Source organism: Streptomyces sp. NPDC093586 (assembly GCF_044764905.1).
Lineage (GTDB): Bacteria > Actinomycetota > Actinomycetes > Streptomycetales > Streptomycetaceae > Streptomyces.
In genome coordinates this window covers 122923-170641 of the sequence record NZ_JBIWJA010000006.1, presented here as the reverse complement: position 1 = coordinate 170641, position 47719 = coordinate 122923, and the positions used below count along the sequence as shown (strand labels likewise).

The following is a 47719-nucleotide window of genomic DNA, read 5'->3' as shown; positions in this document are numbered from 1 at the left end:
CCTGGTCGAAGTCGACCAGGCCGGTCCTCTCCAGCACGGTGATGTGATCGAGGACGGTGCCGTTGGCCTGGTCGGCCAGCTGCCGCACCAGGGAGTTCTTGGTGTTGGCGCGGATCTTGGCGATCACCGGGAAGATCTGGCCGTGCGTGACGCGCATGATGTTGACCGCGGTGGTGTCGAACTGCCTGCCCGTGGTCCCGCCCACGGTCGACACGAACTGCTGCTGCTGCGGGGAGGCCAGGTTGGGCAGGGTGATGCCCAGCTCCGGGGCGATCCGGCGGCACGTCGCGTCGAGCCGGGAGTGGCCGGCGACCAGGTGCTCGCCGGCCTCCCTCATCTCCGGTGTCGTCCCCCGTTCCATGGCCAGCAGCCCGAGCGGGTGCTCCCACAGTCCGGCGGCGCGCACCTTCACCACGAAGTCCCGGTCGGCCTCGGTGAGCGGCCCGTAGCGCGTCTCGGCGATGACGCGGGCCTGGGCGCTGCCCGCGTTCCGCACGCCGAGCACGGCCGGGTAGGCGAGCGCGGTGAGGGTGAGGACCAGGGAACCGGCCACGAAGGCCGTCCCCGCCGTGGTGCGCGTGATGCGCATCGTGCCTCCTGGGGCGACGACAGGCTCGGACACCAGGAGGTACGGACGCGGGCCGCGCTCTGATCAGCGCCGCGGGCAGAATCAGCACGCGACGGATGTGTTCTGCGTCTCGTCGGCCGCCGTCACCTCACGTACGACGCCTTCCGCGCGGTCCCCACCACCCGCTCGCCCTCGTCGTGCCGGAGCAGCCCGGCGCCCACCCAGGCGTCCACAGTGGTCCGCACGTGCGCCACCAGGGCACCCTTGCCGCGGAACGGGGCCGCGGCCCAGATCTCGTCGAGCAGCGTGGTGCCGTCCTCCTTCGCCGGGTTGGCGACGCCCGAGTCGGTGCCGCCCAGGACGACCCGGGGTTCCGAGCGGCGCACGTACACGTGCGTCGGATCCTCGGTCCCCTCGGCGAACGGAGCCCACTCGATGCCGTCCAGCGTGTAGTGGAGCGGCTTGCCGGGGACGGGGGTCAGGGAGGGCAGCAGGTCGCCGGAGAGCGACGCGTTGCGGTACAGCCCGACGTTCAGGTGGCCGGTCGCGGCGCTGCGGGCGACCAGGTTGACGGGGCCGTGGAACAGCGCCTGCAGCGACGGGTCGTCGAGCGCCTTCTCCACCCGCAGCCGGAAGGGGACGCCGACGCGCACGGTGTCGCCCCGGCGCCAGGCCCGGGACACCGTGAAGTAGCTGCCGGGCGTCGCGGTCCCCGGCACCGCACGGCCGTTGACGGTGACCCGGAAGCCCGCGGAGGCCCAGGACGGCACGCGCAGCCGCAGCGCGAAGGAGGCGCCGGCGCCGCCGATCACCAGGGTGCTGCCCTGTTCGCGGGGATAGTCCGTGGTCTGCGTGATGGTGACGCCCTTCTCCGCCCAGGTCAGGGTGGAGGGGCTGTAGAGGTTGACGTACAGGGCGCTGCCGTCGGCCGCGGCGAAGTACACCGAGTCCTGGTACTTGGTGGCGCTCTCCATCCCCGTGCCCTCGCAGCAGGTCGTGCCCTGCTTGGGCGTGTAGTCCCGCACGTGACCGGGCGTCAGCCCGATGAAATAGGTGACGAGGGGTTTCTCGGCGTCCGGCTCGTCCTGCTTCGAGCCGAGCACCTGGTTGTACAGCGCCCGCTCGTAGTAGTCCATGTACGCCGGGTCCTGGTCGTGGAAGAACAGGGTCCGGCTCAGCTTGAGCATGTTGTACGCGCAGCAGGTCTCGGCCGTGGCGGCGCCGATCGTGCCGGCGATCACGTCCCGGGCCTTCCAGAACTCGCCGGTGCTGGTGCCGCCGATGGCGTACATGCGGTGCGGTACGACCATGCGCCAGAAGTTCTTCGCCGCGGTGAGGTAGCGCTCCTCGCCCGTCTCGTCGTACAGCCGCACCAGACCGGTGAAGACCGGGATGTGCTGGTTGGCGTGCAGTCCGTCGAGGACGTCGGTGTTCGCGGCGCAGGCGTCGATCAGCCGGTCGAGGTCGAAGAGCCGGGCCAGCGCGAGGTGTTCGGCCCTTCCGGTGAGGGCGTGCAGATCGCAGACCGCTTCGACGATGCCGCCGAACTCCCCGCTGGAGAAGATCCCCCACATGCGTTGCAGCGTGGCGGCGGGCAGCTTCGACAGCCGGGAGTGCATCCAGTCGCCCATGCCCGACGCGAGGTCGAGCGCCCGGTCGTCGCCGGTGGCGAGATGGGCGTCCAGCAGGCCGCGGAGGATCTTGTGTGCGGTGTAGTACGGCGCCCAGACCTTGGTGTAGTCGCTGCCGGTCATCGACTCCAGTTGGATGAACTGGGTCTCCGGGTACGCCGCGAGGAACCCCGGGTGGCTGGGCCCGCCCCAGGTGCGGCGCAGGGTGGCGGTCAGGCCGCGTCCCGAGGCGTCCGCGAAGGTGTCGCCGCGGGTCTCGTCGAAGGCGTACGACGCGAGGTCGCCCCGGCCGGCCGGGGCGTCGGCCGCGCGGCTGCCCTGCAGGGCGGCGATCTCGGCGGCGCTCAGGGCGCGCGACCAGACGTTGAACTCCTCGAAGGCGCCCGCGAAGACCGGGTCGGCGGGGTAGTGCGAGCGGCCGAGCCAGTGGTGGGCGAGCGGGCCGAGGGTCGCCGGCGTCAGGGACATGCCCGTGTTGCGGGCCACGGCCCTGCCGTCGACGTAGAGGGTGCCGGTGCCGTCCGCGAGGGTCACGGCCAGGTGGCTCCACTCGTCCAGGGGCAGCGCGGCCGTGCCGTCGAGGCTCTGCTCGCCCGCGGCACCCCGGTCGGTGATGGCGAAGCGCGGCACGCCGTCGGCGTTGCGGGCGGCGAGGTAGAGATAGCGGTGGGTGTCGTCGCCGAAGTCGAGGACGCGGGCCCAGTCGCCGTCGTGGGTGGGCCTCACCCAGGCGGCCAGCGTGATCGTGGGGGTGTCGGCGAGGACGCCGGCGGGCAGGTCGACGTACTGGTGGGAGCCGCGCACGTTCTCCGCGGCGGTACCGAAGCGGCCTTCCGTGCTCAGCACGACGGGGCCGTGCCGCAGGGCCTCGCGCACCTCGGTCAGCGCTCCGACCATGGTGCCGATCCGCTCGGCGAAGAGCCGCTCCCCGGTCCCCCGGTAGGTCTGCGACAGCATGGTCAGGAAGTGGCCGGTGTAGTGGCCGCGCAGGTTGCCGTTGGCCTCGCCGTCCAGCCCCTCCCAGCCGCCGGGTGCGACCGCGCCGAGGGTGGAGAGGCCGGCGTTGGCACGGAAGACCTGGAGCAGCCGGTTCACGTCGTAACCGCGGGCGTGGTCCAGCATCAGCCGCCGCTTGTCGGCGAAGACGCCCTTGCCGAGTGCCACGTCCTCCAGCTCGAACGGCCGGACGGACCAGGTCGCGGGTGCCGGGAGGGCCCGGGGCGCGGCCGGGGTCCGGGGCGCGGCGCCGGGCCGGCCACCCGCCGCGTAGGCCGGGCCGGGCGTCGTCGCGGCGATCGCGGAGGCCAGCAGGAGGGTCCGCCGGGAGAGGGGCGCTGCCATGTGCTCCTCGTTTCTTCGCTTGTCACGTGAGGGGAGCGGTGTCCAAGTCGTTCGATATATCGATCGATGTTCGAAAGGTCGCCCAGAAGATAGGCAAGGGGCACAGGGGCGTCAACGGTACTGACGAGTTCGGTCAGGAGGACCGCGCCCCGCGCGCGAGCCAGTCGTGGGCCACTCGCGCGGTGAACTCCTCCTGACCGCCCCGCAGCAGCAGCCCGGCGGTGGCGAACTCCGGGGCGTCGGCCTGCGCGGCGACGTACGGGACCGCGATGCAGCGCATGCCGGCGGCGTGCGCCGCGGCGGCCCCCGGGGCGGCGTCCTCGACGACCACGCAGTCGGCGGGGGACGCCCCGAGCCGACGGGCCGCCTCCAGGAAGACGTCGGGGGCCGGCTTGCCGTGCGCGACCTCGTCGGCCGAGACGACGGTGCGCAGGTACGCGTCCAGCCCGGTGCAGGACAGGATCGCCTCGATGGCCTGCGGCGAGGAGCCCGAGGCCACGGCGAGCGGCACCCCCTCGCCCGCGAGCAGCTCGACGAACTTGCGCATCTCGGGGTACGCGCGCGTCGAGGTGCGGGCCAGCTCCAGGTAGCGGCGGTTCTTGGCGGCGAGCAGTTCCCCGACCGGGGCGCGCAGGCCGTAGCGCCGCTTCCAGTCGGCGACCGTCTCCTGGGTGCTGATGCCCACGTACTCCTCGTGATCGGCCCAGGTGAAGTCCGCGACGCCGTACTCGGCGAGGGTCCGCCGGCCCGCCTCGTAGTAGTTCGGCTCGCTGTCCACGAGTGTTCCGTCGAGATCGAAGACGACCGAGATACCGCCGAGTGTGCTCATGGGTCCAGGATGCCAAGGCTCATTTCCGTGCCGTGCGCCCGATCGACTCCACCAGCGGCAGCAGCCGGTGCGGGACGCGCTCGCGCAGGGCGACCTCGCTGCGGGTGCGGACCACGCCGGGCAGGCTGATCAGCTTCTGGATCACGTCCTCCAGGTGCGCGTTGTCCCGGGCCACCACCCGGGTCAGCAGGTCACCGCCGCCCGTGATGGAGAAGGCCTCGACGATCTCCGGCACGGCGGCCAGCGCCTCGCCCACCTCGTCCAGGTGGCCCTGGGTGACCTCGATGTGCACGAACGCGAGCACGGGATGGCCCAGCGCGGCGGGGGAGAGGGACGGCGCGGTGCCGGTGATCACGCCGTCGCGCTCCAGCCGGTCCAGCCGGGCCTGGAGCGTCCCGCGCGCGATCCCGAGGAGGCGGGCGTACTCGCGCACGCTGGTGCGCGGCTGCTCCAGCAGCAGTCGCAGGATGCGGGTGTCGAGTTCGTCGACGGCCATGGAGTCCCGGTTCCTCTCGTCGGCCAATGGCCCTTCGGTGGCCGTGGAAGAGCCGTGATCACTGTACCAATGGACCAATTACAGGAGCAGCAGTTGAGCCACTGGTGGAAGGGATGCTCATATGGAGGGGTCGATGGCGCTGCGGATCCCGCGGCGCCTTTTTCATGTCGTGATGGTCGGGTCAGTGTGCGAGGGGGCGGTAATCAGTGCTGAAGAGGGTGTTCGTGAGCCCGGACCCGGGGCGGGCGCGGCTGCGCTTCGCCGCGCGGGCCGTCGTCGGCATCGGGCTGGCCGTCGTCGTCTGCGGCCTGGCAGGCATCTCCCTGGTGGGCACCGTCGTCGGCGGGCTCGCCGCGCTGCTGGCCCTGTTCACCGTCACCGACGCCACCGTGCGCGGCCAGGCGGTCACCACCGCGCTGCTGCCGGTGGTGGGGCTGCCCGTGCTGACCGCAGCGGCCGCACTGCACGACCATCCCGTGGCCCGTGACCTCGCCTTCCTCGCCGTGGTCGGCGCGGGCGTGTACGCCCGGCGCTGGGGTCCGCGCGGTCACAGCCTCGGCGTGTTCGCGTTCATGACCTTCTTCATCGCCCAGTTCCTGCACGCGACCGTCGGCCGGCTGCCCGAGATGCACGCCGCCGTGCTGCTGTCCGTGGCGACGGCCGCGGCGGTCCGCTTCGGCCTGTGGTGCTACGAGCGCCGCCTGCCCCCGTCCGCCGTGCCCGCCCCGCCCGGCGGCACCGGGCTCGCCCGCATCACCACCCGCCAGGCCGTCCAGGCCACCGTCGGCGCGGGCTTCGCGCTGGTCGTGGGACAGCTGGTGTCCGGTGACCGCTGGTACTGGGCCGTCGGCGCCACCTGGTGGGTCTTCGTCAACACCACCTCGCGCGGCGAGACCCTGGTCCGCGGCTTCCGGCGGGTGCTCGGCACGGTCGTCGGCATCGGCCTCGGCTTCCTGATCGCCGTTCCCGTCGCCGGGTCCGCGGTGCCCACGGCCGTGCTCGCCGCCGCCTGCGTCTTCGGCATCTTCTACACCGCGGCGGTCTCCTACACCTGGATGATGCTCTGCGTGACCCTGCTCGCCGAGCTGCTCTACGGCCTCCTCGGTGTCCTCGGTCCCGGGCTGCTCGCCCTGCGGTTCGCCGAGACCGGCGTCGGCGCGCTCGGTGCCGTGCTCGCGGTGCTCCTCGTCCTGCCCGTCACCACCCACGCCGTCACCGACGCCTGGATCCAGCGGGCCCTGCGCTGCGTCCACGCCTGCACCGCCGAGGCCGCCGCCCGCCTCGCCGGCACGGAGGGCGCCGACCCGGCGCCCCGCGTGGCCGAACTGGAGCAGCTGCTCGGCCGGGTCCGGCTCTCGGTCGCCCCGCTCGTGCACCCGCTCAACCCCATGCGCGGCCGCAAGCGCCGCGCCCGGCAGGTGCTCGCCCTGCTCGACGACTGCGCCCGGGAGATCCGCGGCCTGGTCGCCGTCGCCGCCGACCCGGAGGCCTCGCACGACGCCCGCCTGGCCGCCGCCTGCTGGCGTGTCGAGACCGCGGTCGAGGCCCTCACCGGCGGCGGAGCCGTCCCCGCCCACCAGGAACGGCCGCTCGCCGCCGAAGGGGCCCTGGCCCACCTCCACGGCCTGGAACGCGCCCTGGCCGAACTCGCCGCCCCCCTGCGCGGCCCGTCCGGCTCCCCGCTGGTCGGCGCCTGACCCGACGCGGCCGTGCCACCCATTTGGTCTAGACCGCCTGTGACCGGCTGCTACGGTCGCTCCAGGGCGACGACCAGTCGGCACACGGACACGGTGCCCGGCGAGGCACGGGACGAGAGGGGCCAGCGGTGGCGGACGGTGGCAGGCGGCAGCGGCGGGCGTTCATCGGGTCGTTCACGGCGGCCGGGGGCCCCGGGATCGTGACGGCGGCCGTCACCCCCGACGAGGGCGCACTGACGGTCCTGAGCAGCGTGGACAGCGTTCCCGACCCCTCCTACCTGGCCCTCGCCCCCGACGGCGGCACGCTCTACGCCGTCAGCGAGACCGCCGAGGGGGCCGTGGCCGCGTACCGCGTCGACGGGGACACGCCCGAGCCGGCCGGGCGGCCGGTGCCCGTCGGGGGCGACGGACCGACCCACCTCAGCCTGTTCGCCGGACACGTCCTGACCGCCAACTACAACTCCGGAAGCGTCACCGCCGTGCCGGTCCGCTCCGACGGCACCCTCGCCCGGTCCGCGTCCGGCGTGCTCCAGCACACCGGCTCCGGCCCTCACGCCCAGCGCCAGCAGGGACCGCACGCCCACCAGGTGCAGCCCGACCCCAGCGGGCGGTGGGCCGTCAGCGTGGACCTCGGCACCGACTCGGTGCGGGTCTGCACCCTGGTGGACGGCGCCCTCGCCGTCCACCGGGAGATCGCGCTGCGCCCCGGCTCGGGACCCCGGCACCTGGCCTTCCACCCGGACGGCACCCACGCCTACGTGGCCAACGAACTCGCCCCGACCGTCACCGTCTGCCGGTGGGACGCCGCCGAGGGCACGCTGCGGCCGCTCACCGAGGTTCCGGTGCTGCCCGGCGCCCCGGCCGGCGACGCCTACCCGTCGGGCATCGTCGCCTCGTCCGACGGCCGTTTCGTGTGGACCGCGACCCGCGGGGAGGACGTGCTGTCCGTGTTCGCCGTCGAACCCGACGCGCTGCGGCTGGCCGCCACCGTCCCCTGCGGCGGCCACTGGCCACGGGAGATCACCGTGTCGGACGGCTTCCTCTACGCGGCCAACGAACGCTCCGGGGACGTCACCTGGTTCGCCCTCGACCCGGCGACGGGCGTGCCCCGCCGCACCGGTTCGCTCGCGGTCGCGGCGGCGTCCTGCGTGGTCTTCGGCTGACGTTCCGCCGCCCCGCGGACACGGCGGAGGGTCCGCCCCCGTACCGGGGCGGACCCTTGCGGCCGTACGTGCCGTGGTCGTGCGGGCGCCGTCCGCCTCAGCGGACCGGCGTGCCCTGCGGCTGCTGTGCCGAGATGCCCAGCGCCGTCGTGTACTTCGCCAGCGCCAGCTTGCCGATCGCCGGGTACGGGCCGAGCGGCTCGGCGGCGGAGCAGCCCGCCTCCGCGGCGGCCTCCTCCAGCAGGGCCGCGTCGATCTCCGGGCCGATCAGGTACGGCGCGAGCGCCAGCTGCTGCGAACCCGAGGACCGCAGCTGCTCGGCCACGGACGCGATCGAGCCCTCCTGGTCCAGCGCCGCCGCCATCACCGGCACGGCGAGGCGCGCGGCCAGCAGCATGCCGGTGATCCCGGCCGCCTGCACGGCCTCCTCGCCACCCACGGAGGCCAGGATGATGCCGTCCGCGGCGGTCGCCACGGTGAACAGACGGGCCCGGTCGGCGCGGGCCAGACCGGCCTCGGAGAGCCGCACGTGCAGCGCCTCCGCCAACAGCGGGTGCGGACCGAGCACGTCGGTCAGCTCGGCCGCGACCCGGCTGTCCATCACGGCCTGCCGGATCCGGCGCAGCAGCGCGCCGTCCGGACCGGCGAGCAGCGGCACGACGACGGCGACGGGTCCCTCGGGTTCCTTGACCTCCAGGCCGGCGTCGCGCGCCTGCTCGTAACGGGCCGTGCGTTCCTCGGCGGCCCGCGCCAGCACGGTCGGCAGCGCCGGGAACTCCTCGTCGTCGCCGTCGAGGTATCCGATGCGGGCGTCGACGCCGGGCAGCTCGGAGCGGGCGATGCTCACGATCTCGTCGGCGAGGCCCCGGGTGGCGCCACTGGGCGTGCCCGGCACCGCGAGGACGAGCGCGGGCGCGCCCTCGGGAGCCACCAGAGGCTCGGGTCGGCGGTGCCGCCCGGGCTGTCGGGGGCGCGGCATTCGTACTGGCAGGCCGGACGCGGGCCCAGTGGGGGAGCTCATGGCGCCGCATGTTACTGGTTTCCCGGGCTCCCCTGTTCGGGGAGGGTGCGGGTGCGCGGTATCCGTCCGGTTTTGTCTGATGACCGATGTACGGATCGGACGACATCGGTACGATTCCCCTCTCCGGGGGACGGTTGTCAGCCGCCCGGAACCGTCGTCACGAACAGCATCCGTTCATCGCCCGGAAGGGTGAGGGAACCGGTCGCCAGGTCGGTCGCGATGCGCACGGAACCGTGCAGCGGATCACCCTCGGCCGCCACCCGCCGCGCATGCGGAAGCCGCTTCTCCAGCTCCTCCCGCAGCGGTACGACCAGCGGGTCGCCCATCTTCAGCAGACCGCCGGTGACGGCGATCCGGGGCTCGCCCCGCGGCGGGCAGACCGCGGCGGCCGAGTCGGCCAGGTGCCGGGCGGCGGCGCGCAGGATGCCCCGGGCGACGGGGTCGGCGTCCGCGCAGGCGGCCACCTCGGGCGCGAAGGAGGCGAGGACCGCCGGACGGTCGGGACGCGGATACAGCGCCCCGGGCAGCCCGGCGACCGGCCCGAACCGCTCCTCGGCGCGCTCCAGCAGCGGGACGGAACCACCCTCCCGTCCGTCGTGGGCGCGCAGCGCCGCCTCCAGGCCGGCCCGTCCGATCCAGGCGCCGCCGCCGCAGTCGCCCAGCAGATGCCCCCAGCCGTCCGCCCGGTGCCAGCGGGTCAGGTCGGTGCCGGTCGCGATCAGACCCGTACCGGCGGCCACCACGGCACCGGCGCGCGGGCCGAGGGCGCCGACGTAGGCGGTGACGGCGTCGGCGACCAGCGCGACCGTCCGCGCACCCAGCTCCCGGCCCAGGGCGTCCGGCAGTTCGGCGCGCAGGGCGTCGCCCAGGGTGGCGAGCCCGGCGGCCCCGACGACGACGGTGCCGATCCGGTTCACGCCGGTCTCCCCGGTCAGCGCCCGGGCCATGGGCACCAGTTGTTCCAGCAGGTGCCCGGGGTCGATGCCGCGCGTCCCGGTGCGCACGGGCTCCCGCGACGCACGCCGCCCCAGCGGGCCCCGCCCGTTCTCCCCGGCGGTGCCGACGACGACGCGGAGCCCGGAACCACCGGAGTCCACGGCCAGGAAACCGGGACCGGCCGCCGCGTCGGGCACAGGACGCACCGTGTTCCTCCCTCTGCGATGACCGGCTGGGCGAGCTGTCCGGCCGCCGGCCGACGTCGATGAGGAGGAAGAGTAGCGTCCGGTGGCGCGGCGGGCCCCGCGGGGCCGGTCCGCCGGTACGGGCTGTCGGTACGGACTGTCGGTGTCGGCCAGTAGAGTGACGCAGCGTGGCACCACGACCGTTGCATGAACTTGTTGAAGCCGGCTGGGCGAAGGCCCTGGACCCGGTCGCCGGACGTATCGCGGGCATGGGTGACTTCCTGCGCGCCGAGGTGGCGGCGGGCCGGACCTACCTCCCGTCGGGGGCGAACGTCCTGCGGGCGTTCCAGCAGCCTTTCGACGACGTACGGGTCCTGATCGTCGGTCAGGACCCCTACCCGACGCCGGGCATGGCGATCGGCCTGAGTTTCGCGGTCTCGCCGGAGGTGCGGTCGCTGCCGGGCAGCCTGGAGAACATCTACCGGGAGATGCACACGGACCTGGGCCTGCCCAGGCCCTCCAACGGTGATCTGACCCCGTGGACCCGCCAGGGCGTGCTGCTGCTGAACAGGGCGCTGACCACGGCCCCACGCAAGCCGGGAGCACACCGCGGCAAGGGCTGGGAGGAGGTCACGGAGCAGGCCATCCGCGCCCTCGCCGCGCGCGGCAAGCCGCTGGTGTCCATCCTGTGGGGACGCGACGCGCGCAATCTGCGCCCCCTGCTCGGGGACTATCCGGCGATCGAGTCGGCGCACCCCTCACCGATGTCCGCGGACCGGGGCTTCTTCGGCTCCCGTCCCTTCAGCCGCGCCAACGACCTCCTGATGCGGCAGGGAGCCGAGCCGGTGGACTGGCGACTGCCGTAGGGCGTCGGCGGTCCGCGCCCGCGAGGGCGTGACGCACCGGTGTCACCCCGCCCGCCGGGGCGACACCGTTCGACCGGCGGGGCAGGTCATGCGACGACCGCGGCCCGCACGCACAGCACGTCCGGCAGGTGGGAGGCCAGCTGCCGCCAGGTGTCGCCGTCGTCGGCCGAGGCGAACACCTCGCCGTTGCGGTTGCCGAAGTACACACCGGCCTGCTCCGCGTCGTCCGTGCTCATCGCGTCGCGCAGCACCGTGCCGTAGTGGTCCTCCTGCGGCAGGCCCGCCGTCAGCGGCTCCCAGCTCTTGCCCGCGTCGGCCGTGCGGAACACCCGGCAGCGGCGGCCGGCCGGTACCCGGTCCGCGTCGGCGTTGATCGGGAAGACGTACGCCGTGTCGCCGCGGTGCGGATGGGCGGCCACCGCGAAACCGAACGTGGACGGCAGCCCCTCGCCGATGTCCGTCCAGTGGGCGCCCGCGTCGTCGCTGCGGTACACCCCCCAGTGGTTCTGCAGATAGAGCCGGTCCGGGGTGACCGCGTCCCGCGCGACCTTGTGCACGCACTGGCCGAACTCCGGGTTCGGATCCGGCAGGAACACCGCGGAGACCCCCGAGTTGGACGGCGCCCAGCTCGCGCCGCCGTCGGTGGTGCGGAAGACGCCCGCGGTCGAGACGGCGACCGTCACCGCGTCCGGGTCGCGCCGGTCGGTGAGGACGGTGTGCAGCCCCTCGCCGCCGCCGCCCGGCACCCACCGCGACCGCGTGGGGTGCTCCCACAGCGGACGCACCAGCTCGAAGCTCTCCCCGCGGTCCTCCGACCGGTACAGCGCCGCCGGTTCCGTGCCGGCGTACACGACGTCCGGCTCCGCGGCGGACGGGTGCAGCTGCCACACGCGCTCCAGCGAGGCACCCGTGTCCTTGGGGAACCTGACGGCCGGCCGCGCCGGTTCCGTCCAGGTCCGGCCCAGGTCGTCGGAGTGGAACACGGACGGGCCCCAGTGCGCGCTGTCGCCGCCGGCCAGCAGCCGCGGCGTGGCGCCGCGGGTGTCGACGGCGACCGAGTAGACGGCCTGCGCGTTGAAGTAGGGACTCTCGTCGAACTCCCAGGTGCCACCCCGCCGGCGCCCGATGAACAGGCCCTTGCGGGTGCCCACGGCGAGCAGTACCTCGGTCATGCCGATCACCTCCGCGGCGTCGCCGTCGACGCCTTCGTCTCGGACACCGGCCAGTCTGCACCCCGCCACTGACAGTCACCTCTCCGAAGGCCCCCGTCGCAGGTCGAAGCGGTGGTGTCGGGCCCGGTGAGGTGCCCGGGCGGGCCGCTCAGGCCTCGTCCGGCAGCGCCCGCCCCAGGATGCCGCCGAGATCGGCCCCGTCCGGGAGCGTGCCGAAGGCGTGTCCCCAGTCGCCGCCCAGCCGGCTCGCGCAGAAGGCGTCGGCGACGGCGGGCGGGGCGTGCCGGACGAGGAGGGACGCCTGGAGGGTGAGGGCCATCAGTTCCACCAGGCGGCGGGCGCCGGTCTCGGACGCGGACGCCAGCCCCGACTCCAGCCGGACCACGGCCGCGTCCAGCCGGGCGTCCGCCCCGCGCGCGAGGGCCAGCTCCCCGAAGAGGGCGTGCGCGGTCTCGGGTGAGCGGCCCAGCGCCCGCAGTACGTCGAGGGCGTTGACGTTCCCCGAGCCCTCCCAGATCGACAGCAGCGGCGCCTCGCGGTAGTGGCGGGGCATGCCGGACTCCTCCACGTAGCCGTTGCCGCCCAGGCACTCCAGGGCCTCCGCGGTGAACGCCGGGCCCCGCTTGGTCACCCAGTACTTGCCGACGGCGGTGGCGATCCGCCGGAAGGCCGCCTCCCCGGCGTCCCCGCGCACCGCCCGGTCGGCGGCGCCGGCCAGCCGCAGGGTGAGCGTCGTGGCGGCCTCCGACTCCAGCGCCAGGTCGGCCAGGACGTTGCGCATCAGAGGCTGGTCGATCAGCCGGGCGCCGAACGCGCGGCGGTGCCGTACGTGGTGACCGGCCTCGACGAGCGTCTTGCGCATCAGCGTCGCCGACGCCATCACGCAGTCCAGCCGGGTGCAGTTGACCATCTCGATGATCGTCTTGACGCCCTGTCCCTCGGGCCCCACCAGCCAGGCGACCGTCCCGTCGAACTCCGGCTCCGAGGAGGCGTTGGACCGGTTGCCGAGCTTGTCCTTCAGCCGCTGGATGCGGAAGGTGTTGCGGCTGCCGTCGGGCAGCACGCGCGGCACCAGGAAGCAGGAGAGCCCGCCGGGGGCCTGGGCCAGCACGAGGAACACGTCGCACATCGGCGCCGACGTGAACCACTTGTGCCCGCGCAGCGTGTAGACGCCGGGTTCGGCGGTCGGCGTGGCCGCCGTGGTGTTGGTCCGCACGTCCGAGCCGCCCTGCTTCTCGGTCATCCCCATGCCGGCCAGCAGACCGCGCTTCTCGGTGGGCATGCGCAGGCCGGGCTCGTACTCCCGGCTGGTCAGCAGCGGCTCGTAGACCTTCGCCAGCTCCGGCTGCCGGCGCAGCGCCGGGACGGCCGCGTACGTCATCGACGTCGGGCAGCCGTGACCCGCCTCCGTATGTCCCCAGACGAGTCCGCCGGCGGTCCGCGCGACGTGGGCGCCCGGCCGGTCGTCCGCCCAGGCGGAGGCGGCGAGGCCCTCGCCGACCGCCACGCTCATCAGGTGGTGCCAGCTCGGGTGGTACTCGACCTCGTCGATCCGGTTCCCGTACCGGTCGTGGGTGCGCAGCACGGGCTCGTGCCGGTTGGCCAGCTCGCCCCACTCCTGGGCCTGGACGCTGCCCGCCCGCAGACCGAGCCGCCGCAGCCCCTCCTCGGCCCACCCCGCGCCCTCCCGTCGCAACCCCTCCAGCAGGGCCGCGTCCTCGGAGGCGTCGTACGGGGCCGGGGGAGGGGGCTGGTTGGTGACGTCGTGCGTGGCGTACGCGGCGTACCCCTCGGGCCGGTCCGCGGGTCCCTCGTACTCGTACGGCCCCTGCGCGCGTGTCGTCATACGGCGAGTGTTGCACTGTCTCGACAGTCGCAGCAATAGTGCAACACGCCGGGCGCGCACGTACAGTACGTGCCGTGTCCCCGCGGAAGAACGACCCCGCGCCCCCGGGCGAGCTCGCGCTGCGCCCGCTGTCCGCGCGGTCGGTCGTGCTGAGCCTGCTGCTCGGCACCCATCCGGCCGAGCTGCCGGTGAAGGACCTGGTGCGCCTAGTGGAGCGCTTCGACGTCGGCGGGTCCACCGTGCGGGCGGCGCTCAGCCGGATGGCGAACGCCGGCGACCTGCGGCGCACGGACACCGGGTACCGCCTCGGCGACCGGCTGCTGGAGCGGCAGCGGCGCCAGGACGAGGCGGTACGCCCGCACACGCGCGTGTGGGACGGCGACTGGGAGATGGTCGTGATCACCGCGACCGGACGCGGCCCCGCCGAACGCGCCGGGCTGCGCACCCGGCTGGCCGGCCTGCGCCTGGCCGAACTCCGCGAGGGCGTGTGGCTGCGCCCCGCCAACCTGAGCCGCCCGCTGCCCGGCGACCTCGACACGGTGGCCGAGCGCTGCACCGCCCGCCCCGAGCGGCCGGCCGGCGAACTGGCCGCGGACCTGTGGCCGCTGGACGCCTGGTCCGCGACGGCCCGGGCGCTGCTCGTCCACGTCGACGGAGTGCGGCGGCCGGCCGACCGGCTCACCGCCTTCGCGGCCGTCGTGCGCCATCTGCTCGCCGACCCGGTCCTGCCGCCGGACCTCCTCCCGCCCGACTGGCCGGGCGCCGCCCTGCGCGAGGCGTACACGGACTACCAGCGGGAGCAGGCCGGTCAGGTCCGGGCGGGCGCCGCCCGGACCTGACCGGCGGGATCACCCGTACGTCACTCGAAGCGCCGGGAGGGACCGGCTGCTTCCTCGAAGCCCGCGCGGCCGGCTCACACGGCCCAGCCGTACTGGTCCGGCACCCGGACCTCGCCGCCCAGTTCGCGCGCCGCCCGCTGCGCCCACGACGGATCGCGCAGCAGCTCGCGGCCCAGCAGCACCGCGTCGGCCTCGCCGTTGGCCAGGATCTTCTCCGCCTGCTCCACGTCGGTGATCAGACCGACCGCGGCCACCGGCAGCGAGGTCTCCGCCTTCACGCGCGCGGCGAACGGGACCTGGTAGCCGGGCCCGGTAGGGATGCGCGCGGCGGCGTTGCCGCCGGTCGACACGTCGAGCAGGTCGATGCCGTGGGCCTGCAGGTCGCGGGCGAAGCGGACGGTGTCGTCCGGCGTCCAGCCGCCCTCGTCCAGCCAGTCGGTCGCGGAGACGCGGAAGAACAGCGGCTTGTCCTCGGGCCACACCGCGCGCACGGCGTCGACGACCTCGAGGGCGAAGCGGGTGCGGTTCTCGTAGGAGCCGCCGTAGCCGTCGGTGCGGTGGTTGGAGTGGGGCGAGAGGAACTCGTGGATCAGGTAGCCGTGGGCGCCGTGGATCTCGACGATCTCGAACCCGGCCGCGAGGGCCCGGCGGGCGGCGTCCGCGAACTGCCCCACGATCTCCTGGATCTGCGCGGCCGTCAGCTCGGTCGGCACCGGGTGACGCTCGTCGAAGGCCAGCGCGCTGGGTGCCAGCGGCTGCCAGCCGTGCGCGTCCGGTCCCACAGGCGCCCCGCCCTTCCAGGGCCGGTCGGTCGAGGCCTTGCGGCCGGCGTGGGCGAGCTGGACGGCCGGAACCGTGCCGTGTGCGCGGAGGAAGCCCGTGATCCGGCGGAACGCCTCGGCCTGGGTGTCGTTCCACAGTCCGAGGTCCTGCGGGGAGATGCGGCCCTCCGGCGATACGGCCGTGGCCTCGACGACGATCAGGGCGGTGCCGCCCGTCGCGCGGGCGCCGTAGTGCGCGAAGTGCCAGTCGCCGGGAACGCCCGCCGACGGACCCGCCGGTTCGGCCGAGTACTGGCACATCGGAGGCATCCACACCCGGTGGGGGATGGTGACGTCGCGCAGCTTCAGGGGCTGGAAGAGGGCGCTCATGGGGGCTGCTCCATCTGTCGCGGTACGGGGAACGGCTCGTACGGTAACCCTCGTAGTACGGCAGATGTCAAACTACGGCGGTCTTCGTACAATGGAAACCCCTCCCGCATCGCTCCCGAGCGGTGGGACCTCCCGGACGAACTGGAGCCGCCGTGCCCCCCGCCACAGCCGTCAGCAGCCGCGATCTGCCGCATCCGGCGCGCGCGGAGATCCGCCTGGAGGGCGTGCTGCACGCCCTGTCCGACCCGATGCGGCTGCGGATCGTGCGGGACATCGCCGCCGGCAGCGACGAGCTCTTCTCCTGTTCGTACTTCGACCTGCCCGTCACCAAGTCGACCACCACCCACCACTTCCGCGTACTGCGCGAGAGCGGGGTGATCCGGCAGACCTACCGGGGCACGGCCAAGATGAACGGGTTGCGCAGGGACGACCTGGACGCCCTCTTCCCGGGGCTCCTCGACGCCCTCCTGGCCGCGGCCGACCGCCAGGCCGCCCGCCTGGGCACCGGCTGACCGCACGCGGATGCGCTGACGGGGTGCCGCCCGAGGGGGTGGGCGCGTGTGTCGGGCGTAGGGAATGTGATCACGCGGTTACGTTGCGGATGTGCTCGAAGCATCCTTTGTTGATCGTTCTCTTCAGCTTTCCGATCGATGTCCGGACGACGGTGAGATGTCCGTGCGGCACACCTGGGTGGTGCGGGAGGGGGGCGCGACCACGTCGTGGTTCGATGTCCGCTGGACGTTCGCCGACGGTGCCCGCATCGACGCGCTCGCCGTGCTCTGCGGCGACGGGGTCCGCGTCGAGGACGTACGGGCCGAGCCGGCCCTGTCCCTCGACGACCTGTCCGTGCTCGCCGAGTGGCTGGAGGACCCGCTCTTCGAGGCCTGTGTGCGGCCCCTGGCGGACCGTCCTGCGGCCGCGCCGCGGCGCTCCCGTCCCGCCCGGCCGGGCGGCGACGAGGAACGCCGGCTCGTCGCACAGGAGTACCGGGCGGCCCGGGAGGAGGGCGCCGACCCGGTCCTCGCGGTGATGCGCGCGACCGGACACGGCCGGAGCCGGTCGCTCAGGCTGATCGGCCGGGCGCGCGACGACGGCCTGTTGCCCCCGCGCCGCGCACGGCGCTGACCGCCCGCCCGTCGGGATCCCGCCGAAGAGCCGTCAGAGCATTCCGCGCATCCGCGAGATCTCGCTCGTCTGCTGGGCGACCACGTCGTCGGCCATCTCCTCGATCTGCACGTTGTTGCCCTGCGCCTTCACGTCCGTGGCCATGGTGATCGCCCCCTCGTGATGGGTGATCATCAGCGTGAGGAAGAGCCGGTCGAAGGCCTTGCCGTGCGCCGCGCGCAACTGTCCGAGCTGTGCCTCGGTCGCCATCCCCGGCATCGCGGCGTGGTCGTGCCCGCCGCCCGTCTCCTGCCGGCCGTGGGCCGCGAGCCAGCCCTTCATCGCCGTGATCTCCGGCCCCTGGGCGGCGGAGATGCGCTCGGCGAGCTTCTTCACCTGCCCGGACTCGGCGTGTTGCGGCACGAGACCGGTCATCTCCAGAGCCTGGGCGTGGTGCTGGATCATCATCCGCGCGTAGGCGACGTCCGCCGAGTTGGGGGAGTCGTCGTCGGTGCGCTGTCGCTCGGCCTCCTCGGCCGAGATCGTCCGGTTGGCCCCGCCGGGCTCACCCGGAACGATCACCGAAGGTCCGGCCGCCGCCGCCGACTTGGTGTCCGGAGAGGAGTCGCAGGCCCCGAGCCCGAGCACGGCCAGTGCGGCCAGCGACGCCGTGACGAGTGACGCGCGGATCGACGCGGGACGGATGGGCACGGCAACCTCCTGTGGCCGGGGGTGCCCCTTCGAAGGGAGGGACACGGAACACCTCGTGAGCGCGATGACCGTCCTAGCACGCTTCCGCGCCCTGCTGATCAGAAAACTTCATTACGTGTTTGTTGCCCCCTGTTGGTATGTGCATGGCGAAGACGATACTGCGGGTGCGCGAACCGTTCCGACGGGAACGGACGTAGGGAGGAAACAGTGACCCTGTTGAGCGATCCGCGAACGCGGCGCAGACGCCTGGGAGTCGCGGCAGCAGCCGCCGGACTCGTGGCCGCGCTGCTCACGGCCGTCCCGGCCGCGGCGACCCCCGACCCGGGGGACGGCCCGGCCACGTCGAAGGAGGTGTCCTCGAGCGTGCGCGCCGAAGCACGCGACGCCATCGCGAGCGGCGAGATACCCGGCCGGGACGAGATCGTCCACTCCGACAACATCCAGCACCTGGCCAACATCCCGAAGGACGCGCTGCCCGGTACCAACTCCGACCTGGCCTTCCAGGGCAAGTACGCCTTCGCCGGCAACTACGACGGCTTCCGCATCTTCGACATCGGCAACCCGAAGAAGCCCAAGACCGTCGCCCAGGTCCTGTGCCCGGGCTCGCAGAACGACGTCTCGGTCTCCGGCGACCTGCTGTTCCTGTCGACCGACTCCTCGCGCAGCGACAGCAGTTGCCACAGCACCACCCAGCCCGCGACGGAGAAGTCGTCCTGGGAGGGCATGAAGGTCTTCGACATCAGCGACAAGCGCAACCCGAAGTACGTCGCCGCCGTCGAGACCGCCTGCGGCTCGCACACCCACACGCTGGTGCCCGAGCGCCGCGACGTCTACATCTACGTCTCCTCGTACTCCCCGAACGCCGCCTACCCCGACTGCCGGCCGCCGCACGACGGCATCTCGGTCATCAAGGTGCCGCGCGACGCCCCCGAGCGGGCCGCGGTCGTGAACTTCCCGGTGCTGTTCCCGGGTGAGGGCCCCGACGGCGGCGGCAACCCGGGCGGACCCACCAACCCGGGCGTCTCCAAGACCACCGGCTGCCACGACATCACCGTGCTGCCCTCCGAGGACCTGGCCGCCGGCGCCTGCATGGGCGACGGCATCCTGTTCTCCATCAAGGACCCCGAGCACCCGAAGGTCATCGACCGGGTCCAGGACAACGTCAACTTCGCGTTCTGGCACTCGGCCACCTTCAACCAGAAGGCGAACAAGGTCGTGTTCACCGACGAGCTGGGCGGCGGCGGCGCGCCCACCTGCAACGCGGAGATCGGCCCGAACCGCGGCGCCGACGGCATCTACGACATCGTCGGCAAGGGCGACCACCGCAAGCTGGTCTTCCGCAGCTACTTCAAGATCCCGCGCCACCAGGCCGACACCGAGAACTGCGTCGCGCACAACGGCTCGCTGATCCCGGTCAAGGGCAAGGACCTCATGGTCCAGGCCTGGTACCAGGGCGGCCTCTCCGTCTGGGACTTCACCGACTCCTCCCGCCCGAAGGAGATCGCCTACTTCGAGCGCGGCCCGCTGTCCACGGACAGTCTGGTCACCGGCGGTTCCTGGTCGGCGTACTACTACAACGGCTACATCTACTCGAACGACATGGCCAAGGGCTTCGACGTCCTGAAGCTGGACGACCGGCGCACCGACCCGGCCAAGCGGATCCACCTGCGCGAACTCAACGTGCAGACGCAGCCGGACTACTTCGACTGACCTGACCGGTCCGGCTGATCCGCCGGACCGGCCGGCGGCGGGCACCCGGGTGCCGTGCCGGTCGCGAAGAACCGCGACAGATCCGTGTCGCACGTCCCGCCGGGCGCCTCGGCCTCCGGCGGGACACCCAGTTCCCAGTCCAGCCGGTAGCGCTTGAACAGCTCGGCGCGCAGCACCGGCACGGGCATCGGCACCCCGGGTACCAGGGCGGCGAAGACGGCGCCCATCAGCAGTGCCCGCAGCATCGGATAGTCGTGGTCGACGTCCCGGGAGCCGTGCCGGGCCACGGTGTCCCGCAGCAGTTCGGCCAGCCGCCGCTGCTCGGGGCACGGCACGAACCCCTCGGCCTGGAGCAGTCCCGCCATGTGCTGGCGCATGAGGACCGGCCGGTCCCGGGCGAGCCCCAGGATCGCGTCGATGGCCCGCGCCATCCGCTCCCGTCCCTCGGCGGTGCGCGGCTCGCGATCCAGGGCCTCCTCGAGCGTGCGGTGCATCAGGCGGTGCACCGCGGACTGCACCAGCTGGCGCTTGCCGGGGAAGTAGTACGAGACCAGACCACGTGCCGAACCCGCCCGGTCGGCGATGTCGCCGAGCGTGGTCGCGTCGTACCCGTGCTCACCGACCAGTTCCACCGTGGCCTGCAGGAGCCGCTCCTTCGAACGCCTCCGCAACTCTTCATTGACCGAGGCGCTGCGCGGGGACATGCTGTACTCCTGCGTTGACTGGCTGCCAGCCAACTATACTCGGCGCAGACGGACCGGCCCCCTGGCGGGCTCGTCCGACCACCGTCTGCTCCGGGCGACGCGGGGGATCGCCCGGAGCGGGCGGGCACGACGATGGTTGCTTCGGGCTACGGCCTTCGCAGCCCCCGTGGTCGGCGCGTCGCCGCCGCGTCAGCTCCGCGGGACGTCCTTGACGAACACGATGCCGTCGCTGCCCGTCAAGCGGACCGGGTCGAGCGGGGCGTAGCCGAACCAGGGAGTCACGCGGGGCGCGGGCAGGACGTCGCCGAGGACGGCGGCCAGCCGCGAGACGTCCACGACGCAGCGGTCCTCCGGTAGGGCGTACAGCAGTCCTTCGACGGTGTCCGGCGGCGGCGTGTCCACCCCCCGGTGCCGGATCGTGCCGAGGGCCGTGGCCACGAAGGCGTACTCCTCGCCGAGCCGGGCGCTCACCAGCGCACCGGCGCTCCACCACTCCACCGGCCCCTGCCACATCTGCATCGAACTCTTGTCCCGCTGGAGATGGGAGTTGTGGGCGTGGACGAGTGCCGGCCCCCGTTCGGCGACGGCGAGGAGGTTGTGGGCCATCATCGAGTCCCGCAGCGCGCACAGCCGCGTCATGCGGCTCGGTGAGGTGTCGGCCATCCAGTGGTGGTAGCGCAGCAGGCCGGTCGCGGTGCGCCCGTACAGGCGCGCCCGGTCCCAGTCGTCCCGCGAGGCCGCCGCGATCAGGTGCGGCGTCTCCGCGTCGAGCAGCGCCACCAGATCGTCGGCCAGCAGCCGCAGTCGGCCGGCCTCGGCCGACTGCCCCACCGACCGGGACGGGGCCGTCATCGCGGCGGGATCGGTCCACCGCTCGTCGGGGCCGAGCAGGCGGTCGAGCGTCTGCCCGGTACAGGGGAGCAGGTCCGCGTCGACCCGGGCCGCGAGGTAGCCGTGGAGCGCGGTGAGGGCCTGCCGCGGGCTCGCGGCGCCGGTGATCTCCAGCGGGCCGTCGAAACCGGCGAAGCGGATCCGCTCGGACGCGGGCCGGCCGTCGTTGTCGGCGCGAACGTTGTAGGCGCGCATCCAGCGCACGAGTTCGCGGTTGGCCGCGGACGCGCCGAACCCGTGGCTGAATCCGCGCTCCATGACCTCGTCGAGGGTGCCCGTGCCCGCGGTGACGTAGTCATCCACGACCAGGGCCGCCACGCAGTCGCTCTCGATCGCGATCGTCCGGTAGCCCTCCTCCTCGACGAGTCGCCGGAAGAGCTCGTTGCGCAGGTCGAGCAGAGTGTCCTCGCCGTGCGTGGGCTCGCCCAACGCGAGCAGCCGCGGCCTGGCCGGGAGCAGCCCCATGAGGGCGGTGGCCTCGACGGGATGGACGCCGTCCTTGATGTCAGTAGCCATGGATTCCACCGTATCGTTGAACCTCCGGTGGAAACTTCTACGCGGTACCGTCGGCCTCATGGGGCGAAACCTTCAAAACAGTGAGCGGCTCAGGCCGGTCGATCTCGCGCGCGGGAACGGTCTGTCCACACAGGCGATCAGGAACTACGAGGCGGCCGGCATCCTCCCGGCCGCCGCGCGCACGCCTCACGGCTACCGCACCTACACCCCGCTGCACGCGGCGGCCCTGCGCGCGTTCCTGGCCCTGGTGCCCGGTCACGGCCACCGGACGGCGACGTCGGTCATGCGGGCCGTGAACCGGGGCGCGGACGACGAGGCGTTCCGCCTCCTCGACGAGAGCCACGCCCAGCTCCTCGAGGACCGGCGCACCCTGAAGGCCGTGGAGAGCGCCCTCCGCGACCTGGAGCCCGTCCGGGCGCCCGAGTCGGCGGTGGTGTCCGGGCCCGGCGGTACGTTCATCGGGCCACTGGCACGGAAGCTCGGCATCCGGCCCGCGACGCTGCGCAAGTGGGAACGTGCCGGGCTGGTGCGTCCGCGCCGCGACCCGCGGACCGGATACCGCGTCTACGACGAGGCCGACGTACGGGACGCCAGGCTGGCCCACCAGCTCAGGCGGGGCGGCTACCTGCTGGAGCAGATCGCCCCGCTGATCGCCCAGGTGCGGGCGGCCGGCGGCCTGGAGCCGCTGGAGGGCGCCCTGGGCGACTGGCACGGCCGGCTGACCGCCCGCGGACGGGCGATGCTGTCCGGAGCCGCCGAGCTGGACGCGTACCTGCGCCGACGCGGATGAGACCGTGGGCGGATCAGCGCACCAGGGCCGGCACCGCCCGGTAGCGCGTCGGCCGCCTCGAGCGCCCGGGCGGTCCCCGCCGACTCCGGGCCGGACAGCGCCGCTCCCCGGTCCTCCAGCACCGCGCGCCGCCAGGTGTCGGCGGATTCGACGCGGAAGAGGGGCCCGGAGAAGTCGAACAGGACGGCGGCCACGGGCGGGTCCTACGGGGCCGCGCGGCGCCGGCGTGCCGCCCTCGTGCTCACCGCACCCACCGCCCGTGGACGAGCACCGCGACGGCCACCATCAGTGAGCCCAGGAGCCAGCCCCCGACGACGTCCGTCGGCCAGTGGACGCCCAGCCACACCCGGGTCACGCCGACGCCGGCCACGGAGATCCCCGCCGCTGCCGACGCGGCCAGGCGCAGACCACGGGCGGCGCCGTGGTGGTGGAGCAGCCACACCAGCAGAGCGCACACGAGGGTGGCGGTCATGGCATGGCCCGAGGGAAAGGCCGCGTAGTGCGCGGAGTCCACGGGGTCGGGCCAGACGGGGCGGGGGCGGTCCACCGCGGCCTTCAGGAACTGTTGCAGCAGGTTGCCGAGTACGCAGGCCGCCGCCAGCCACACGGCCGTCCGCCGGTCCCCGCGCCGCCACCACAGCCACACCACCACCACCGCGCACAACAGGCGCATCGTCCATGGGTCCCACACCCAGTCGCTGAGGACGCGCATGACGTGCGTGACGCCCGTTTCGTCGACCGCCCAGCGGTGCGTGGTCCGCGAGATGTCGTCGTCCAGGCCGGTCAGCGGGCGCCATCTGGCGGCGACCAGGACGAGCAGCACCACGGAGCACAGGGCCAGGACCCAGGCCGTACGGACGGCAGTGCGCGGCTGCGGCGGACGGGGCGGGGAGTCCACGGTCGGCGAGTGCATGCTGCGATACTCGCCGACCCGGGGTGCGGGAGGCCACTTTCCCCGTGAGTGACCCGGCTGCGGGGGAGTGGCGGGCAGCTACCGGGCGTCGGTGCCTTCGCCGCGACACGGCGCAGGCGACGACGGCGCACCCGGTGTGCGGCACCCCCGGCGTGTCCGGGCCGGGGTGTCACATGGTCAGCAGCATCCCCAGCATCGCGATCCCCATCGACAGTCGGCACGCCCGCGCCAGCTCCGGCCGGTCGCCCCACCCGGCCGCCGTCGCGCCGCCGCCCGCCACGGCCGCGACGGGTATCAGCCGTACGCCGGTCACCAGCACGTACCCGGTGAAGTAGAGCAGCAGCACCCCGGTCAGCAGCGGGATCCCGGAACCGCCGTGCCCGTGGCCGTGCCCGTGCGCGCCGGCGGGGGAGCCCGCCATCACCACCGCCATGTAGACCATGGCCGCGGCCCCGACGAGGTGGTGCAGATGATGCCGGGACGAGCGGGCCGCCCACAGGGCGTGCAGCCCGGCACCGCCGAACACCACCGCGTAGGCGGGCCACGTCCACGGGGGCGGAGTGAACACCGCCGTGGGCACGGCCATGGCGGCCATGCCGAATCCCATGAGGGCCTCGCCGCCGGCCGCGCGGCGCTGCTCCTCGACGTCGCTGCGCATCCGCAGCAGGCAGTAGGCCCCGGTCGCCGCGCACAGCGCGACCAGCAACCAGCCGGACGATGCCGGTCCGTGCACGGGCACCTCCCCGTTCGGCGCTCGACGGTCGGTCAAGGCCTGCCCGGGCGAGGCGGCGCGCACGCGAGCGCAAGGGAGTGCACGGGGGGCATCCGGCGGAGCACGGCGGAACCGGGCAGGTCGTAGCCGGGCGCGCGTCACACCGTCGACCATCTTTCACTAGTAAAACACCTGTTAAAATTCATCGTATGAGCAGTGCGACCCCCACCTCCGGCACCTCACTCGTCCGCCGCCTCTCCCTGTCCGGCGTGCTGCGGCTGCGCCGCCCCTCCGAGATCTGGTTCAAGCCCGCCCTCAGCTCGGTCGCCGCCATCGCCCCGCCCAACCTGATCCTGCTGGCGCTCGGCCGGCTCGACCTCGCGATGTACACGATGGCCGGGTCCCTGTGCGCGCTCTACGCCCACAACCGCCCCTACGCCGCCCGGGCCCGCACCCTGGCGTGGGTGGTGCTCGGCATGCTCGGCGGCGTCGCCGTCTCCCTGGTCACCGCCTCCCTCACCCGCGACGCCGTCGTCCTCGTCACCGTCGGCGCCCTCCTGGCCGCCGTGCAGAAGACCCTGTGCGACGCCACCCGCGTCGGCCCGCCGGGCAACGTGGTCCTCACCTTCATCAGCTCCGCCTCCCTCTTCGTCCCGCAGACCCTCGGCCAGGTCCCCGGCCACCTGGCGCTGGGTGCCGCGGCCGGTGCCTGGGCCTGGGTCGTCGGCATGGCCCCCGCCCTCGTCCGCCCGCACGGCCCCGAACGCCGCGCCACCGCGCAGGCCCTGAACGCCGCCGCCGCGTACGCCGACACCCGCGGCACCGGCGACGGCCACGCCCCGGCCCGCGCCGCCGGGTACGCCGCCGTCCAGGCCGCCTGGCAGACCCTGCTCTCCCTGCCCGCCACCGGCACCCGCGCCACCACCCGGCACGCCCTGGAACGCCTCGTCGTCCGCGCCGAGGTCGCGCTCGCCGCGCCCGCCGACACGGACCCGGAGCGGCTGCGCGACTGGGCCCGAGCCCTGCGCGGCACCGGGCGCGTACCCCGCACCGCCGACCCCCGCGCCGACGCCGCGGCCACCGAGGAACTGCTGGGCGTGGACGCCGAACTCGCCGTCCGCCCCGCACCCCTGTGGCAGCGGCTCGGCCCGCTCGCGCCCGTCGCCGTGCGCACCGCCCTCGGCTGTGCGCTGGCCGGCTACGCCTCCCTGGCGCTCGGCATCGGCCGCCCCTACTGGGCGCTGGTCACCGCCGCCGCGCTCTACCAGGCCAATCTGTCCCTGACCTGGGGCCGGGCCGTCCAGCGCGTCGTCGGCAACCTCGCCGGAGTGCTGCTGTTCGCCGCCCTGGCGCCGCTCGCCCATCTGGGGAAGATCCTCCTCGTCCTGCTCTGTCTCGCCCTCAACTTCGGCGCCGAGGCACTCATCACCCGCAACTACTGGCTCGGCAGCGTCTGCGTGACGCCGATGGCCCTGCTCATCACCGAGTTCCCCGGCTACCAGGCGCCCGGCGAGCTGATCACCGAACGGGTGGTGGACACCCTCGTCGGCGCCCTGGTGGGCTTCCTCGCGGCCGTCGTCGTCACCAACCGGCGTGCCGGCGACCGCGTCGGGCAGGCGGTGACCGCCGCCGACCGCGCCCGCGAGCGCGCCGCCCGTCTCCTCGCGGAGCCCGAGCCCGCGCCCGCCGCCCTGGAAGCGGCCCGCCGGGGCCTGGCCGCCGCCCTGACCGACCTGCGCGCCGCGGCCGACGCCGCGGCCGGCGAGTGGTGGCAGCGCGCCCTGCCCCAGGAGAGGGTCGTGCTCGCCGAGCAGGCCGGACACCGTACGCTCGCGGCAACGGTGCGACGCCAGGCAGCGCGTGCGGACCGGGACACGGGCACGAGAACGGAGGACGTACGGCCATGACCGCAACCGACGGGGGCTCGGCGACCGGGGGCAGCGCGAACGGCGGACCGGGCGGGGACACCGTCGCCGCCGTCGTCCGGCAGTGGCGGGCCGTCCATCCCGGCCTCGACACCGGCCCCATGGAGATCATCGGCCGCATCAACCGCTGCGCCGCCCTCCTCCAGCAGGCCGAGGACGCCCCGCTGCGCCGGGCGGGCCTCAGCCGCGCCGAGTTCGACCTGCTCGGCGCGCTGCGCCGCACCGGACACGAGCTGACCCCCGGCGAGCTGGCCCGCGAGACCTTCTCCTCCGGCGCCGCCGTCACCAAGCGCCTCAAGCAGCTCACCGAGCGCGCCCTGGTGGAGCGGCGCGGCGACACCCGCGACCGCCGGGTCGCCCACGTCCGCCTCACCGACGCCGGACGCGACCTGGTCGACGGCATCCTGCCCGACCAGCTCGCCTACGAGTCGGCCGTCCTGTCCGGCGTCGACGCGTCCGAGCTGGACCAACTGGCCGCGCTCCTCGGGGCACTGCTGGGCCGGCTGGAGGGCCGCCTGGACGCGCTGCGGATCTGACACCGTCCGGTGTGCCGCGGCCGGCTCAGCGCTCGTCGCCCGCCCGGTACACGCCGAACATCGCGCCCTGCGGATCCCGGAGCACCGCGATGCGCGGCCCGTCGGGCAGGGAGGTGGGCTCCATCAGCACGGTGCCGTCGCTGTCGGTCGTGTCGACCGCGGCGGTGTCCACGTCCGCCACGGCGAAGTACGGCAGCCAGTGCGCCGGCACCTCGTGCGGGAACTTCTCGTCCATCGTCACCATGCCGCCGAAGTCCGCGCCGTCGACCGACCACCGGGGATAGCGCGCGGAGGCGGTGACGCCCCAGCCGAACACGGTGGTGTAGAAGTCCGCCGCCCGGCCGGGCTCCCGGGTCAGCAGCTCCACCCAGCCCAGCGAACCGGGCGCGTCGAACAGCCCCGCGCCGGGGAAGGTCCTGGCCTGCCACAGCTGGAACACCGCGCCGGTCGGATCGACGGCCACCGCGGTCCGGCCCGCGTCGGACACGTCCACCGGGCCCTGCGGGACCGCCCCGCCCGCCGCGGACACCCGCCGCACGGCGGCGTCCGCGTCGGCCACGGCGAACGAGACGTTCCACGCGACGGGCTGCGCCCGCTGGTACAGGGGCGCCAGTCCGGCGACGGCCGCGCCGTCGAGACGGGCGACCGCGTAACCGCCCGTCTGCCGCCGGGAGTCCGTCTCGGGGCGCCAGCCGAACAGCTTCGCGTAGAACCGCTTGGCCGCCTCCAGATCGCTGGTCCCCAGCTCGGCCCAGCAGGGCCCGCCGGGCACCGGTCCGTGGAGCTTCATCGCGTCGGGGTTCTTCCGCCGGGCCGCAGACCGTCCCCTCCCCTCCAGCACGCTAAGGCCGGGCGGGCCCCGCGGCCATCCGGCATCCTTCGCCCCGGTGGCTCAGATCCCGGGCCGGTAGCGCAGCGGATGGTCCGCCGGCACCTCCACCAGCACGATCCGCGTGCCGTCCGGGTCCTCGATCCACATCTCCACCAGCCCCCACGGCTCCTTGACCGGCGGCCGGACGATCCCGACGCCCTTCGCCCGCAGCTCCGCCTCGGCCGCCGCGGCGTCCTCGACCTGGAGCCACAGCCGCAGCGCGGGGGACAGGGGCGCCTCGGAGCGGCCGGAGACCTCCAGGAAACCGCCGCCGAGGAAGTACACGGTGCCCCGCTCGGGCCCGGTGCCGAACTCGCGGTGGACGGCGAGGCCGAGCTGCTCGCCGTAGAAGGCGCGGGAGCGGTCGGGGTCGGTGGGACGGAGCAGGATCCGGCTGCTGAGTACATGCACCATGCGTCCGGAGCCTAACGGGAGCGCTACGCTCGTCGGTGCCCGCGCCGCGCCCGAGAACGAACCGGAGAGACACCCATGGACACCGCCGCCGGCCGACTGACCTTCCGCGACGCCACCGACGCCGACGTGGACGCGCTCGTCGCGCTCGTGGAGTCCGCGTACCGGGGCGAGTCCAGCCGGGCCGGGTGGACCACCGAGGCGGACATCCTCCAGGGACAGCGCACGGACCCCGAGGGCGTGCTGGAGGTCGTCAAGTCGCCGGACAGCCGTCTGCTGACGGTCGAGCGGGACGGCGGGATCGTGGCCTGCTGCCAGCTCGAGCACCGCGGCGAACACGCCTACTTCGGGATGTTCGCCGTCAGCCCGGCGCTCCAGGGCGAGGGGCTCGGCAAGAGGGTCATCGCGGAGGCGGAGCGGCAGGCCCGCGAGGTGTGGGGCGTGGCGGAGATGCACATGACCGTCATCTCCGTGCGCGAGGACCTCATCGCCTGGTACGAGCGCCGCGGCTACCGCCGTACGGGAGAGACGACCCCCTTCCCGTACGGCGACGAGCGCTTCGGCATCCCGCAGCGGGACGACCTGTGCTTCGAGCTGCTGGTCAAGCCGCTGGCCTGACGACGGGCGGGCGACGTCCACGCCCTGGGACTCACGCGGTGAAGCGGCCCGTCCGTTTGATCTCCGGGTAGTCGGTGGTCGCGCCGTCCAGTCCCAGGGCGCGCACCAGTCGCAGATGGTCCTGGGTGTTCACCGTCCAGGAGAAGACCCGCAGGCCCGCCTTGCGGGCCCGCTCCACGATCTCCAGCGTGATCCGGTTGATGTCCAGACACAGGGTCGCGGCGCCGACCGCGAGGGCGCGGTCCACCACCTCGGGCCCGTAGTGCTCGGCGACCAGGGCGGTCCGCGCCCCCGGCACGAGCCGGGCGATCTCGGCGATGGCCTCGTCGTGGAAGGAGATCACCTCCACCCGGTCCACCAGATCGCGCCGGCGCATCACCTCGGCCAGCGTCCGCGCCGCCGCCGCGTCCTTGATCTCGGCCTGGAGCGGCACCGAGACGGCGTCCAGCACCTCCTCGAAGACCGGGATCCGCTCCCCGCGGCCCGCGTCCAGCGCGCGCAGCTCCTCGAGCGTCTTGTCGGCGATCGCGCCGGTGCCGTCGGTGGTGCGGTCCACGTCCGCGTCGTGCATGACGACGAGCGCGCCGTCCTTGCTCAGGTGCAGATCCAGCTCGACGGCGTCGAGGCCGGCCTGCTCGGCGGCGACGAAGGAGCGCAGGGTGTTCTCGGGTTCGACACCCATGGCTCCGCGGTGACCGATGGTGAGGAAGTTCACGGCTCGACTCGCTTCCGTCGACGTCGGCGATGGCAGGGGGCGACCTGACAGCCCTGCGGGATCGTTTCCCCTCTGCTGCGCCTGGTATACGGACTGTGGCGCCCCGCAGGAAAAAATGCGGTCATGGGTGGGATGGGGCAGGATAATTTACGGAGGTGCCCCTTGCTGGGAGGAACCTCGTATGCATACGGTGTCCTGACGCAAGCTTCTCCCGTGGAGGATGGGACATGACGGAAATTCTTGTGCAGACGGGTTCGGAGGAGAAGGTTCCTCCGGTGAGCAGGGTGGTGGAGCACCCGGCGTGGCCCGTGCTCAAGGATGCCGTGGAGCGGATCCGGCCATGGCAGTCCAAGGACGGGTCGATCGACTTCGACGCCGAGGGCGCCCCGGAGCGTGCCGCCGCCGAGGACGCCGTGCGCCGTGTCGCCGAGGCCGTCCGCGAGCTGTCCCCGCTGCTGCCGCACGACCGCGCCTACCACGAGGCGCTGGCGAAGGACCTCGGCCGCTGGGCCGACGGCGGTTTCCAGGTGCCCGACTTCCTCGACTCGCTGCTGGCCTTCCAGCCGGCCGCCGACCGCCGGGACGGCCTCCAGCACCTGGTCGTCTTCCCGATGTACACGCAGAACGGCAACCCGGACCGCAACCTCGAGGCGGTCGTGCTGCGCATGGTCTGGCCCGACTGGCTGGCCGAACTGGAGCGCACCCGCTACGACAACCCGCTGTTCTGCGGCATCACCTTCGAGGACTTCACGGCCGGTTACGACACCAACTCGGCCGTGCTCTTCCCGGAGACCATCGCGGTGCGCGAGGCGCCCGAGCGCTTCTCCTGGGGCGGCATCTTCTGCGACCGCGAGGCCGCCCGCTTCCGCCGCGTCACCGACGCCGCCGTCGACATCCTCGGCCTCGAACTGCCCGAGGACATCGCCGCCATGGTCCACGACCAGAAGCGCTGCGAGGAGGCGTTCGTCCTGTGGGACATGGTCCACGACCGCACTCACAGCCACGGCGACCTGCCCTTCGACCCGTTCATGATCAAGCAGCGCCAGCCGTTCTGGATGTACGGCCTCGAAGAGCTGCGCTGCGACCTCACCGCCTTCAAGGAGGCCGTGAAGCTGGAGGCGGACGGCGTCCCGCAGGCCCGTGACGTGCAGTACGCGGTGCTCTTCGACCGCATGTTCCGCTTCCCGGTCACCGGTGAGCGCGTGCGCAACTACGACGGCCTCGGCGGCCAGCTCCTCTTCGCCTACCTGCACAAGCACGACGTCGTCCGCTGGACGGACAACAAGCTCTTCATCGACTGGCAGCGCGCCCCGCAGGTCACCAACCAGCTGTGCGCCGAGATCGAGACGCTCTACCGCGACGGCATCGACCGCCCCAAGCTCGTCCACTGGTTCGCCGGCTACGAGCTGGTCTCCACCTACCTCGCCCCGCACCCGGGCTCGAAGTGGGCCAAGGGCCCCGACGCCCTGGACCTGACCCTGCCGCCGCGCAAACTCGTCGACGACGTGCTTCCGGACGAGTTTCCGCTGAGCATGTTCTACGAGGCGCTGGCCAAGAAGCTGAAGAACGTGATCGCCTCCACCAAGGGCATCACGGCGGACGGCGCCGAGCGGGCCGCCGCGTGAGCGACGGCACGGGCGCGCGGGAACAGGCTCAGCGGGAACAGACCCAGCAGGTACAGGCTCGGGAGGCGAGGACCATGGGGAACGGGGCGCTCGACGGCGCGGTGATCGCGGTGGCCGGAGCGGGCGGACCCGCCGGACGGGCCGCGCTGCTGCGGCTCGCCGAGGCGGGCGCGACCGTCGTCGGTTCGGACAACGACCCGCAGCGGCTGGCGGAGGCGGTGGACGCGGCGCGCTACGCGCACGGCGGTGCCACGGTCACCGGTGAGACGGTCGACCTGCTCGACCTCGATTCCGCCCGGGCCTGGGCCGACCGTATCGAGAAGGACTTCGGCCGCGTCGACGGCCTGGTCCACCTCGTCGGCGGCTGGCGCGGCAGCCAGACCTTCACCAAGACCGACCTCGGCGACTGGGACCTGCTGGAGAAGCTGCTGGTCCGCACCGTGCAGCACACCTCCCTCGCCTTCCACGAGGCGCTCCAGCGCAGCGACCGGGGCCGCTACGTCCTGATCAGCGCCGCGGGCGCGTCGCAGCCCACCGCGGGCAACGCCGCCTACTCGGCCGCCAAGGCCGCCGCCGAGGCGTGGACGCTGGCCCTCGCGGACTACTTCCGCAAGGCGGGGGGCGAGCAGGGGCCGACCTCCGCGGCTGCGATCCTGGTGGTCAAGGCGTTGGTGCACGACGCGATGCGCGCCGAGCGCCCCAACGCGAAGTTCGCGGGCTTCACGGACGTCAAGGACCTGGCCGAGGCGGTCGCCGGAGTCTGGGAGAAGCCCGCCGCGGAAGTGAACGGAACCCGTCTGTGGCTGACCGAGAAGCCGTGAACCCACCGAAGACCGACGCGCGTCGCCACCACGACCCGGAGATCCGCGGATTCGCCAGCGACAACTACGCCGGCGCCCACCCGGAGGTGCTCGCCGCCCTGGCCCTGGCCAACGGCGGGCACCAGGTCGCGTACGGCGAGGACGACTACACGGCGAACCTCCAGCGGGTGATCCGCAGTCATTTCGGGGCGACGGCCGAGGCGTTCCCGGTCTTCAACGGCACCGGCGCCAACGTCGTCGCGCTCCAGGCGGTCACCGACCGCTGGGGCGCGGTGATCTGCGCCGAGAGCGCGCACATCCACGTCGACGAGTGCGGGGCGCCGGAGCGCGTCGGCGGCCTCAAGCTGCTCACCGTGCCCACCCCCGACGGCAAGCTCACCCCCGAGCTGATCGACCGGCAGGCGTACGGCTGGGACGACGAGCACCGGGCGATGCCGCAGGTCGTCTCGATCACCCAGAGCACCGAACTCGGCACGCTCTACACGCCCGACGAGATCCGGGCCATCTGCGAGCACGCCCACGCGCACGGCATGAGGGTGCACCTGGACGGTTCCCGGATAGCCAACGCAGCCGCCTCCCTGGACGTCCCGATGCGGACGTTCACCAACGCGGTCGGGGTCGACCTGCTCTCGCTCGGCGGCACCAAGAACGGCGCCCTGTTCGGCGAGGCGGTCGTGGTGCTCGACCCGGACGCCGTGCGCCACATGAAGCACCTGCGCAAGCTGTCGATGCAGCTGGCGTCCAAGATGCGCTTCGTCTCGGTGCAGTTGGAGGCTTTGCTCGCCAAGGACCTGTGGCTGCGCAACGCCCGGCACGCCAACGAGATGGCGCAGCGCCTCGCCGAGGGCGTGCGGGCGGTGCACGGCGTGGAGATCCTCTACCCGGTGCAGGCCAACGCGGTCTTCGCCCGGCTGCCGCACGAGGTGAGCGAGCGCCTGCAGAAGCGGTTCCGCTTCTACTTCTGGGACGAGACGGCGGGCGACGTGCGCTGGATGTGCTCCTTCGACACCACGGAGGACGACGTGGACGCGTTCGTCGCCGCCCTCAAGGAAGAGATGGCGCGCTGAGAGGGAGGCCGTCGATTTCTGCATAGGTATGCGATCACCTGGAAAGTCATTGACTGTCGGGTGATCGCGTTCCTATGCTCTGACGTCATGGAACTCATCCAGCAAAGCCTTGACCTGTCCGCCTACTTGGCTGCCGACGAGGTCATCGACCATGAACACCCGTATGTGCGGGAGGTGGCCGGACGCCTCGCGAAACAGGCGGAGGACTCGTATGCCTATGCGCGACTGGCGTTCGAGTTCGTGCGCGACACCATCCCGCACTCGCAGGACGCCGGTGATCCGCGCGTCACCTGGCGCGCCTCCGACGTCCTGGAGCAGCGCACCGGCATCTGCTATGCCAAGGCGCACGCGCTGACGGCGCTGCTGCGCGCCGAGGACATCCCGACCGCCCTGTGCTACCAGCGCTTCGACGTGGTGCACGGGCTGGTCGCCGTACGGTTCGACGGGGCCTGGCACCGGCAGGACCCGCGTGGCAACAAGCCCGGTGTGAACGCCCAGTTCTCCCTGGGGCGGGAACGACTGGCCTTCGTGCCCGACCGCGAGGCGGGCGAAGCGGACTACCCGGAGCTGTACGCGGCCCCGCATCCGGCCGTGCTGGCCGTTCTGAGGGCGGCCGGTGACCGCGCCCGGCTCTGGGCCGCTCTGCCCGCCGCCCTCTGACGCGCTCGGTTCAGTGGGCCTCGACCGTGCGCAGCTGCTCGGGCGTCGGAGCCGTCCCCCCGAGGTGGGCCGGCATCCACCACGTGTCGTCGGCGCCCCTGGGGCGTACCGGGTAGGCACGCTGGGCGGCCTCCAGGAGCTCCTGGACGCGCTCGCGCAGCCGGCGGGTGAGGGCGCCCGCGTACTGATCACGGGGGGCCTCCATCGCCTCGCCGACCCGGATGGTGACCGGGGTGTGGCTGCGCTTGAAGTTGCGCGGGTGTCCCTTGGTCCACAGCCGCTGCGTGCCCCACACCGCCATGGGCACCAGCGGGACGCCCGCCTCCTGGGCCAGGCGAGCGGCGCCCGACTTGAAGCTCTTGAGGGTGAACGACTCGGAGATCGTCGCCTCCGGGAAGACGCCGATGATCTCGCCGGACCGCAGCGAGTCCAGGGCGTGCGCGTAGGCGGCCTCGCCCTGCTTGCGGTCCACCGGGATGTGCTTCATCCCGCGCATCAGCGGACCGGAGATCCGGTGCCGGAAGACCGACTCCTTCGCCATGAACCGGACCAGCCGCTTCTGCGGAAGCGCCGCCAGGCCGTTGAAGATGAAGTCCAGGTAGCTGATGTGGTTGCTCACCAGCACGGCGCCGCCCGAGCGCGGGATGTTCTCCGACCCACGGCAGTCGATCTTGAGGTCCCACACCTTGAACATGGTGCGGGCGAGACCGATGACCGGGCGGTAGACGAGTTCTGCCATGGGCGGGTCGGACCCTTCCTTGTCTGCCTGGGAAGGGGACTCCCAGTCGAAAGTTACGCAGTCGTAGGTTCTACGTCTTGTCGAGATCGTGCCCCAAGAACGGCCGGGGTACCAGCCCTGGTGCCCGGCCGTGGCGAGATCCTCATCACGTCATCGGCCGCGCTGTGGCCGAAACGCGCCGGTGAACCGGGAATCTTCACCCGCCCCCGGGCGCTGGACCTGGGGAAGACCGGACCGGGGCGCCGTCGAGGCGCGCCACGAATGGCCGCGATGCGGCGGAGCGGGAGACGTGCGAGTGCGCGGGGACGACGAGGGCGAGCGGCGCCGCGGCCGTCGGCTGGACGCGGCGGATCTGGGGGCGGAACTGGGCGCGCGCGCCACGCTCGTGCAGTTCTCCAGCGCCTTCTGCGCCCCCTGCCGGGCCACCCGGCGGATTCTCGGCGAGGTGGCCGGCATGGTCCCCGGCGTCGCCCACGTCGAACTGGACGCCGAGGCCCGGCTGGAGCTCGTCCGCGCGCTGGACGTGCTCAGGACGCCGACCGTGCTGGTCCTCGACGCCGAGGGCCGCGTCGTGCGGCGGGCCGTCGGCCGGCCGCGCAAGGCGGACGTGATCGCCGCCCTGGGGGAGGCGGTGTGATCATCGCCACGCCGCCGATGAGACGTTCTCCGTAGCCCCCGGATTCCGGGACGTATTTGACTGTGTATGCCACCCATCGTCAGCCTGCCCGTATGCCTTCGCTCCCCTCTCCCCGGACCGAGGCGCCCGGCGGAAGGACATCCCCCATGACGGCCACACCCGACCTCGCCGCGCCCCGGACCGCCGCCGGCGGCGACCTGCTGCGGTCCGTCTTCCGGCGCCACGCGGCGGGCGTGGCGGTGATCACCGCGCGCAGCGACGCGGGCCCGGTCGGCTTCACGGCCACCTCCCTCACCTCCGTCTCCGCCGAGCCGCCGCTGCTCTCCTTCGGCATCGGCACCGGCTCCTCCAGCTGGCCCACGGTGTCCGGCGCCGAGTGCGTCGGCGTCCACCTGCTCGGTGAGCACCAGCAGGAGCTGGCCGCCACCTTCGCGCGCAGCGGCGCCGACCGCTTCGGCGCGCCCACCGTCTGGCACGAGGGCCCCGAAGGCGTCCCCGTCCTGGACGGCGTCCTCGCCTGGCTCGTGTGCCGGGTCGTCGGCCGCGTCCCCGCGGGGGACCACCGCATCGTGCTGGCCGAGGTGCTCATCGGTGACTCGACGGGCCCCGGCAGCCCGCTGCTGTACCACCAGGGACGTTTCAACGGCCTGCGTGACTGAGAGCCCCTCGGCCCCTCCGCCTCCCCCATCCCCTCCGTCCCTCCGTCTCCTTCCGCCCCTTCTGCGGAACGGTCGAGTTCCGGTTACGCTGCGTTGCGAAGGTCACAGTTCAAAGCGCTTGCTTAGTGGGCAGGAACTGGGTGTACTGACGAGTAACGTTCCGGGTGGAGGCGTGGGTCGCCCCGACCGGAATCGGCCGCTTGGGGCGCCTATGCTGCCTGCAAGCAGGCAGCACTGAAATGACGATGCAGTAGGAGAGCCGGCGTGAGCTTGAGGATCGTTGTCACTGTGAAGTACGTGCCCGACGCCACTGGCGACCGGCACTTCGCCGATGACCTGACCGTCGACCGCGACGATGTGGACGGTCTGCTCTCCGAGCTGGACGAGTACGCGGTGGAGCAGGCGCTGCAGATCTCGGAGAACTCGGACGACGACGTGGAGATCACCGTCCTGACGGTGGGGCCGGAGGACGCCAAGGACGCGCTGCGCAAGGCGCTGTCCATGGGCGCGGACAAGGCGATCCACGTCGAGGACGACGACCTGCACGGCACCGACGCCATCGGTACCTCCCTGGTCCTGGCCAAGGCGATCGAGAAGGCCGGCTACGACCTGGTCGTCTCCGGCATGGCCTCCACCGACGGCACCATGGGCGTCGTCCCCGCGCTGGTCGCCGAGCGTCTCGGCGTCCCGCAGGTGACGCTGCTGTCCGAGGTCTCGGTCGGGGACGGCGTGGTCAAGGGCCGCCGCGACGGCGACTCCGCCACGGAGCAGCTGGAGGCGTCGCTGCCGGCGGTCGTGTCGGTCACCGACCAGTCGGGCGAGGCGCGTTACCCGTCCTTCAAGGGCATCATGGCGGCCAAGAAGAAGCCGGTGGAGTCCTGGGACCTGTCCGACCTCGACATCGACGAGGACGAGGTCGGTCTCGAGAACGCCTACACGGTCGTCGAGTCGGCGGCGGAGCGTCCGGCGCGCACCGCGGGCACCATCGTCAAGGACGAGGGCGAGGGCGGCAAGCAGCTCGCCGAGTTCCTCGCGGGCCAGAAGTTCATCTGAGCCCCGGAATCGCCGACCGCCCCTCACATCTCGCAAGCAGGAGAGAAGTCCCATGGCTGAAGTTCTCGTCTACGTCGACCACGTGGACGGTGCCGTCCGCAAGCCCACGCTCGAGCTGCTGACCCTGGCCCGCCGCATCGGCGAGCCCGTCGCCGTCGCGCTCGGCAACGGTGCCGGTGACACCGCCGCCGCCCTCGCCGAGCACGGCGCGGTCAAGGTCCTCACCCACGAGGCCGCCGAGTATGCCGACTACCTGGTCGTACCGAAGGTCGACGCCCTCCAGGCCGCCGTCGAGGCCGTCTCCCCGGCCGCCGTGCTGGTGCCGTCCTCCGCCGAGGGCAAGGAGATCGCCGCCCGTCTGGCGCTGCGCATCGGCTCCGGCATCATCACCGACGCCGTCGACCTGGAGGCCGGTGACGAGGGTCCGGTGGCGACCCAGTCGGTGTTCGCCGCCGCGTTCACCACCAAGTCCCGCGTCTCCAAGGGCACCCCGGTCATCACCGTGAAGCCGAACAGCGCGGCCGTCGAGCCCGCCCCGGCCGCCGGCGCGGTCGAGGCCCTGTCGGTCACCTTCTCCGCCGCCGCGACCGGCACCAAGGTCACCTCGCGCACGCCGCGCGAGTCGACCGGCCGTCCGGAGCTGACCGAGGCCGCGATCGTGGTCTCCGGCGGCCGTGGCGTCAACGGCGCGGAGAACTTCGCGATCATCGAGGCGCTCGCCGACTCGCTCGGCGCGGCCGTCGGTGCCTCGCGCGCCGCGGTGGACGCGGGCTGGTACCCGCACACCAACCAGGTCGGCCAGACCGGCAAGTCCGTCTCGCCGCAGCTGTACATCGCCTCCGGCATCTCGGGCGCGATCCAGCACCGCGCCGGCATGCAGACCTCGAAGACGATCGTGGCGATCAACAAGGACGCCGAGGCCCCGATCTTCGACCTGGTCGACTACGGCGTGGTCGGCGACCTCTTCGACGTCGTCCCGCAGCTCACCGAGGAAGTGAAGGCCCGCAAGGGCTGAGCACCCCCGCCGCAAGTCCGGCCGAGGCCCCCGCGACCGTCCGTGGTCGCGGGGGCCTCGTCGTGTGCGCAGGATGGTGAGGGCCCGCCGGGTGCCGCCGGGGGACGGTTGACCGGGGCAGAGGTGGCAGATAACTTCGCTCTACGGATTATTGATTCCGTTCAGCGGAAAATAGGAGAGTGTGGGATGGGTCAGCAGGAGAAGGTGGCAACGAGTCTCGCGGGCGCCGTCGGCGAGGAGATCAGTGCCTCCCTCGCGCCGGTCGACGCGGAGCTGGAGCGCCGCTACCCCGGGGACCCGGGCACCCGCCAGCCCGTCCACACCGTCTACGTCCCCGGTGACGTCTTCGCCGCCGACACGATCCGCTCCTGGGGGGACCGGGCGCTCGCCGCGCTCGACGAGCACGCCCCCGACGCCACGTCCTTCGCCGCAGTCCTCGGCCTGTCCGACGAACTGGCCGAGCCGGTGTACTCCCGGGTGCGCGCCAAGCTGGAGCGGGAGCCGATCGAGGACCTGCGCATCGACTTCGAGGACGGCTACGGCAACCGGTCCGACGCCGAGGAGGACGAAGCCGCCGCCCGCGCGGCCCGGCTCGTCGCCGAGGCCTACGACCAGGGCACGGCGGCCCCGTACATGGGCATCCGCATGAAGTGCATGGAGGCCCCCGTGCGCGCGCGGGGCATCCGGACGCTCGACGTCTTCCTCAGCGGTCTGATGGAGGCCGACGGCCTGCCCGACGGGCTGGTCCTCACCCTGCCGAAGGTGACGTACCCCGAGCAGGTCACCGCCATGGTGCGGCTCCTGGAGGCCTTCGAGAAGGCCCGCGGCCTGGAGCCCGGCCGGATCGGCTTCGAGATCCAGATCGAGACCAGCCAGTCCATCCTGGCCGCCGACGGCACCGCCGCCGTCGCCCGCATGATCCAGGCCGCCGAGGGCCGCGCCACCGGACTGCACTACGGCACCTTCGACTACAGCGCCTGTCTCGGCGTCTCCGCCGCCCACCAGGCCAGCGACCACCCGGCCGCCGACCACGCCAAGGCGGTCATGCAGGTCGCCGCCGCCGGCACCGGCGTACGCGTCTCGGACGGCTCCACCAACGTCCTGCCGGTCGGCTCCACCGAGAAGGTCCACGACGCCTGGCGCCTGCACTTCGGCCTCACCCGCCGCGCGCTGGCCCGTGCCTACTACCAGGGCTGGGACATGCACCCCGGCCACATCCCCACCCGGTACGCGGCCGTCTTCGCCTTCTACCGCGAGGGCTTCGCACAGGCCGCCGCCCGCCTCGCCCGCTACGCCAACCACGCCGGCGGCGACGTCATGGACGAGCCCGCCACCGCCAAGGCCCTCAGCGGCTACCTGCTGCGCGGCCTGGACTGCGGCGCCCTCGACACGGGCGAGGTCGCCCGGCTGACCGGCCTGACCCGCGCCGACCTGGAGGGCTTCTCGTCGCCCCGGCGCGGCGACCTCACGGCCTCGGCGCAGTAGGCGGCGACCGGGGCGGGGGGAGCGGCCCGCCGGTCCGGCCGGAGCCCACACGGCGCTCCGGACCGGAAGCCGTCGACCGCCGCTCCCCGGTGAACAGCCGCGTCCCCCGTGCGCGCGGCCGCCGGCCGGCCCGCGCCCGCGCGCGGAACTCCTCGGGCGTCCCCGAGCGCTCCCGCAGGCCGGGCCGGCCCGCACGGCGGCTCACCGAGAACCACCGCACGGTCGCCCTCGGGCCCGGTATCCCGCGCGTCGGCCGCGGGCCGCTCAGTCCGCCGGGGGCAGTTCGCCCGAGCCGCGGGTGATCAGGCGGGTCGGCAGTTCGATGCGCTCGGGGGCGAGCAGGGTGCCGTCCAGCTGCCTGAAGAGACGCTCGGCCGCCGTGCGGCCGAGGGCCGCCGCGTCCTGGGCGACCACGGTGACGCCCGGCCGCAGCAGGTCGGCGAGCTCGATGTCGTCGAAGCCGACGAGGGCGATACGCCGGGCGTGCTCGGCGAGGACGCGGATCACGGTGACCGTCACCCGGTTGTTGCCCGTGAAGACCGCGGTCACCGGGTGCGGGTCGGCGAGCATCTCCTCGGCGGCCCGGCGCACCCGCTCGGGATCGGTGACGCCCAGCGACATCCAGGAGTCCTTCACCGGTATGCCCGCGTCCTCCATCGCCGCCCGGTAGCCGCGCAGCCGCTCGGCGGCGGTGTGGATGCGGGGCATGTCGCCGATGAAGCCGATCCTGCGGTGCCCGTGCGCGATCAGGTGGGCCACGCCGTCACGGGCACCGCCGAAGTTGTCGGACACCACCACGTCCGCGTCGATCCGCCCCGCCGGACGGTCGACGAACACCGTGGCCACACCGGCCTTGAGCTCGGGCTCCAGATACCGGTGGTCGTCCCCGGCCGGAATCACCAGCAGTCCGTCCACGCGCCGCGCGCACAGCGCCAGGACCAGCTCCCGCTCGCGGTCCGGGTCCTCCGCGCTGGAGCCGTTGATCAGCAGGGCCCCGTGGGCGCGGGCCACCTCCTCCACGGCACGGCTCAGCGGCCCGTAGAACGGATCCGCGAGGTCCTCCAGCACCAGTCCGATGCTCGCCGTACGGCCCTTGCGGAGCACCCGCGCGCTGTCGTTGCGGCGGAAGCCGAGCGCGTCGATGGCCTCCTGGACGCGCCGTTCGGTCTCCGGGGTGACACCCGGTTCCCCGTTGACCACCCGGGAGACGGTCTTCAGCCCGACGCCCGCGCGGGCGGCGACGTCCTTCATGGTGGGGCGGTTGCCGTAGCGGCTCCCGGGAAGCCGGTCCGCGCGGCGGGGCGTGCCGGGCTCGGTGCGATGTCCTGTCCTGTCGTCCACGGGATTGCGTCGGCTCCTGTCGTCCACGGGGGTGCGCGGCTCGTGCGCTTGTATGAGGATGTGGCGTCGAGCATAGAGCCTGGACAACGTTGTCAGATGCGGGAGACACTGTTCATCGCACTCTTCGGTCCGCGCCCCCACCGCGCGGCCGGCCTGCTGCTCCGCTCGTGTTCCTCACTTTTCCTCACTTTCCTTCCGCCGACGGGGAGATCCGACTCTGATGCACACCGACCTCGTGGCAGCGCTGGACATCGGCGGCACCAAGATCGCCGGGGCGCTGGTGGACGGCCACGGCCGGATCCAGGCCCGCGCGCAGCGTGCGACGCCCGCCCAGGAGGACGGCGAGACCGTGATGCGGGCCGTGGACGCGGTCCTCGCGGAGCTGGCCGTGTCGCCGCTGTGGGGGCGGGCCAGGGCCGTCGGCATCGGCAGCGCCGGACCGGTGGACGCCTCGGCGGGCACGGTCAGCCCGGTCAACGTGCCCGGCTGGCGCGACTTCCCCCTCGTCCGGCGCGTCCGCGCCACCGCCGGTGACCTGCCCGTCGAGCTGGTCGGCGACGGAGTGGCGATCACGGCGGCCGAACACTGGCTGGGCGCGGCCCGCGGGCACGACAACGCGCTGTGCATGGTCGTCTCGACGGGTGTCGGTGGCGGTCTCGTCCTGAACGGGGCGCTCCATCCCGGCCCGACCGGCAACGCCGGACACATCGGGCACATCAGCGTGGACCTGGACGGCGACTCGTGCCCGTGCGGTTCGCGCGGCTGTGTGGAGCGCGTGGCGAGCGGCCCCAACATCGCGCGGCGCGCGCTGGCCGACGGCTGGCGGCCGGGCCCGGACGGCGACACGTCGGCCGCCGCGGTGGCCGCCGCCGCCCGCCTGGGCGACCCCGTCGCCGTGGCCTCCTTCGAGCGGGCGGCACAGGCGCTGGCCGCCGGCATCGCCGCCACCGCGACCCTCGTCGAGATCGACATCGCCGTGGTCGGCGGGGGAGTGGCCAAGGCGGGCGAGGTGCTCTTCGGTCCGCTGCGCAAGGCCCTGGCCGACTACGCGACGCTGTCCTTCGTGCGGCGGCTGACGGCCGTGCCCGCCCGGATGGGCACGGACGCGGGACTGGTCGGGGCCGCCGCGGCCGCGCTCACCAGGACGACGGGCGTGACCGCGGCGGGGGTCTGAGCGGCTGTGGATCAGCGGGCCGGCCGGGCCCGTGCCCAGCCGGCGGGGACCGGGTCGGCATCACGTGGGTGAGGACCCCGGCCGAGGCCGCCCCGCTGCCGTCCGCCCGGAACCGGAAGGCGAGGTCCCCTCGGCGGGCCGGGGCAAGGTGCCCGGCCCGCCGCACACGGGCCGCGCGGCACCGGCGTCGCTGTCGTACGCCCTCAACTGGGCCTGGTTTCCGTGGCAGGGTGGAGCGGGCAAGCCACAGGGGGCCAAGACAAGAGGGGGACCTGTGACCGTCGTCTGGATCAACGGCGCGTTCGGTGCGGGGAAGACGACCACCGCACGGGAACTGATCGAACTGATCCCGAACAGCACGCTCTTCGACCCCGAGGTCATCGGTGCGGCGCTCGCACACCTGCTGCCGCCCAAACACCTCGCCGAGGCCGGCGACTTCCAGGACCTGCCGATCTGGCGCCGCCTCGTGATCGACACGGCGGCCGCCATGCTCGCCGAACTCGGCGGGACCCTCGTGGTCCCCATGACCCTGCTGCGCCAGGAGTACCGCGACGAGATCTTCGGCGGCCTCGCCGCTCGCCGGATAGCGGTCCGGCACATCCTGCTGGCTCCGGCGGAAACGATACTGCGGGAGCGGATAGCGGCCCGCGAGATGCCCGAGGAAGCGGACGGGGAGACGGACGGGGAGATACGCGTACGGCAGTGGTCGTACGACCACATCGAGCCGTACCGGGCCGCCCTCGCCTCCTGGCTGACGGCCGACGCCCATCCGGTCGACACCAGCGCCCTCACCCCGTACGAGACCGCCGTCCGCATCGCCGAGGCCGTCGGGACCGGGGCGGTGCCCGCCTGCGACATCGTGCAGACCCCCGAGCCCACCGGCGAGACCCTCGCCGCCGGCGTCCTCCTCTTCGACGAGCAGGACCGGGTGCTGCTCGTCGACCCCACCTACAAGCCCGGCTGGGAGTTCCCCGGCGGCGTCGTGGAACCCGGCGAGGCGCCCGCCCGCGCCGGGATGCGCGAGGTCGCCGAGGAGACCGGGATCCGCCTCGACGAGGTGCCCGCCCTGCTGGTCGTCGACTGGGAACCGCCCGCGCCCCCCGGCTACGGCGGCCTGCGCCTGCTCTTCGACGGCGGCCGGCTCGACGCCGCGGAGGCCGGCCGGGTGCTGCTGCCGGGCCCCGAACTGCGCGACTGGCGCTTCGTCGACGAGGACGAGGCCGCCGCCCTGCTGCCCCCGGTCCGCTACGAGCGGCTGCGCTGGGCCCTGCGCGCCCGGGAGCGCGGGGCGGCCCTGTACCTGGAGGCGGGCACGCCGGTCGGCTGACACCGGACGGCCGCGGCGCACGTCCACGCTCGCGGCGCCCGGCCAGGACAACCGCGGGGACGGCCCGCGTCCCGCGACGAGGGCCGTCCGCCGTCCCGCGGGGCGCGGACGGGCGGCGCGCTCAGTTCGCCGCGTAGTTCCGCAGGAACAGCGCCTCCGCCACCGACAGCCGCTCCAGTTCCTCGGGGGACACGCTCTCGTTCACGGCGTGGATCTGTGCCTCCGGCTCGCTCAGGCCGATCAGCAGGATCTCCGCCTGCGGGTAGAGCGACGCGAGGGTGTTGCACAGCGGGATGGAGCCGCCCTGGCCGGCGTACTGCATCTCCTGGCCCGGGTACGCCACCGCCATCGCGTCCGCCATCGCCTGGTACGCCGGGCTGGTGGTGTCGGCGCGGAACGGCTGGCCCTGGCCGATCTGTTCGACCTCCACCCGCGCGCCCCACGGCGTGCGCGCCTCCAGGTGGGCCTGGAGCAGCTTGGTGGCCTCGGCGGCGTCCACGCCCGGCGGCACCCGCAGGCTCACCAGCGCCCGGGCGCTCGCCTGCACCGACGGGGTCGCGCCGATCACCGGCGGGCAGTCGATGCCGAGCACCGTCACGGCGGGGCGGGCCCAGATGCGGTCGGCGACCGAGCCGGAGCCGATCAGCTCGACGCCGTCGAGCACCTTGGCGTCCCGGCGGAACTGCTCCTCGTCGTACGCCAGTCCCTCCCAGGTGCTGTCCGACGCCAGACCGTCGACGGCCGTGGAGCCGTCCTCGGCGCGCAGCGAGTCCAGGACGCGGATCAGCGCGGCCAGCGCGTCGGGCGCGGCGCCGCCGAACTGGCCGGAGTGCAGGTTGCCCTCGAGGGTGTCGACCTTCACGCGCAGCAGCGTCATGCCGCGCAGCGTCGAGGTGACCGTCGGCAGACCGACGCGGAAGTTGCCGGCGTCGCCGATGACGATGGTGTCCGCCGCCAGCAGCTCCGGGTGCGCCTCGGCGTACCGCTCCAGACCGCCCGTGCCCTGCTCCTCGGAGCCCTCGGCGATCACCTTGACGTGCACCGGCACACCGCCGTTCGCCTTCAGCGCGCGCAGGGCGAGCAGGTGCATCAGCACGCCGCCCTTGCAGTCGGCGGCACCCCGCCCGTACCAGCGGCCGTCGCGCTCGGTCAGCTCGAACGGCGGCGTGTCCCAGCCCGCCTCGTCCAGCGGCGGCTGCACGTCGTAGTGGGCGTAGAGCAGCACGGTCCTGGCGCCCTCGGGGCCGGGCAGGTAGCCGTACACCGACTGGGTGCCGTCCGGCGTGTCGAGCAGGGCCACGTCCTCGAAGCCCTCGGCGCGCAGCGCGGACGCTATCCAGTTGGCGGCGCCCACGCTCTCACTGCGCGGGAACTGGTCGAAGTCCGCCACCGACTTGAAGGCCACCAGCGCGGCGAGCTCCTCCTTCGCCCTGGGCATCAGCGAGGAGACGGTCTCGGCGACCGGATTCGACGACATGGGCACGCTCCTTGTGGGTGCGACGTTGTACCGATCGGTGGGCGGGCGCCGCCGGCGGCGCCCGCCCACCGCTGTGTACGGGTGATCGTGCGGGTGCGGACACCTCCCGGAGGGCGGGCGGCGTCCGTCGCCGATCCTCCCACAGTGGCCTGCGGCGATGCCCGCCGTAGGATGCGGGGGTCAGGTGCGGCATGCGGTTTGATCGGAGCAGTAGACCATCGTGAGCAGCGAGAACTCTTCGGCGGACGACACGCGTCAGGTCTGGGACGTCGTCGTGGTGGGCGCGGGACCGGCGGGGGCCTCGGCCGCCTACGCGGCGGCGGTCGCGGGGCGGCGCGTGCTGCTGCTGGAGAAGGCGGAGCTGCCCCGCTACAAGACGTGCGGCGGCGGCATCATCGGCCCCTCGCGTGACACCCTGCCCCCCGGTTTCGACCTGCCCCTGCGGGACCGCGTGCACGCGGTGACGTTCTCCCACAACGGCCGCTTCACCCGCACCCGGCGTTCCAAGCAGATGCTGTTCGGCCTGATCAACCGGCCGGAGTTCGACCAGCAACTCGTCGAACACGCCCAGAAGGCGGGCGCCGAGCTGCGCACCGGGGCGACGGTGACGCGGGTCGAGCAGCACGGGTCGGCGGTGCCGGACCGACGCACGGTCGCCGTCGTCCTGCAGGGCGGCGAGACGGTGCTGGCGCGGGCCGTCGTCGGCGCGGACGGCAGCGCGAGCCGGATAGGCGCGCACGTGGGAGTCAAGCTCGACCAGGTCGACCTCGGCCTGGAGGCGGAGATCCCGGTGCCCGACACGGTCGCCGACGACTGGAGGGGCCGGGTCCTCATCGACTGGGGGCCGCTGCCGGGCAGTTACGGCTGGGTCTTCCCCAAGGGCGACACGCTCACCGTCGGTGTGATCTCGGCGCGCGGCGAGGGAGCGGCGACCAAGCGGTACCTGGAGGACTTCATCGGACGGCTCGGCCTCGCCGGCTTCGAACCCAGCATCTCCTCCGGCCACTTGACCCGCTGCCGCGCCGACGACTCGCCGCTGTCGCGGGGCCGGGTGCTGGTGTGCGGGGACGCGGCGGGGCTCCTGGAGCCGTGGACGCGCGAGGGCATCTCGTTCGCGCTGCGCTCGGGACGGCTCGCGGGGGAGTGGGCGGTGCGGGTCGCGGAGGCGCACGACGCCGTGGACGCGCGCAAGCAGGCCCTGAACTACGCGTTCGCCGTCAAGGCCGGGCTGGGCGTCGAGATGAGCGTCGGCAAGCGGATGCTGGCGGTCTTCGAACGCCGCCCGGGGCTCTTCCACGCGGCGCTGACCGGTTTCCGCCCCGCCTGGCGGGCGTTCCGGGACATCACCCAGGGCTCGACGTCGCTGGGCGAGCTGGTCCGCAGCCATCCGCTGGCGCAGCGGGCCCTGTCGGCCATGGACCGGCGGCCCGTGGAGCCCGCGGCCGACGAGGCCGGTTCCTGACCTCGATCCGGAACACCGGGTGGCCGGCGGCGCGCGGGGGCCGGGGTGCCCGCGCGGGCGGGCGGCCGTTGCGGGCGAGGGACGGCGCGGGCTGTGCGGGACGCGCCGCATCCGGCCGCTCTCGCGACCGGGGCGGATCTCTGTGCCTGCCGGGCCGGCCGCGGCCGTGCTTCGCGGAGAAGCCGGTACCGCGCAGGGAAGTCGTACTTCGTGGGAAGTACGCGCGATCACCACGCGCGGGTGACGCCGTCCGGTGCGACGGCGTCTAGCGTGGCGGGCATGGACGGACAGCGCGAGCACGGGGGCGAGTCACCGCGGTGGTGGCGGTACGGGCCCCCGTGGTGGAACCACCGGGGCGACGAGGAGCGCGGCCCCCGCCTGCCCTGGCTCTCCACGGCGCTGATCACGGCGTTCGTGCTGCTCGGCTCGAACTTCGCCGCCCACGCCCAGGCGGGGGAACGGACCCCGCTCGACCTCTTCGCCCGCGTCCTGCTGCTCGTGACCGGCATCGCCCTGCTGGGCCGGCAGCGGTACCCCGTGGCCGTCGTGTTCGGCACGGCCGTCACCACTCTGGTCTACCTGGGCGCCGGATATCCGTACGGGCCGGTGTTCCTGGCCGTCGCGGTGGCCTGTTTCAGTGCCGTCGTCGCCGGGCACCGCAGGGCCGCGTGGACGGCGATGGCCGCGCTGTGGGCCGGGCACGCCCTGCTGGCCCACTGGCTCTACCGGTGGCTGCCCCCGTCCGGGGACCCGGCCGCCTCCTGGGGGCAGGAGCTGGTGATCGCCACCTGGGTGGTGGCGATCGTCGCCGTGTCGGAGCTGGCCCGGACCCGGCGCGAGCAGTGGGCGCGGGAGCGGGCCGAACGCGCCCAGGCCGCCAAGCGGCGCGCGGACCGGGAACGGCTGCGGATCGCCCGCGAACTGCACGACGTCCTCGCCCACAGCATCTCCGTCATCAACGTACAGGCGGGCGTCGGTCTCGCCCTCCTGGACAGCGACCCCGAACAGGCCCGCACCGCGCTCACCACCATCAAGGACAAGAGCAAGGAGGCGCTCGGCGAGGTCCGCCAGGTCCTCGACACCCTCCGCGCCCCCGGCGACGCGCCGCGTGCGCCGGCCCCCGGCCTGGACCGGCTGCCCGAGCTGGTGGACCAGGCGGCGAGCGCCGGCCTCACCGTGGAGGTCGAGGGGGAGCCGCCGCGCCTGCCGCCCGGAACGGACCTCGCCGCGTTCCGGATCGTCCAGGAGGCCCTCACCAACGTCGTACGGCACTCGGGTTCGCGCCGCGCCCGCGTCCGCCTCGCCCGGGACGGCGGCACGCTGCGGCTGCGCATCGACGACGACGGACCCGCGACCGGCGCCGACGCCGGCGGCAGTGGCAACGGGCTGGCCGGAATGCGGGAGCGGGCGGCGGCACTCGGTGGCACCATCGAGGCGGGCCCGCGCCCCGACGGCGGCTTCCGGGTGCTCGCGTCCCTGCCGCTCACCGTGCGGCACGCCGAGGAGGAGGACCGGTGATCCGCGTACTGCTCGCCGACGACCAGTCACTGGTACGGGCCGGCTTCCGGGCGCTGCTGGACGCGCAGCCGGACATCGAGGTGTCCGGTGAGGCCGCCGACGGCGAGGAGGCGGTGCGCGCGATCCGCGAACTGCGCCCCGACGTCGTCCTGATGGACATCCGCATGCCCGTCCTCGATGGTCTGGCCGCCACCCGCCGGGTCACCGGGGACGAGGAGCTGAGGGACGTGAAGGTGGTCATGCTCACCACCTTCGAGCTCGACGAGTACGTCTTCGAGGCCATCCGCTCGGGCGCCTCCGGATTCCTGGTCAAGGACACCGAGCCCGACGAACTCCTGCGCGCCGTACGGGCGGTGGTCGCCGGGGACGCGCTGCTCTCACCGGGGGTGACCCGCCGCCTGATCGCCGAGTTCGCGGCCCGCTCCAAGGAACCCGCCGCCGCCGACGCGCTGGCCCGGCTCACCGAGCGGGAACGGGAGGTGATGGCCCTGGTCGGCATGGGCCTGTCCAACGAGGAGATCGCCCGCCGGCTGGTCGTCAGCCCCCTCACCGCCAAGACCCACGTCAGCCGCACCATGGTGAAGCTGGGCGCCCGCGACCGCGCCCAACTCGTCGTCCTCGCCTACGAATCGGGTCTGGTGCGGCCGGGCTGGCTGGGCTGACCGGCCTGGGCCCGTGGCCGGAAGCGGACCAGCACGCTCACCACGCGGGCGAAGAACACCACGACGGCCAGCGTCACCCCCGTCCCGGTCAGCGTGGAACGCGCACCGCCCGACAGGTCGAACACGTAC

Annotated in this window: 46 protein-coding genes and 1 pseudogene (1 of these 47 cut by a window edge); 25 read left to right on the top strand and 22 right to left on the bottom strand. The window is 73.4% G+C overall.

Features of this window, described 5'->3' with window-relative positions; translation table 11 throughout:
* The 4 genes from ACIRFH_RS09570 to ACIRFH_RS09555 form a co-directional block, all read right to left on the bottom strand.
* Positions 1-589, bottom strand: a 589-nt coding sequence (locus ACIRFH_RS09570) for a DUF4142 domain-containing protein (RefSeq protein ID WP_403518548.1), incomplete at its 3' end; no start/stop codon positions are given.
* A gap of 122 nt (positions 590-711) precedes the next feature.
* Positions 712-3540 carry a beta-L-arabinofuranosidase domain-containing protein gene (locus ACIRFH_RS09565; protein ID WP_403518546.1) on the bottom strand — a complete coding sequence of 943 codons (2829 nt, stop codon included), beginning with the start codon at positions 3538-3540 and terminating at the stop codon, positions 712-714.
* Between the two features lie 133 nt (positions 3541-3673).
* Positions 3674-4369: an HAD family hydrolase gene (locus ACIRFH_RS09560; protein ID WP_403518544.1), complete on the bottom strand. Its 696-nt coding sequence runs from the start codon at positions 4367-4369 to the stop codon at positions 3674-3676.
* A gap of 19 nt (positions 4370-4388) precedes the next feature.
* Entirely contained in the window at positions 4389-4865 is a 477-nt protein-coding gene (locus tag ACIRFH_RS09555) for an Lrp/AsnC family transcriptional regulator (protein WP_403518542.1), read from the bottom strand.
* 206 nt (positions 4866-5071) lie between these two features.
* Here ACIRFH_RS09555 and ACIRFH_RS09550 point away from each other — a divergent pair, with 206 nt between their 5' ends.
* The gene (locus ACIRFH_RS09550) at positions 5072-6562 is read left to right on the top strand and encodes an FUSC family protein (RefSeq protein WP_403518540.1); all 1491 of its coding nucleotides are present in this window, start codon (positions 5072-5074) and stop codon (positions 6560-6562) included.
* A 128-nt stretch (positions 6563-6690) separates the two neighbouring features.
* Entirely contained in the window at positions 6691-7725 is a 1035-nt protein-coding gene (locus tag ACIRFH_RS09545) for a lactonase family protein (protein WP_403518539.1), read from the top strand.
* A gap of 97 nt (positions 7726-7822) precedes the next feature.
* Here the strand turns inward: ACIRFH_RS09545 and ACIRFH_RS09540 are convergent, their stop codons facing one another.
* Both ACIRFH_RS09540 and ACIRFH_RS09535 read right to left on the bottom strand, forming a co-directional pair.
* The gene (locus tag ACIRFH_RS09540; RefSeq protein WP_403518537.1) at positions 7823-8746 is read right to left on the bottom strand and encodes a sirohydrochlorin chelatase; all 924 of its coding nucleotides are present in this window, start codon (positions 8744-8746) and stop codon (positions 7823-7825) included.
* Positions 8747-8883: 137 nt separating this feature from the next.
* The gene (locus ACIRFH_RS09535) at positions 8884-9888 is read right to left on the bottom strand and encodes an N-acetylglucosamine kinase (RefSeq protein ID WP_403518535.1); all 1005 of its coding nucleotides are present in this window, start codon (positions 9886-9888) and stop codon (positions 8884-8886) included.
* Between the two features lie 167 nt (positions 9889-10055).
* Here ACIRFH_RS09535 and ACIRFH_RS09530 point away from each other — a divergent pair, with 167 nt between their 5' ends.
* Complete coding sequence (locus tag ACIRFH_RS09530; RefSeq protein WP_403518533.1) at positions 10056-10733, top strand: uracil-DNA glycosylase; 678 nt, start codon at positions 10056-10058, stop codon at positions 10731-10733.
* 86 nt (positions 10734-10819) lie between these two features.
* Here the strand turns inward: ACIRFH_RS09530 and ACIRFH_RS09525 are convergent, their stop codons facing one another.
* Positions 10820-11974: a WD40/YVTN/BNR-like repeat-containing protein gene (locus tag ACIRFH_RS09525; RefSeq protein ID WP_403518531.1), complete on the bottom strand. Its 1155-nt coding sequence runs from the start codon at positions 11972-11974 to the stop codon at positions 10820-10822.
* 79 nt (positions 11975-12053) lie between these two features.
* Positions 12054-13751: a DNA alkylation response protein gene (locus ACIRFH_RS09520; protein WP_403518529.1), complete on the bottom strand. Its 1698-nt coding sequence runs from the start codon at positions 13749-13751 to the stop codon at positions 12054-12056.
* Positions 13752-13825: 74 nt separating this feature from the next.
* Here ACIRFH_RS09520 and ACIRFH_RS09515 point away from each other — a divergent pair, with 74 nt between their 5' ends.
* Positions 13826-14590 carry a PaaX family transcriptional regulator C-terminal domain-containing protein gene (locus ACIRFH_RS09515; protein ID WP_403518527.1) on the top strand — a complete coding sequence of 255 codons (765 nt, stop codon included), beginning with the start codon at positions 13826-13828 and terminating at the stop codon, positions 14588-14590.
* A 74-nt stretch (positions 14591-14664) separates the two neighbouring features.
* Here the strand turns inward: ACIRFH_RS09515 and ACIRFH_RS09510 are convergent, their stop codons facing one another.
* Positions 14665-15741 carry an NADH:flavin oxidoreductase/NADH oxidase gene (locus tag ACIRFH_RS09510; RefSeq protein WP_403518525.1) on the bottom strand — a complete coding sequence of 359 codons (1077 nt, stop codon included), beginning with the start codon at positions 15739-15741 and terminating at the stop codon, positions 14665-14667.
* 152 nt (positions 15742-15893) lie between these two features.
* Here ACIRFH_RS09510 and ACIRFH_RS09505 point away from each other — a divergent pair, with 152 nt between their 5' ends.
* Together ACIRFH_RS09505 and ACIRFH_RS09500 are read left to right on the top strand one after the other, a co-directional pair.
* Entirely contained in the window at positions 15894-16253 is a 360-nt protein-coding gene (locus ACIRFH_RS09505) for an ArsR/SmtB family transcription factor (RefSeq protein ID WP_403518523.1), read from the top strand.
* Between the two features lie 157 nt (positions 16254-16410).
* The gene (locus ACIRFH_RS09500; protein ID WP_403518521.1) at positions 16411-16866 is read left to right on the top strand and encodes a DUF6214 family protein; all 456 of its coding nucleotides are present in this window, start codon (positions 16411-16413) and stop codon (positions 16864-16866) included.
* A gap of 33 nt (positions 16867-16899) precedes the next feature.
* Here the strand turns inward: ACIRFH_RS09500 and ACIRFH_RS09495 are convergent, their stop codons facing one another.
* A complete protein-coding gene (locus ACIRFH_RS09495; protein WP_403518519.1) occupies positions 16900-17556 on the bottom strand; it encodes a DUF305 domain-containing protein in 657 nt (218 codons plus the stop codon).
* 207 nt (positions 17557-17763) lie between these two features.
* Between ACIRFH_RS09495 and ACIRFH_RS09490 the strand changes: the two genes are divergently transcribed.
* Positions 17764-19266: an LVIVD repeat-containing protein gene (locus ACIRFH_RS09490; RefSeq protein WP_403518517.1), complete on the top strand. Its 1503-nt coding sequence runs from the start codon at positions 17764-17766 to the stop codon at positions 19264-19266.
* On the opposite strand, the gene ACIRFH_RS09485 is transcribed toward ACIRFH_RS09490, so the two are convergent.
* Positions 19254-19970 (bottom strand): TetR/AcrR family transcriptional regulator, encoded by a 717-nt coding sequence (locus ACIRFH_RS09485; protein ID WP_403518516.1) that lies wholly within the window; start codon positions 19968-19970, stop codon positions 19254-19256. The genes ACIRFH_RS09490 and ACIRFH_RS09485 overlap by 13 nt on opposite strands.
* 189 nt (positions 19971-20159) lie before the next feature.
* Positions 20160-21377: an erythromycin esterase family protein gene (locus tag ACIRFH_RS09480; RefSeq protein ID WP_403518514.1), complete on the bottom strand. Its 1218-nt coding sequence runs from the start codon at positions 21375-21377 to the stop codon at positions 20160-20162.
* A gap of 58 nt (positions 21378-21435) precedes the next feature.
* Between ACIRFH_RS09480 and ACIRFH_RS09475 the strand changes: the two genes are divergently transcribed.
* Positions 21436-22167, top strand: coding sequence for a TioE family transcriptional regulator (locus ACIRFH_RS09475; protein ID WP_403518512.1), 732 nt, complete (start codon positions 21436-21438; stop codon positions 22165-22167).
* Between the two features lie 23 nt (positions 22168-22190).
* On the opposite strand, the pseudogene ACIRFH_RS09470 reads toward ACIRFH_RS09475, so the two are convergent.
* The 3 genes and pseudogenes from ACIRFH_RS09470 to ACIRFH_RS09460 form a co-directional block, all read right to left on the bottom strand.
* Positions 22191-22361 (bottom strand): annotated as a pseudogene (locus ACIRFH_RS09470) (hydrolase); the annotation flags it as partial.
* A gap of 47 nt (positions 22362-22408) precedes the next feature.
* Positions 22409-23080 (bottom strand): phosphatase PAP2 family protein, encoded by a 672-nt coding sequence (locus ACIRFH_RS09465; RefSeq protein ID WP_403518510.1) that lies wholly within the window; start codon positions 23078-23080, stop codon positions 22409-22411.
* Positions 23081-23249: 169 nt separating this feature from the next.
* A complete protein-coding gene (locus tag ACIRFH_RS09460; protein WP_403518508.1) occupies positions 23250-23813 on the bottom strand; it encodes a DUF5134 domain-containing protein in 564 nt (187 codons plus the stop codon).
* A gap of 188 nt (positions 23814-24001) precedes the next feature.
* On the opposite strand from ACIRFH_RS09460, the gene ACIRFH_RS09455 reads away from it, so the two are divergent.
* Complete coding sequence (locus ACIRFH_RS09455; protein ID WP_403518506.1) at positions 24002-25699, top strand: FUSC family protein; 1698 nt, start codon at positions 24002-24004, stop codon at positions 25697-25699.
* Positions 25696-26253: a MarR family winged helix-turn-helix transcriptional regulator gene (locus ACIRFH_RS09450; RefSeq protein WP_403518504.1), complete on the top strand. Its 558-nt coding sequence runs from the start codon at positions 25696-25698 to the stop codon at positions 26251-26253. The genes ACIRFH_RS09455 and ACIRFH_RS09450 overlap by 4 nt, the downstream gene beginning before the upstream one ends.
* Positions 26254-26278: 25 nt before the next feature.
* Here the strand turns inward: ACIRFH_RS09450 and ACIRFH_RS09445 are convergent, their stop codons facing one another.
* A complete protein-coding gene (locus ACIRFH_RS09445; protein WP_403518502.1) occupies positions 26279-27043 on the bottom strand; it encodes a VOC family protein in 765 nt (254 codons plus the stop codon).
* A gap of 102 nt (positions 27044-27145) precedes the next feature.
* Positions 27146-27538: a VOC family protein gene (locus tag ACIRFH_RS09440; protein ID WP_403518500.1), complete on the bottom strand. Its 393-nt coding sequence runs from the start codon at positions 27536-27538 to the stop codon at positions 27146-27148.
* A 75-nt stretch (positions 27539-27613) separates the two neighbouring features.
* Between ACIRFH_RS09440 and ACIRFH_RS09435 the strand changes: the two genes are divergently transcribed.
* Positions 27614-28153 (top strand): GNAT family N-acetyltransferase, encoded by a 540-nt coding sequence (locus ACIRFH_RS09435; protein WP_403518498.1) that lies wholly within the window; start codon positions 27614-27616, stop codon positions 28151-28153.
* 31 nt (positions 28154-28184) lie between these two features.
* Here the strand turns inward: ACIRFH_RS09435 and ACIRFH_RS09430 are convergent, their stop codons facing one another.
* Positions 28185-28868: a glycerophosphodiester phosphodiesterase gene (locus ACIRFH_RS09430; protein ID WP_403518496.1), complete on the bottom strand. Its 684-nt coding sequence runs from the start codon at positions 28866-28868 to the stop codon at positions 28185-28187.
* A 227-nt stretch (positions 28869-29095) separates the two neighbouring features.
* On the opposite strand from ACIRFH_RS09430, the gene ACIRFH_RS09425 reads away from it, so the two are divergent.
* From ACIRFH_RS09425 to ACIRFH_RS09410, 4 genes are all read left to right on the top strand, one after another.
* Entirely contained in the window at positions 29096-30493 is a 1398-nt protein-coding gene (locus tag ACIRFH_RS09425) for a DUF6421 family protein (protein ID WP_403518494.1), read from the top strand.
* Between the two features lie 74 nt (positions 30494-30567).
* On the top strand, positions 30568-31314 hold the full coding sequence (locus ACIRFH_RS09420; protein WP_403518492.1) for an SDR family NAD(P)-dependent oxidoreductase: 747 nt from the start codon (positions 30568-30570) through the stop codon (positions 31312-31314).
* Positions 31311-32381, top strand: coding sequence for a threonine aldolase family protein (locus tag ACIRFH_RS09415; protein ID WP_403518490.1), 1071 nt, complete (start codon positions 31311-31313; stop codon positions 32379-32381). The genes ACIRFH_RS09420 and ACIRFH_RS09415 overlap by 4 nt, the downstream gene beginning before the upstream one ends.
* A gap of 87 nt (positions 32382-32468) precedes the next feature.
* The gene (locus ACIRFH_RS09410; protein WP_403518488.1) at positions 32469-33041 is read left to right on the top strand and encodes a transglutaminase family protein; all 573 of its coding nucleotides are present in this window, start codon (positions 32469-32471) and stop codon (positions 33039-33041) included.
* A gap of 10 nt (positions 33042-33051) precedes the next feature.
* On the opposite strand, the gene ACIRFH_RS09405 is transcribed toward ACIRFH_RS09410, so the two are convergent.
* On the bottom strand, positions 33052-33780 hold the full coding sequence (locus ACIRFH_RS09405) for a lysophospholipid acyltransferase family protein (RefSeq protein WP_403518486.1): 729 nt from the start codon (positions 33778-33780) through the stop codon (positions 33052-33054).
* A 289-nt stretch (positions 33781-34069) separates the two neighbouring features.
* Between ACIRFH_RS09405 and ACIRFH_RS09400 the strand changes: the two genes are divergently transcribed.
* The 5 genes from ACIRFH_RS09400 (at position 34070) to ACIRFH_RS09380 (ending at position 38629) form a co-directional block, all read left to right on the top strand.
* Positions 34070-34417, top strand: a complete 348-nt coding sequence (locus tag ACIRFH_RS09400; protein WP_403518484.1) for a TlpA family protein disulfide reductase — start codon at positions 34070-34072, stop codon at positions 34415-34417.
* A 146-nt stretch (positions 34418-34563) separates the two neighbouring features.
* Positions 34564-35076 carry a flavin reductase family protein gene (locus tag ACIRFH_RS09395; RefSeq protein WP_403518483.1) on the top strand — a complete coding sequence of 171 codons (513 nt, stop codon included), beginning with the start codon at positions 34564-34566 and terminating at the stop codon, positions 35074-35076.
* Between the two features lie 264 nt (positions 35077-35340).
* A complete protein-coding gene (locus tag ACIRFH_RS09390; RefSeq protein WP_403518481.1) occupies positions 35341-36129 on the top strand; it encodes an electron transfer flavoprotein subunit beta/FixA family protein in 789 nt (262 codons plus the stop codon).
* Between the two features lie 52 nt (positions 36130-36181).
* Entirely contained in the window at positions 36182-37144 is a 963-nt protein-coding gene (locus tag ACIRFH_RS09385; RefSeq protein WP_403518479.1) for an electron transfer flavoprotein subunit alpha/FixB family protein, read from the top strand.
* Between the two features lie 186 nt (positions 37145-37330).
* On the top strand, positions 37331-38629 hold the full coding sequence (locus ACIRFH_RS09380; RefSeq protein WP_403518477.1) for a DUF6986 family protein: 1299 nt from the start codon (positions 37331-37333) through the stop codon (positions 38627-38629).
* Positions 38630-38893: 264 nt separating this feature from the next.
* Here ACIRFH_RS09380 and ACIRFH_RS09375 read toward each other — a convergent pair whose 3' ends face one another.
* The gene (locus ACIRFH_RS09375) at positions 38894-39970 is read right to left on the bottom strand and encodes a LacI family DNA-binding transcriptional regulator (protein ID WP_403518475.1); all 1077 of its coding nucleotides are present in this window, start codon (positions 39968-39970) and stop codon (positions 38894-38896) included.
* Positions 39971-40190: 220 nt separating this feature from the next.
* Between ACIRFH_RS09375 and ACIRFH_RS09370 the strand changes: the two genes are divergently transcribed.
* Together ACIRFH_RS09370 and ACIRFH_RS09365 are read left to right on the top strand one after the other, a co-directional pair.
* Complete coding sequence (locus tag ACIRFH_RS09370; RefSeq protein ID WP_403518473.1) at positions 40191-41144, top strand: ROK family protein; 954 nt, start codon at positions 40191-40193, stop codon at positions 41142-41144.
* 274 nt (positions 41145-41418) lie between these two features.
* The gene (locus ACIRFH_RS09365) at positions 41419-42471 is read left to right on the top strand and encodes an NUDIX domain-containing protein (RefSeq protein WP_403518471.1); all 1053 of its coding nucleotides are present in this window, start codon (positions 41419-41421) and stop codon (positions 42469-42471) included.
* A 121-nt stretch (positions 42472-42592) separates the two neighbouring features.
* Here ACIRFH_RS09365 and ACIRFH_RS09360 read toward each other — a convergent pair whose 3' ends face one another.
* Positions 42593-43948 (bottom strand): dipeptidase, encoded by a 1356-nt coding sequence (locus tag ACIRFH_RS09360; RefSeq protein WP_403518469.1) that lies wholly within the window; start codon positions 43946-43948, stop codon positions 42593-42595.
* A gap of 220 nt (positions 43949-44168) precedes the next feature.
* Between ACIRFH_RS09360 and ACIRFH_RS09355 the strand changes: the two genes are divergently transcribed.
* From ACIRFH_RS09355 to ACIRFH_RS09345, 3 genes are all read left to right on the top strand, one after another.
* Positions 44169-45410, top strand: a complete 1242-nt coding sequence (locus ACIRFH_RS09355; protein WP_403518467.1) for a geranylgeranyl reductase family protein — start codon at positions 44169-44171, stop codon at positions 45408-45410.
* 279 nt (positions 45411-45689) lie between these two features.
* On the top strand, positions 45690-46928 hold the full coding sequence (locus tag ACIRFH_RS09350) for a sensor histidine kinase (RefSeq protein WP_403518465.1): 1239 nt from the start codon (positions 45690-45692) through the stop codon (positions 46926-46928).
* Positions 46925-47590: a response regulator gene (locus ACIRFH_RS09345; RefSeq protein WP_403518463.1), complete on the top strand. Its 666-nt coding sequence runs from the start codon at positions 46925-46927 to the stop codon at positions 47588-47590. The genes ACIRFH_RS09350 and ACIRFH_RS09345 overlap by 4 nt, the downstream gene beginning before the upstream one ends.
* On the opposite strand, the gene ACIRFH_RS09340 is transcribed toward ACIRFH_RS09345, so the two are convergent.
* Positions 47551-47719 carry the 3' portion of a DUF6332 family protein gene (locus tag ACIRFH_RS09340; RefSeq protein ID WP_403518461.1) on the bottom strand. The gene runs 125 nt beyond the window's last position, so only the last 169 of its 294 coding nucleotides appear in the window; its start codon lies off the right edge, out of view; it ends in the stop codon at positions 47551-47553. The genes ACIRFH_RS09345 and ACIRFH_RS09340 overlap by 40 nt on opposite strands.

Excerpts from the sequence above, each read along its gene's own strand:
- ACIRFH_RS09420 (WP_403518492.1), top strand. The coding sequence starts at position 30,568 with ATGGGGAACGGGGCGCTCGACGGCGCGGTGATCGCGGTGGCCGGAGCG.
- ACIRFH_RS09370 (WP_403518473.1), top strand. The coding sequence starts at position 40,191 with ATGCACACCGACCTCGTGGCAGCGCTGGACATCGGCGGCACCAAGATC.
- ACIRFH_RS09380 (WP_403518477.1), top strand. The coding sequence starts at position 37,331 with ATGGGTCAGCAGGAGAAGGTGGCAACGAGTCTCGCGGGCGCCGTCGGC.
- ACIRFH_RS09395 (WP_403518483.1), top strand. The coding sequence starts at position 34,564 with ATGACGGCCACACCCGACCTCGCCGCGCCCCGGACCGCCGCCGGCGGC.
- ACIRFH_RS09540 (WP_403518537.1), bottom strand. The coding sequence starts at position 8,746 with ATGAGCTCCCCCACTGGGCCCGCGTCCGGCCTGCCAGTACGAATGCCG.
- ACIRFH_RS09520 (WP_403518529.1), bottom strand. The coding sequence starts at position 13,751 with ATGACGACACGCGCGCAGGGGCCGTACGAGTACGAGGGACCCGCGGAC.
- ACIRFH_RS09475 (WP_403518512.1), top strand. The coding sequence starts at position 21,436 with ATGGGGCGAAACCTTCAAAACAGTGAGCGGCTCAGGCCGGTCGATCTC.
- ACIRFH_RS09560 (WP_403518544.1), bottom strand. The coding sequence starts at position 4,369 with ATGAGCACACTCGGCGGTATCTCGGTCGTCTTCGATCTCGACGGAACA.
- ACIRFH_RS09455 (WP_403518506.1), top strand. The coding sequence starts at position 24,002 with ATGAGCAGTGCGACCCCCACCTCCGGCACCTCACTCGTCCGCCGCCTC.
- ACIRFH_RS09510 (WP_403518525.1), bottom strand. The coding sequence starts at position 15,741 with ATGAGCGCCCTCTTCCAGCCCCTGAAGCTGCGCGACGTCACCATCCCC.
- ACIRFH_RS09360 (WP_403518469.1), bottom strand. The coding sequence starts at position 43,948 with ATGTCGTCGAATCCGGTCGCCGAGACCGTCTCCTCGCTGATGCCCAGG.
- ACIRFH_RS09465 (WP_403518510.1), bottom strand. The coding sequence starts at position 23,080 with ATGCACTCGCCGACCGTGGACTCCCCGCCCCGTCCGCCGCAGCCGCGC.
- ACIRFH_RS09440 (WP_403518500.1), bottom strand. The coding sequence starts at position 27,538 with ATGGTGCATGTACTCAGCAGCCGGATCCTGCTCCGTCCCACCGACCCC.
- ACIRFH_RS09565 (WP_403518546.1), bottom strand. The coding sequence starts at position 3,540 with ATGGCAGCGCCCCTCTCCCGGCGGACCCTCCTGCTGGCCTCCGCGATC.
- ACIRFH_RS09385 (WP_403518479.1), top strand. The coding sequence starts at position 36,182 with ATGGCTGAAGTTCTCGTCTACGTCGACCACGTGGACGGTGCCGTCCGC.
- ACIRFH_RS09500 (WP_403518521.1), top strand. The coding sequence starts at position 16,411 with ATGTCCGTGCGGCACACCTGGGTGGTGCGGGAGGGGGGCGCGACCACG.
- ACIRFH_RS09485 (WP_403518516.1), bottom strand. The coding sequence starts at position 19,970 with ATGTCCCCGCGCAGCGCCTCGGTCAATGAAGAGTTGCGGAGGCGTTCG.
- ACIRFH_RS09445 (WP_403518502.1), bottom strand. The coding sequence starts at position 27,043 with ATGAAGCTCCACGGACCGGTGCCCGGCGGGCCCTGCTGGGCCGAGCTG.
- ACIRFH_RS09450 (WP_403518504.1), top strand. The coding sequence starts at position 25,696 with ATGACCGCAACCGACGGGGGCTCGGCGACCGGGGGCAGCGCGAACGGC.
- ACIRFH_RS09435 (WP_403518498.1), top strand. The coding sequence starts at position 27,614 with ATGGACACCGCCGCCGGCCGACTGACCTTCCGCGACGCCACCGACGCC.
- ACIRFH_RS09410 (WP_403518488.1), top strand. The coding sequence starts at position 32,469 with ATGGAACTCATCCAGCAAAGCCTTGACCTGTCCGCCTACTTGGCTGCC.
- ACIRFH_RS09425 (WP_403518494.1), top strand. The coding sequence starts at position 29,096 with ATGACGGAAATTCTTGTGCAGACGGGTTCGGAGGAGAAGGTTCCTCCG.
- ACIRFH_RS09555 (WP_403518542.1), bottom strand. The coding sequence starts at position 4,865 with ATGGCCGTCGACGAACTCGACACCCGCATCCTGCGACTGCTGCTGGAG.
- ACIRFH_RS09350 (WP_403518465.1), top strand. The coding sequence starts at position 45,690 with ATGGACGGACAGCGCGAGCACGGGGGCGAGTCACCGCGGTGGTGGCGG.
- ACIRFH_RS09405 (WP_403518486.1), bottom strand. The coding sequence starts at position 33,780 with ATGGCAGAACTCGTCTACCGCCCGGTCATCGGTCTCGCCCGCACCATG.
- ACIRFH_RS09480 (WP_403518514.1), bottom strand. The coding sequence starts at position 21,377 with ATGGCTACTGACATCAAGGACGGCGTCCATCCCGTCGAGGCCACCGCC.